60 protein-coding genes and 1 tRNA gene (1 of these 61 only partly in view) are annotated in these 54,732 nt (G+C 70.3%); 23 read left to right on the forward strand and 38 right to left on the reverse strand.

Annotated features, from left to right (window positions below):
- The 3 genes from ASE44_RS18660 to ASE44_RS01365 all read right to left on the reverse strand — a co-directional run.
- The coding region (locus ASE44_RS18660) for a hypothetical protein (RefSeq protein WP_162235722.1) at positions 1-276 on the reverse strand (276 nt) is incomplete at its 3' end.
- Positions 277-480: 204 nt separating this feature from the next.
- Positions 481-562, reverse strand: a tRNA-Tyr gene (locus tag ASE44_RS01360).
- 105 nt (positions 563-667) lie between these two features.
- Positions 668-1,432 (reverse strand): lytic murein transglycosylase, encoded by a 765-nt coding sequence (locus ASE44_RS01365; RefSeq protein ID WP_056776697.1) that lies wholly within the window; start codon positions 1,430-1,432, stop codon positions 668-670.
- A 53-nt stretch (positions 1,433-1,485) separates the two neighbouring features.
- On the opposite strand from ASE44_RS01365, the gene ASE44_RS01370 reads away from it, so the two are divergent.
- Positions 1,486-1,974, forward strand: coding sequence for a YajQ family cyclic di-GMP-binding protein (locus tag ASE44_RS01370; protein WP_056014685.1), 489 nt, complete (start codon positions 1,486-1,488; stop codon positions 1,972-1,974).
- Positions 1,975-2,317: 343 nt separating this feature from the next.
- Here the strand turns inward: ASE44_RS01370 and ASE44_RS01375 are convergent, their stop codons facing one another.
- The 8 genes from ASE44_RS01375 to ASE44_RS01410 all read right to left on the reverse strand — a co-directional run bounded on the left by ASE44_RS01375 (position 2,318) and on the right by ASE44_RS01410 (position 11,032).
- A complete protein-coding gene (locus tag ASE44_RS01375; protein ID WP_056776700.1) occupies positions 2,318-3,355 on the reverse strand; it encodes an alpha/beta hydrolase in 1,038 nt (345 codons plus the stop codon).
- A gap of 72 nt (positions 3,356-3,427) precedes the next feature.
- Positions 3,428-4,564 (reverse strand): hypothetical protein, encoded by a 1,137-nt coding sequence (locus tag ASE44_RS01380; protein WP_056776703.1) that lies wholly within the window; start codon positions 4,562-4,564, stop codon positions 3,428-3,430.
- 96 nt (positions 4,565-4,660) lie between these two features.
- Positions 4,661-6,046 carry an FAD-dependent oxidoreductase gene (locus ASE44_RS01385; protein WP_056013974.1) on the reverse strand — a complete coding sequence of 462 codons (1,386 nt, stop codon included), beginning with the start codon at positions 6,044-6,046 and terminating at the stop codon, positions 4,661-4,663.
- Positions 6,047-6,165: 119 nt separating this feature from the next.
- A complete protein-coding gene (locus ASE44_RS01390; protein ID WP_056776705.1) occupies positions 6,166-7,227 on the reverse strand; it encodes a polyprenyl synthetase family protein in 1,062 nt (353 codons plus the stop codon).
- 102 nt (positions 7,228-7,329) lie between these two features.
- Positions 7,330-7,767, reverse strand: a complete 438-nt coding sequence (locus tag ASE44_RS01395; RefSeq protein WP_056013968.1) for a hypothetical protein — start codon at positions 7,765-7,767, stop codon at positions 7,330-7,332.
- Positions 7,768-7,875: 108 nt separating this feature from the next.
- Positions 7,876-9,435 carry an APC family permease gene (locus tag ASE44_RS01400; protein ID WP_056776708.1) on the reverse strand — a complete coding sequence of 520 codons (1,560 nt, stop codon included), beginning with the start codon at positions 9,433-9,435 and terminating at the stop codon, positions 7,876-7,878.
- Between the two features lie 148 nt (positions 9,436-9,583).
- A complete protein-coding gene (gene ubiE, locus ASE44_RS01405; RefSeq protein WP_235522525.1) occupies positions 9,584-10,243 on the reverse strand; it encodes a bifunctional demethylmenaquinone methyltransferase/2-methoxy-6-polyprenyl-1,4-benzoquinol methylase UbiE in 660 nt (219 codons plus the stop codon).
- A 108-nt stretch (positions 10,244-10,351) separates the two neighbouring features.
- Positions 10,352-11,032 (reverse strand): SDR family NAD(P)-dependent oxidoreductase, encoded by a 681-nt coding sequence (locus tag ASE44_RS01410; RefSeq protein ID WP_056776709.1) that lies wholly within the window; start codon positions 11,030-11,032, stop codon positions 10,352-10,354.
- 101 nt (positions 11,033-11,133) lie between these two features.
- Between ASE44_RS01410 and ASE44_RS01415 the strand changes: the two genes are divergently transcribed.
- Together ASE44_RS01415 and ASE44_RS01420 are read left to right on the forward strand one after the other, a co-directional pair.
- Positions 11,134-11,976 (forward strand): helix-turn-helix domain-containing protein, encoded by an 843-nt coding sequence (locus tag ASE44_RS01415; RefSeq protein ID WP_056776712.1) that lies wholly within the window; start codon positions 11,134-11,136, stop codon positions 11,974-11,976.
- 89 nt (positions 11,977-12,065) lie between these two features.
- Positions 12,066-13,304, forward strand: a complete 1,239-nt coding sequence (locus ASE44_RS01420; RefSeq protein ID WP_056776715.1) for an isochorismate synthase MenF — start codon at positions 12,066-12,068, stop codon at positions 13,302-13,304.
- 68 nt (positions 13,305-13,372) lie between these two features.
- Here ASE44_RS01420 and ASE44_RS01425 read toward each other — a convergent pair whose 3' ends face one another.
- From ASE44_RS01425 to ASE44_RS01435, 3 genes are read right to left on the reverse strand one after another with little or no spacing between them, the layout of a single operon-like run.
- Positions 13,373-14,236, reverse strand: a complete 864-nt coding sequence (locus tag ASE44_RS01425) for a polyphosphate kinase 2 family protein (RefSeq protein ID WP_056776718.1) — start codon at positions 14,234-14,236, stop codon at positions 13,373-13,375.
- A gap of 51 nt (positions 14,237-14,287) precedes the next feature.
- Entirely contained in the window at positions 14,288-16,024 is a 1,737-nt protein-coding gene (menD, locus tag ASE44_RS01430; protein WP_056776722.1) for a 2-succinyl-5-enolpyruvyl-6-hydroxy-3-cyclohexene-1-carboxylic-acid synthase, read from the reverse strand.
- Positions 16,021-16,440 carry a PLD nuclease N-terminal domain-containing protein gene (locus tag ASE44_RS01435; RefSeq protein ID WP_082455611.1) on the reverse strand — a complete coding sequence of 140 codons (420 nt, stop codon included), beginning with the start codon at positions 16,438-16,440 and terminating at the stop codon, positions 16,021-16,023. The genes menD and ASE44_RS01435 overlap by 4 nt, the downstream gene beginning before the upstream one ends.
- Positions 16,441-16,511: 71 nt before the next feature.
- Here ASE44_RS01435 and ASE44_RS01440 point away from each other — a divergent pair, with 71 nt between their 5' ends.
- The gene (locus tag ASE44_RS01440; RefSeq protein WP_056776724.1) at positions 16,512-16,859 is read left to right on the forward strand and encodes a DUF4229 domain-containing protein; all 348 of its coding nucleotides are present in this window, start codon (positions 16,512-16,514) and stop codon (positions 16,857-16,859) included.
- A gap of 2 nt (positions 16,860-16,861) precedes the next feature.
- Here ASE44_RS01440 and ASE44_RS01445 read toward each other — a convergent pair whose 3' ends face one another.
- From ASE44_RS01445 to ASE44_RS01465, 5 genes are all read right to left on the reverse strand, one after another.
- Positions 16,862-17,896, reverse strand: coding sequence for a 1,4-dihydroxy-2-naphthoate polyprenyltransferase (locus tag ASE44_RS01445; protein ID WP_056013943.1), 1,035 nt, complete (start codon positions 17,894-17,896; stop codon positions 16,862-16,864).
- Positions 17,897-17,935: 39 nt separating this feature from the next.
- Entirely contained in the window at positions 17,936-20,077 is a 2,142-nt protein-coding gene (locus ASE44_RS01450) for an acyltransferase family protein (RefSeq protein WP_056776727.1), read from the reverse strand.
- 129 nt (positions 20,078-20,206) lie between these two features.
- Complete coding sequence (locus ASE44_RS01455; RefSeq protein WP_082455613.1) at positions 20,207-21,382, reverse strand: AMP-binding protein; 1,176 nt, start codon at positions 21,380-21,382, stop codon at positions 20,207-20,209.
- Between the two features lie 39 nt (positions 21,383-21,421).
- Positions 21,422-22,348, reverse strand: coding sequence for a 1,4-dihydroxy-2-naphthoyl-CoA synthase (locus ASE44_RS01460; protein WP_056776729.1), 927 nt, complete (start codon positions 22,346-22,348; stop codon positions 21,422-21,424).
- Between the two features lie 16 nt (positions 22,349-22,364).
- Positions 22,365-23,852: a hypothetical protein gene (locus tag ASE44_RS01465; RefSeq protein ID WP_056776731.1), complete on the reverse strand. Its 1,488-nt coding sequence runs from the start codon at positions 23,850-23,852 to the stop codon at positions 22,365-22,367.
- A gap of 71 nt (positions 23,853-23,923) precedes the next feature.
- Between ASE44_RS01465 and ASE44_RS01470 the strand changes: the two genes are divergently transcribed.
- Entirely contained in the window at positions 23,924-24,901 is a 978-nt protein-coding gene (locus ASE44_RS01470; RefSeq protein WP_056776734.1) for an o-succinylbenzoate synthase, read from the forward strand.
- A gap of 81 nt (positions 24,902-24,982) precedes the next feature.
- On the opposite strand, the gene ccsB is transcribed toward ASE44_RS01470, so the two are convergent.
- From ccsB to ASE44_RS01495, 5 genes are read right to left on the reverse strand one after another with little or no spacing between them, the layout of a single operon-like run.
- Positions 24,983-26,035, reverse strand: a complete 1,053-nt coding sequence (gene ccsB, locus ASE44_RS01475) for a c-type cytochrome biogenesis protein CcsB (protein ID WP_056013928.1) — start codon at positions 26,033-26,035, stop codon at positions 24,983-24,985.
- Complete coding sequence (locus ASE44_RS01480) at positions 26,032-27,696, reverse strand: cytochrome c biogenesis protein ResB (RefSeq protein ID WP_056776737.1); 1,665 nt, start codon at positions 27,694-27,696, stop codon at positions 26,032-26,034. Before ASE44_RS01480 ends, ccsB begins: the two co-directional genes overlap by 4 nt.
- On the reverse strand, positions 27,680-28,426 hold the full coding sequence (locus ASE44_RS01485; RefSeq protein WP_056013922.1) for a cytochrome c biogenesis CcdA family protein: 747 nt from the start codon (positions 28,424-28,426) through the stop codon (positions 27,680-27,682). The genes ASE44_RS01480 and ASE44_RS01485 overlap by 17 nt, the downstream gene beginning before the upstream one ends.
- Entirely contained in the window at positions 28,423-29,031 is a 609-nt protein-coding gene (locus tag ASE44_RS01490; RefSeq protein WP_056013919.1) for a TlpA disulfide reductase family protein, read from the reverse strand. Before ASE44_RS01490 ends, ASE44_RS01485 begins: the two co-directional genes overlap by 4 nt.
- A complete protein-coding gene (locus tag ASE44_RS01495; RefSeq protein WP_056776740.1) occupies positions 29,031-29,666 on the reverse strand; it encodes a histidine phosphatase family protein in 636 nt (211 codons plus the stop codon). Before ASE44_RS01495 ends, ASE44_RS01490 begins: the two co-directional genes overlap by 1 nt.
- Positions 29,667-29,751: 85 nt before the next feature.
- Between ASE44_RS01495 and aspS the strand changes: the two genes are divergently transcribed.
- The 3 genes from aspS (at position 29,752) to ASE44_RS01510 (ending at position 32,423) form a co-directional block, all read left to right on the forward strand.
- A complete protein-coding gene (gene aspS, locus ASE44_RS01500; protein ID WP_056013912.1) occupies positions 29,752-31,092 on the forward strand; it encodes an aspartate--tRNA(Asn) ligase in 1,341 nt (446 codons plus the stop codon).
- An 11-nt stretch (positions 31,093-31,103) separates the two neighbouring features.
- Positions 31,104-31,556: a flavodoxin domain-containing protein gene (locus tag ASE44_RS01505; protein WP_056013909.1), complete on the forward strand. Its 453-nt coding sequence runs from the start codon at positions 31,104-31,106 to the stop codon at positions 31,554-31,556.
- Between the two features lie 90 nt (positions 31,557-31,646).
- Positions 31,647-32,423, forward strand: coding sequence for a putative protein N(5)-glutamine methyltransferase (locus ASE44_RS01510; RefSeq protein WP_056776744.1), 777 nt, complete (start codon positions 31,647-31,649; stop codon positions 32,421-32,423).
- Between the two features lie 4 nt (positions 32,424-32,427).
- On the opposite strand, the gene ASE44_RS01515 is transcribed toward ASE44_RS01510, so the two are convergent.
- The gene (locus ASE44_RS01515; protein ID WP_056013904.1) at positions 32,428-32,742 is read right to left on the reverse strand and encodes a Dabb family protein; all 315 of its coding nucleotides are present in this window, start codon (positions 32,740-32,742) and stop codon (positions 32,428-32,430) included.
- 43 nt (positions 32,743-32,785) lie between these two features.
- Positions 32,786-33,046 (reverse strand): glutaredoxin family protein, encoded by a 261-nt coding sequence (locus tag ASE44_RS01520; protein ID WP_056013899.1) that lies wholly within the window; start codon positions 33,044-33,046, stop codon positions 32,786-32,788.
- Positions 33,047-33,237: 191 nt separating this feature from the next.
- On the opposite strand from ASE44_RS01520, the gene ASE44_RS01525 reads away from it, so the two are divergent.
- Positions 33,238-33,537 (forward strand): helix-turn-helix domain-containing protein, encoded by a 300-nt coding sequence (locus ASE44_RS01525; RefSeq protein ID WP_056013896.1) that lies wholly within the window; start codon positions 33,238-33,240, stop codon positions 33,535-33,537.
- A 22-nt stretch (positions 33,538-33,559) separates the two neighbouring features.
- Here the strand turns inward: ASE44_RS01525 and ASE44_RS01530 are convergent, their stop codons facing one another.
- The 4 genes from ASE44_RS01530 to ASE44_RS01540 all read right to left on the reverse strand — a co-directional run bounded on the left by ASE44_RS01530 (position 33,560) and on the right by ASE44_RS01540 (position 35,056).
- Positions 33,560-33,868 (reverse strand): hypothetical protein, encoded by a 309-nt coding sequence (locus ASE44_RS01530; RefSeq protein WP_157579748.1) that lies wholly within the window; start codon positions 33,866-33,868, stop codon positions 33,560-33,562.
- Positions 33,869-34,090: 222 nt separating this feature from the next.
- Positions 34,091-34,189 (reverse strand): 30S ribosomal protein bS22, encoded by a 99-nt coding sequence (locus ASE44_RS18140; protein WP_003792170.1) that lies wholly within the window; start codon positions 34,187-34,189, stop codon positions 34,091-34,093.
- Between the two features lie 139 nt (positions 34,190-34,328).
- On the reverse strand, positions 34,329-34,523 hold the full coding sequence (locus tag ASE44_RS01535) for a helix-turn-helix domain-containing protein (RefSeq protein ID WP_056776748.1): 195 nt from the start codon (positions 34,521-34,523) through the stop codon (positions 34,329-34,331).
- A gap of 128 nt (positions 34,524-34,651) precedes the next feature.
- A complete protein-coding gene (locus ASE44_RS01540) occupies positions 34,652-35,056 on the reverse strand; it encodes a helix-turn-helix transcriptional regulator (RefSeq protein WP_056014679.1) in 405 nt (134 codons plus the stop codon).
- Between the two features lie 72 nt (positions 35,057-35,128).
- Between ASE44_RS01540 and ASE44_RS01545 the strand changes: the two genes are divergently transcribed.
- Together ASE44_RS01545 and ASE44_RS01550 are read left to right on the forward strand one after the other, a co-directional pair.
- Positions 35,129-36,571: a TrkH family potassium uptake protein gene (locus ASE44_RS01545; RefSeq protein ID WP_056776751.1), complete on the forward strand. Its 1,443-nt coding sequence runs from the start codon at positions 35,129-35,131 to the stop codon at positions 36,569-36,571.
- On the forward strand, positions 36,564-37,235 hold the full coding sequence (locus ASE44_RS01550; RefSeq protein WP_056013885.1) for a TrkA family potassium uptake protein: 672 nt from the start codon (positions 36,564-36,566) through the stop codon (positions 37,233-37,235). Before ASE44_RS01545 ends, ASE44_RS01550 begins: the two co-directional genes overlap by 8 nt.
- Positions 37,236-37,239: 4 nt before the next feature.
- Here ASE44_RS01550 and ASE44_RS01555 read toward each other — a convergent pair whose 3' ends face one another.
- Entirely contained in the window at positions 37,240-37,698 is a 459-nt protein-coding gene (locus ASE44_RS01555; RefSeq protein WP_056776753.1) for a GNAT family N-acetyltransferase, read from the reverse strand.
- 61 nt (positions 37,699-37,759) lie between these two features.
- Between ASE44_RS01555 and ASE44_RS01560 the strand changes: the two genes are divergently transcribed.
- The gene (locus ASE44_RS01560) at positions 37,760-38,359 is read left to right on the forward strand and encodes a TetR/AcrR family transcriptional regulator (protein WP_056776756.1); all 600 of its coding nucleotides are present in this window, start codon (positions 37,760-37,762) and stop codon (positions 38,357-38,359) included.
- Entirely contained in the window at positions 38,356-38,859 is a 504-nt protein-coding gene (locus ASE44_RS01565) for a GNAT family N-acetyltransferase (RefSeq protein WP_056776759.1), read from the forward strand. Before ASE44_RS01560 ends, ASE44_RS01565 begins: the two co-directional genes overlap by 4 nt.
- Before the next feature lie 16 nt (positions 38,860-38,875).
- On the opposite strand, the gene proC is transcribed toward ASE44_RS01565, so the two are convergent.
- From proC to tadA, 3 genes are all read right to left on the reverse strand, one after another.
- Positions 38,876-39,718 carry a pyrroline-5-carboxylate reductase gene (gene proC, locus ASE44_RS01570; RefSeq protein WP_082455617.1) on the reverse strand — a complete coding sequence of 281 codons (843 nt, stop codon included), beginning with the start codon at positions 39,716-39,718 and terminating at the stop codon, positions 38,876-38,878.
- A gap of 49 nt (positions 39,719-39,767) precedes the next feature.
- Positions 39,768-40,955: a MarP family serine protease gene (locus ASE44_RS01575; protein ID WP_056776762.1), complete on the reverse strand. Its 1,188-nt coding sequence runs from the start codon at positions 40,953-40,955 to the stop codon at positions 39,768-39,770.
- A 64-nt stretch (positions 40,956-41,019) separates the two neighbouring features.
- Positions 41,020-41,514: a tRNA adenosine(34) deaminase TadA gene (tadA, locus tag ASE44_RS01580; protein WP_056776765.1), complete on the reverse strand. Its 495-nt coding sequence runs from the start codon at positions 41,512-41,514 to the stop codon at positions 41,020-41,022.
- A 51-nt stretch (positions 41,515-41,565) separates the two neighbouring features.
- Here tadA and upp point away from each other — a divergent pair, with 51 nt between their 5' ends.
- Both upp and ASE44_RS01590 read left to right on the forward strand, forming a co-directional pair.
- Positions 41,566-42,198, forward strand: a complete 633-nt coding sequence (gene upp, locus ASE44_RS01585; protein ID WP_056013869.1) for a uracil phosphoribosyltransferase — start codon at positions 41,566-41,568, stop codon at positions 42,196-42,198.
- A gap of 496 nt (positions 42,199-42,694) precedes the next feature.
- Positions 42,695-43,402, forward strand: coding sequence for a winged helix-turn-helix domain-containing protein (locus ASE44_RS01590; RefSeq protein ID WP_056776767.1), 708 nt, complete (start codon positions 42,695-42,697; stop codon positions 43,400-43,402).
- A gap of 76 nt (positions 43,403-43,478) precedes the next feature.
- Here the strand turns inward: ASE44_RS01590 and ASE44_RS01595 are convergent, their stop codons facing one another.
- Entirely contained in the window at positions 43,479-44,486 is a 1,008-nt protein-coding gene (locus ASE44_RS01595; RefSeq protein ID WP_082455619.1) for a DMT family transporter, read from the reverse strand.
- A complete protein-coding gene (locus ASE44_RS01600) occupies positions 44,486-45,760 on the reverse strand; it encodes an AI-2E family transporter (RefSeq protein ID WP_082455621.1) in 1,275 nt (424 codons plus the stop codon). Before ASE44_RS01600 ends, ASE44_RS01595 begins: the two co-directional genes overlap by 1 nt.
- A 226-nt stretch (positions 45,761-45,986) precedes the next feature.
- Here ASE44_RS01600 and ASE44_RS01605 point away from each other — a divergent pair, with 226 nt between their 5' ends.
- The 7 genes from ASE44_RS01605 to ASE44_RS01635 all read left to right on the forward strand — a co-directional run bounded on the left by ASE44_RS01605 (position 45,987) and on the right by ASE44_RS01635 (position 51,865).
- The gene (locus tag ASE44_RS01605) at positions 45,987-46,535 is read left to right on the forward strand and encodes an RNA polymerase sigma factor (protein WP_056013865.1); all 549 of its coding nucleotides are present in this window, start codon (positions 45,987-45,989) and stop codon (positions 46,533-46,535) included.
- On the forward strand, positions 46,532-47,146 hold the full coding sequence (locus ASE44_RS01610) for an Asp23/Gls24 family envelope stress response protein (protein WP_157579749.1): 615 nt from the start codon (positions 46,532-46,534) through the stop codon (positions 47,144-47,146). The genes ASE44_RS01605 and ASE44_RS01610 overlap by 4 nt, the downstream gene beginning before the upstream one ends.
- Positions 47,139-47,507, forward strand: a complete 369-nt coding sequence (locus tag ASE44_RS01615; protein ID WP_056776773.1) for an Asp23/Gls24 family envelope stress response protein — start codon at positions 47,139-47,141, stop codon at positions 47,505-47,507. The genes ASE44_RS01610 and ASE44_RS01615 overlap by 8 nt, the downstream gene beginning before the upstream one ends.
- Positions 47,508-47,814: 307 nt before the next feature.
- The gene (locus ASE44_RS01620) at positions 47,815-48,246 is read left to right on the forward strand and encodes a MarR family winged helix-turn-helix transcriptional regulator (protein ID WP_056776776.1); all 432 of its coding nucleotides are present in this window, start codon (positions 47,815-47,817) and stop codon (positions 48,244-48,246) included.
- Positions 48,247-48,332: 86 nt separating this feature from the next.
- Complete coding sequence (locus ASE44_RS01625; RefSeq protein ID WP_056776778.1) at positions 48,333-49,835, forward strand: DNA-3-methyladenine glycosylase 2; 1,503 nt, start codon at positions 48,333-48,335, stop codon at positions 49,833-49,835.
- Positions 49,832-50,392: a methylated-DNA--[protein]-cysteine S-methyltransferase gene (locus ASE44_RS01630; protein ID WP_082455625.1), complete on the forward strand. Its 561-nt coding sequence runs from the start codon at positions 49,832-49,834 to the stop codon at positions 50,390-50,392. Before ASE44_RS01625 ends, ASE44_RS01630 begins: the two co-directional genes overlap by 4 nt.
- Before the next feature lie 102 nt (positions 50,393-50,494).
- Complete coding sequence (locus ASE44_RS01635; protein ID WP_056776781.1) at positions 50,495-51,865, forward strand: deoxyribodipyrimidine photo-lyase; 1,371 nt, start codon at positions 50,495-50,497, stop codon at positions 51,863-51,865.
- A gap of 30 nt (positions 51,866-51,895) precedes the next feature.
- Here the strand turns inward: ASE44_RS01635 and ASE44_RS01640 are convergent, their stop codons facing one another.
- Together ASE44_RS01640 and ASE44_RS01645 are read right to left on the reverse strand one after the other, a co-directional pair.
- Positions 51,896-52,570: a response regulator transcription factor gene (locus tag ASE44_RS01640; protein ID WP_200920990.1), complete on the reverse strand. Its 675-nt coding sequence runs from the start codon at positions 52,568-52,570 to the stop codon at positions 51,896-51,898.
- Positions 52,563-53,882, reverse strand: coding sequence for a sensor histidine kinase (locus ASE44_RS01645; RefSeq protein ID WP_082455627.1), 1,320 nt, complete (start codon positions 53,880-53,882; stop codon positions 52,563-52,565). The genes ASE44_RS01640 and ASE44_RS01645 overlap by 8 nt, the downstream gene beginning before the upstream one ends.
- A gap of 176 nt (positions 53,883-54,058) precedes the next feature.
- Here ASE44_RS01645 and ASE44_RS01650 point away from each other — a divergent pair, with 176 nt between their 5' ends.
- Positions 54,059-54,732 carry the 5' portion of an ABC transporter permease gene (locus ASE44_RS01650; RefSeq protein WP_056776788.1) on the forward strand. It continues 415 nt past the right edge of the window, so 674 of the gene's 1,089 nt are visible here — the first part of the coding sequence; its start codon is at positions 54,059-54,061; its stop codon lies off the right edge, out of view.

Below are 54,732 nucleotides of genomic sequence, written 5' to 3' on the forward strand. Positions count from 1 at the left end.
GTGCAGGACGGTCTGTTCCGAGGAACGCGTCGCCATCGCGAGCATCGCGCCCGTCGAACGCCGCGAGAGTGCACGCCGCTCTGCGGGCGGGTAGATCGCGGGGACGACGGAGTCAGCGAGAGCATCCGCATACGCAGCGGAGCGCGCGAGCAGGCGCGCTTCTCGCGCGTCGAGTGCCGCCCGCAGTCGACCGATCTCCGCATACTCGTCCGAGAACTCCGCGAGCTGCGCGGCGTACTCGTCGCTCGCGCGGATCGCGGTGGGGGTCTCGGTCATGACACCAGTCCACCATGGACCACTGACATTCCAGATGCCGAGTTCGAGTGCGTATGGACGCGTCCTGTGAGCGCTTCGACACTCGCGGCATCCGGGTTGCGCTCGGCGACGGCGGCGGCAACCCACGACCCTCCGGGGGCACCCACAGGCACCAGTCCCAGAAACGAACATTGCCCCACCCGTAGGGGTGAGGCAATCGTTCAGTGGCGAGTGAGGGATTCGAACCCCCGAAGGCTGAGCCGTCTGATTTACAGTCAGATCCCTTTGGCCGCTAGGGTAACTCGCCAAGCGCGCCCGACCGACTTTCGAACAGCCAACCGAAAGCGCTTGACCAATATAGCCGCCAGATGGCCGGACGCGAAATCAGGATGAGGACCCGTCGTCAGGCCGCTCACTTCTCCGCTGACGACACCGCTTCGGCGTACTCGTTCGCGGCGGCGGCGGCCCGTCGAAGGTACTCGGGGGACGAGTTGTAGGCCCGGATCCCGCTCAGCCATCCCGCCTCCGTCCGCATGTCGTAGTCGCTCGCCCGGCAGAGGTAGTTCGCAGCCGCCATCGCCGTGTCGTCGAGGTTCTGCGGGTCGAGGACCCCGTCACCGCTCGCGTCGGTCCCCCAGTTCTCCCACGACTCCGGGATGAACTGGAACGGCCCGACCGCCCGATCGTGGACCGGGTCGCCGTCGATGACGCCCTGGTCAGTGTCCGTGATCTCCTCCGTCTCGCCACCCTGCAGGGGGACGCCGAAGATCGGTGGCGTCACGACGCCGTCCTCGCCGAGCTTCGAACCGTCGTGGCGGCCGTGGTCGCTCTCGGCGAACCCCACCGCGGCGATCGTCGTCCACCCGATGCCGCACTCCGGCGTCAGCTCCGCTTTGCGGATGGCGGCGCCCGCGTAGGACCGGAGGGCGCGTTCCGGGATGCCGCTCGACGACGACACCTCTGCCACCCACGCCTCGTCGGCGAGATCCACGTTCGCCACGCCACCGTCGGGGGCGTCGCTCTTCGGCGGCACCTCGACGGGTTTGGCGAATGGGACGGGTTCCGGCTCCGGTGCGCACCCGCTCAGCAGGATGGCCCCCAGGAGGATCGAGGCACCTGCGAGGGACCGCCGTCGTCTGGCGGCCGTCGGCCGGTCCTGCGTCTCTGGGCTGTGCATCTCCCCCAGCCAACCACACCCGCCTGACCGACACCGGCGGTACCATGGTCCACATGGCAGATTCCTCGTTTGACGTCGTGAGCAAGGTCGACAAGATGGAGGCGGACAACGCCCTCAATCAGGCACACAAGGAGGTCGAGCAGCGCTACGACTTCAAGAACGTCGGTGCGTCGATCGCCTGGAGCGGCGAGAAGATCCTCATGAAGGCGAACACCGAGGAGCGCGTGAAGGCGATCCTCGACGTGTTCGAGTCGAAGCTCATCAAGCGCGGCATCTCCCTGAAGAGCCTCGAGGTCGGCGACCCCTTCGCCAGCGGCAAGGAGTACCGGATCGAGGCGACCCTCAAGGAGGGCATCAGCCAGGAGATCGCCAAGAAGGCCAACAAGCTCATCCGCGACGAGGGCCCGAAGTCGGTCAAGTCGCAGATCCAGGGCGACGAACTGCGCGTCTCGTCGAAGAGCCGCGACGACCTCCAGGCCACGATGGCGCTGCTCAAGGGCGCCGACCTCGACATCGACCTCCAGTTCGTCAACTACCGCTGAGTTACCGCTGAGTCGATCGGGCGCGGCACTTCGGCGTGACCGCGTCATGACCGACGACTGATCCACTCTCTCCAGTGGAGCGCACGGCGCGCTCCGTCCGGCCTCCGGTCGGACGATAGCCGCCCCGTACACCGCGGGGCCCGGTCGTTGGAGCACACGTGGATCATTCGAGACCCTCGGACGGATCGCATCTCGAAGTCTTCCGGACATCGAGCGACGATCAGCAGGTCGGCGTCCCTTGCTGGTGTTCGATCGGCCAGGACCACAGTTATGCCGAGTGGCTCGCCTTCGGTCGCCCCGATCCGCGGCGCCCGGCCGGCCCGCGACGCCGCCACCCTCCGACTCAGCGCTGACGCGTGACGGGCGCCGCGAGATACCCACGGCCCCACGCGACGATCTGGTCGAACGCGCGCTCCCTGACCGGCTCCTCCGAGAGGAAGACGTCGTGGAGCGCTCCGTCGAGGCGGACGATCGTGACGGTCTCACCGAGGTCGAGCGCGCGTTCGGCGACCGCATCGACGTCCAACGCCGTGTCGCTCCGCAGCATCGCGTCGTTCCACCGTGGGAGCAGGACGCTCCGCGCCGACAGCAGGGTGAGCGCCGGGACGCGCAGGTGCAGACCCGCGTCGACGAGACGATGCCCGGTGAGGATGGCGTTCAGCCAACCGGGGTGCAACGGGAACCCGTGGAGCGGCCGCCACGCGAGGTCGTAGTCCCACGCGCCGTCCATCGTGCTCGACACGGACCGGGTGTAGAACCCGAGGTCGACGACGGGGAGCTGGGCCCGAGGATCGATCCGGGAACCGGCCTGGATGAGCGGAGCGATGGCGAGCCGACCGAGCTGTCTCGCCTGGAACTCCAGCCAGGGACTGTTGAGGACGAGCCCGGCGACCCGGTCCTGGTTCCGCGCCGTCCACAGGCTGAGGGTGAGGCCACCCGTCGAATGCCCGAGGAGGACGAGTCGGCGACGGGTCCGCCGACCCGCGGCGTGGTCCGCCGCACCGTGCCCCATGACGGTGAGGGCGGCCTCGATGTCCTCATCGTAGGTACGGAGATCGTCCACGTACCCGGGCGTCTGATGCGGCCGGAGGCTTCGTCCGTACTTCCGCAGGTCGAGCGCGTAGAACCGTGCGCCGAGTCTCGCCCAGAAGCGGGCGAGGTGCCGTTGGAAGAAGTAGTCCGACCAGCCGTGGACGTACAGGACGTCGATCCCGTCCGCGACGTCGGGGAGCAGGAACTCGCCCAGCTGTTCGAGCGGCGGCATCCGGTAGCGGACGAGCGTCGCAACGACGTCGCCCTCGTCGTCCGGTTCGAGCGTCAGCGTGCGCTGCTGGAACCCCTCGCCGAGGAAGTCGTCCGTCCAGCCTCGAGATCCCGCCATGTCGCCACGTTACCGTGCGCGAGCGATCGACCCCGGATGGTCCGGCTTCCGCACGGACCATCCGGTCGTCGACTACTGCTGGTAGGGGTTGTGCTGCTGCGGACCCTGCGGCTGCTGCCCGTACGGCTGCTGCGGCGCCTGCTGGTGCTGACCCTGCTGGTGCTGACCGTGCTCCGGCTGGCCGTGCTGCTGCTGGTGGTGCTGGCCCTGCTGGTGCTGGTCGTGCTGACCTCGTGGAGCATCGGCGAGCCCCTCGGGTGCGACGAAACGCGTCGCGAGCAGCGCACCGATCGTCAGGAAGCCGGCGAGCGTCACACCGTAGAGGAGCGGCGACAGGAAGCCCTGGTTGACGATGAACGTCGCGGTCCCGTACTGCTCGACCACGCCGCGCACGATCGTGACGATCAGCACGATGAGCATCATGACACCGGTGCCGACCGCGGCGGCGATACCGACCGACTGCACGAGGTCTCGCGCCGTGCGGACCCGCGTCAGGGGGCGGACGAGGATCAGGATGAGCGCTGCGCCGGCACCCCACAGGGCGATGTTGACCAGGTTGGCGCCGAAGCTCAGGAGGACGTCACCGACGGGGAAGTACTCCGAGATGCTGAAGAAGGAGCCGATGAGGCCCACGAGGGCGACGGCTGCGGCGATACCGCCCGCGATGCCCACCGAGATGAGCGCGAGACGGGTCTCGCGCGCCCGGGGGTTCGGCGCCTTCGGCTGAGCCTGCGCGTACTGCTGCTGCGGCTGACCGTACTGGCCGGTCTGCGACTGACCGTAGGGCGCCTGGGGCGCGCCGTACTGGCCGGTGTGCTGCGGCTGGCCGTACTGACCGGTCTGCGACTGACCGTACTGGCCGGCGTCCTGACCGTACTGGCCGGTCTCCTGTCCGTACTGGCCGGTGTGCTGCGTCGCGGCGGACGGGTCGTTCGGCTGGCCGTACTGGCCCTGCTGCGGCTGACCCCACTGGCCACCCTGGTCACCGGACTGCGGCTGGCTCCACTGCCCCGCCTGCTGCGGCGCCGGCGTCTGCTGGCCGGTCTGGTTCCACTGCTGCTGCACGGGGTCCGGGTGCATCTCGCCGTACCGCGGCTGCTGCTGCGACTGCTGCTGCTGGCCGTCGGCGACGAATGCCGGCGGATCGGACGGCGGGACGGACGTCGGCTGGTCCGACGGGACGTTCTGGGGCGCGTTGGGGTCGGTCATTCGTCCAGCATAGTGACCGACACACTTCGGACGATGGTCCGGGCGACCGGGTTGACGCAGCCCGATCGATCGGGCTGCGTCACGCTCGACGAGCGATCAGACGGTCGGCACGCCGCCCTCGGGATCCTGCGCACGGGAGATGGCGACCATCTCTTCGCGCGGAACCACCTTGACGCGCGCGCGGCCCTGCGGCTCACCGAGTGCGATCTCGTGCTGATCGAGCAGGTGCCAGCCCTCGAGGTCCGTGTACGCCACCCCGCGCGACTCGAGCAGGGCGACGACGGCCTCCTCCTCGGGCTCGGCCGGCGACCACCAGTCGGCCTGGTCGTTGATGACGTGGGCGACGGTCTCCATGGCGTCCGACTTCGTGTGGCCGATGAGACCGACCGGCCCGCGCTTGATCCACCCGGTGGCGTAGACCCCGGGAACGCGCTCGTTGCTCTCGGGGTGGAGCACCTTGCCCTCGTGGTTGGGGATGACGCCGTGTCGCGCGTCGAAGGGCACACCGGGCAGCGGGCTGCCGAAGTACCCCACCGCGCGGTAGAGCGCCTGGATCGGGAGCTCGCGGACCTCGCCCGTGCCCTCGACCCCGCCCTGTCCGTCCGGACGCGTGCGCTCGTACCGGAACGCCGCGACCTTGCCGGCGCCGTCGTCGACGAGCTCGAGCGGCTTCGCGTAGAAGTGCAGGTGCAGGCGACGGGACGCCTGCCCGACCTCGCGGGTGCGCCACTGCTGCAGGACGCGGTCGATGACCATGACCTGCTTGTTGCTCGCCACCGCGGCCTTAGACGCGTCGTCGTAGTCGAAGTCCTCGTCGTGGAGGATCATGTCGACGTCGTTGAGCTCGCCGAGTTCTCGCAACTCCAGCGGCGTGAACTTCACCTGCGCGGGTCCGCGACGGCCGAAGACGTGCACGTCGGTCACGGGCGACTGCTGCAGACCCTCGTGGACGTTCGCCGGGATCTCCGTCGGCAGGAGGTCCTCCGGGTGCTTCGCGAGCATGCGGGCGACGTCGAGCGCGACGTTGCCGTTGCCGATGACGGCGATCGACTGCGCCTCGAGCGGCCAGGTGCGCGGGACGTCCGGGTGACCGTCGAACCAGCTCACGAACTCCGCTGCACCGTAGGAGCCGTCGAGGTCGATCCCCGGGATGTCGAGCGGGGCGTCCTCGACGGCTCCGGTGGAGAAGATGACCGCGTTGTAGTGGTGCTTGAGGTCGTCGAGCGTGATGTCGACCCCGAACCGCACGTTGCCGAAGATGCGGATGTCGCCGCGGTCGAGGACGTCGCGGAGGGCGTTGACGATGCCCTTGATCCGCGGGTGGTCCGGCGCGACGCCGTAGCGGACGAGTCCGTACGGAGCCGGGAGCTGCTCGAAGAGGTCGATGGAGACGTCGAACTTCCGTTCCGCCTTGAGGAGGATGTCCGCCGCGTAGATGCCTGCGGGTCCTGCGCCGACGATGGCCAGCCTGAGCTTGGTCACGGTGGTTCCTTTCGTGTCCCCGTGCGGGGTTCCGGGTCCGGCCGGAGGAGCACTCCGGCCGTGATGCGTACGCGTCGCGGACACCGTGCCACCCCGGTCGTGCCGGAGCGGCGGCGGTGTCAGCTCCTGCGGTCGACGATCGCCTTCGCGAAGTGCACGAGTGCCTTCTTCACCGAGCCGTCGGGCAGCGGTGCGAGTGCGGCGATCGCCTCGTTGGCCCACTGCTGCGCCTCGGCGAACGTGCGGGCGGTGACGGCGTGGTCGCGCAGGGTGGCGACGAGGGCGGCGAAGCGGACCGGGTCGTGGTCCGTCTCGGTGACCTCGGCGTCGAGTCGTGCGACGAGCGCGGCCGCCTCGGGGTCGGTGGCGGCTTCTCGACGGAGGTAGAGCATCGGGAGGGTGACGACACCGGCCCGGAGGTCGGTACCGGGCACCTTGCCCGTCTCCTCCGGCTGCGGCGAGAGGTCGATGACGTCGTCGATGAGCTGGAACGCGATACCCACCTTCTCGCCGAACTCCACGACCGCGTTCTCGAACTCGGCCGGTGCGTTGGAGAACACGACACCGCTGCGGGCGGCGGCGGCGATGAGCGAGCCGGTCTTGTCGGCGAGCACCTGGATGTAGTGCTCGACCTCGTCCTGCCCCTCGCGGGGTCCGGTGGTCTCGTGCAGCTGCCCAAGGACCAGGCGCTCGAAGGTGGCGGCCTGGATCCGGATCGCGCGCTCGCCGAGGTCGGCCATGATCTGGCTGGCCCGGGCGAACAGGAGGTCGCCGGTGAGGATGGCCGTGTTGTTCCCGAACACCTGGTGCGCACTGGGCACGCCGCGGCGCTTGTCGGCGTCGTCCATGACGTCGTCGTGGTACAGCGAGCCGAGGTGCGTGATCTCGATCGCCTCGGCCGCCTGCAGGACGTCCTCGGTGATGCCGTCGCCGAGCTGCGCGATGAGCATGGTCAACAGGGGGCGCACCCGCTTGCCGCCGGCCTCGAGCAGATAGCGGGCCGTCACGTCGACGAGGTCGTCGGTGAAGCCCAGCTGCTCCTCCAGCCCGATCTCGAGGCGGGCGACGCCGTCGTCGATCGTCCGGGCGAGCTTGCGGTCCGCTCCGGTCGCGAACATGCGTTCGGCAAGCCCGGCCTGGCTGGCCAGGCTGCTGACACGTCGGGTCGCGCTGGGATTCACAGCTCTAGCCTAGCCGGGGCAGCCCGCCACCGGTGCCGGAGCGCTCGAATGCACGGCCGCGGACAGCCGATTGACAGCTGTGGTCGGACCACAGCCCCGAGATCACCGGAGCCGGACGCCCTCGGCGTCGTAGAACGCCAGGTGCGGGAACTCGTGCGCGAGGTCCAGGAGCATCGTGTACCCGTCGGTGTTGAGGGGCGGCCACGTCCAGGCGTCGACCCCTGGCGCCGCCGGCAGCGCGGCACGGAAGAGCCCTGCCTCGACGCCCGTGCCGAGGTGCTTGGGCGGCACGACGACCAGGGCGATCCTCGCGGAGGGGCCGGACGCCACGAACTGGAGCCGGGCCCCGGTCGCGTCGTCGCGCACGATGTACTCGCGTGTGCCCGGGGTGTCCGGCGGGATCTCGGTCGTGTCGTACCGCTCGTACGGCTTGGCGAACGCCGACTTCGCCCGCTTCGCGTTCAGCAGGATGACGACCAGCACGAGACCGACGATCGCGATGCCCCAGATCCACGGGCCGCCTGGCAGGGAGTCCAACATGCCACCAGTATGCCCGGCGTGGCTGAACGAGACCGGGTGATGCGCCCTTCGACAGGCTCAGGGACCGGAGGGAGGCTCAGGGACCGGAGGGAGACTCGGGGACCGGGGTCAGGTGAGCCCGCCGTCGACGGAACGGCCGTACTCGATCGGCTCATCCGGCACGAGCACCTCCGTGTCGCGGTTGAGGCTCTCGCCACGGAAGAACGGACGGGAGGCCTTCCGCGTGTACCAGAGCAGCATGAGCACGAAGCCGAAGGCGAGCGACCCGACGCCGATCACGAACGTGCCGCCGACACCGAACAGCACCGTGTAGCCGTAGTCGACGTCGAACATGTCGATGCAGCTCTGCACGAAGGCGTAGGTGAGCATCAGCGCGCCGAGGAGCGGGAAGAGGCCCTTGAAGAAGAAGTCCTGCGCCGAGCGGAACAGCACCTTCCGGAAGTACCAGACGCAGGCGTAGCCGGTGATGCCGTAGTAGAAGGCGATCGCGAGCCCGAGCGAGAGGATCGAGTCCGCGAGGATGTTCTCGCTGACGAACGTCATGCCGACGTAGTAGACGATCGCCACGATCCCCATCACGAGCGTCGAGAACGACGGCGTCTTGAACGTGGGGTGCACGGTCGAGAACCGCTTCGGCAGCGCGCTGTACGCCGCCATCGAGAGGGTCCCGCGCGCGGTGGGGAGGATCGTCGTCTGCGTCGAGGACACCGCGGAGATCAGCACGGCGACGACGAGCACCCACGCCCACGGCCCGAGGACCAGGTCCTTGAGGGCGAGGAAGATGTCGTTCGCGTTGTCCTCGTTGCCGAGGCCCGTGCCGGTGTCGCCCAGGCCGGCGTACGCCATGGCGGCCACCGTGACGGTGACGTAGGTGACCAGGAGGACCACGGTGGAGATGAGGGCGGCGCGACCGGGGATCTTCTGCGGGTCCTTCGTCTCCTCGTTGAGGGCGAGGCAGGTGTCCCAGCCCCAGTAGATGAACAGGGCGAGCAGGACCGCCTCGATGAAGCCGTGGTAGTCGGTGAAGGCGAACGGGTTGAACCAGTCGAGGGAGATCGGCGTCGCATCGGGCGCGGTCCCGTTCGCGACCCCGATGAAGGCGAACACGGCGAACAGGACGAGCGCGAGGTACTGCACGGCCAGCAGGATGTTCTGGATCCGTTCGCCGAGCTCGATCCCGCGGTACGACACCCAGGTCATGAGCGCGATGAAGACGACACCGGTCGCCGTCACGAGCGGCACGTTCGAGGCGAGCGAGCCGTCACCGATGAGCAGCCACAGGTACTGTCCGGCGATCTGCGCGAGGTTGGCGAGCACGACGATGCCGGCGAGCGCGACGCCCCACCCGCCGATCCATCCGGTGACGGGGTTGAAGGCCTTCGTCGCCCAGGTGAAGGTGGTGCCGCAGTCCGGCACGTCGCGGTTCAGCTCGCGGTAGGCGAAGGCGATGAACAGCATCGGGATGAAGGCCACGATGAAGGCGATCGGCGCTTGGGCCCCGACGGCGAGGACGACGAACCCGAGCGTCGCGACGAGCGAGTAGACCGGAGCGGTCGAGGCCAGACCGATGATCACCGAGCCGAACAGCCCGAGCGTGCCGGTGGCGAGTCCCTTACCGCCGGTGGGCGGTCCCGACTGCGAAGCGCGGTCCGTGTCCTGTGCTGTCATGACGGAACGGTAGGGCCGGGCGCACCCGTGTGTCAATGCTCCCGTTCGGGCGGGCACGACGGAATCCGTCGCCCAGACGCCTTCAGGACGCCGGGATCGGTACCGCTTCGTCGGCCCGGGCGCGGGAACCCGCGGGCCGATCAGACGATCAGGCGGGCTTCAGCCCACGGTGCAGGGCGACGATCCCGCCGGTGAGGTTGCGGTAGGCGACGTGCTCGTAGCCCGCCTCGCGCAGCCAGGCTGCGAGCTCCGGCTGGGTCGGCCAGGCGCGGATCGAGTCGTTGAGGTAGGTGTACGCCTCGGCGTTGGACGAGGCGACACCGGCGACGATCGGCATGACCTTCTCGAGGTAGAGGTTGTACGCGGCCCGCATCGGGGCGAACGTCGGCGTCGAGAACTCGCAGATGACGATCCGGCCGCCGGGCTTCGTGACGCGGAGCATCTCGGCGAGCGCGTCCTTCGGTCGGACGACGTTGCGCAGGCCGAAGGAGATCGTCGTGGCGTCGAACTCCTCGTCCGCGAACGGCAGGGCGGTGGCGTCGGCTTCCACGAACTGGATGTCGGAGCGGTCCGCGTACTTCTCGCGCCCGACGGCGATCATGCCGGGTGAGAAGTCGGCGGCGACGACCTGAGCGCCGTTGCGGGCGAGGGCCGCTGAGGAGGTGCCGGTCCCCGCGGCGAGGTCGAGGATGCGCTCCCCGGCCGCCGGCCCGACGGCGCGCGTGGTGGCAATCCGCCAGAGGGCGTCGTTCCCGACGGAGAGGACCGCGTTCATGCGGTCGTACTTCGTCGAGACGTCGTCGAACATGGCCGAGACCTGCTCGGGCTGCTTGGAGAGGTCGGCGCGGTTCACCCGTCCATCCTACGTCCGCCGCCCTGGGAGCCGGCCGTTCCGGTGCGGCTCCCAGGGACGCGCTCAGTACGCGATGCGTCCGTGCTGGCTGTGGAATTCGCCGGTGGGTCCGTCCGGACCGAGGAGCGCGAGCGACACCGTGGCGTCCGTCCCCTCGGTGACCGTCTGGTGACCGCCGTGGCCGTTGAAGTCGGTCGCCGTGTAGCCGGGGTCGCTGACGTTCACCCGGAACGTCGGCAGGTTCTTCGCGTACTGCACGGTGAGTGCGATGACGGCCGCCTTCGATGCGGCGTACGGGATGGTGGGGACCCCGTACTCGTCGGCGCCCTCGGTCGTGAGGAAACGCGGCCACCCGACGCCGGACGCGACGTTGACGATGACGGGTCGTGACGATCGGCGCAGGAGGGGCAGTGCGGCCTGGGTGACCCGGACGATGCCGACGACGTTGGTGTCGAGCACCTCCTCCATCGACGCCGGTGTGAGGTCGTCGACGCCGAAGGAGGTGCCGAGGACACCGGCGTTGTTCACGAGGACGTCGAGCTCCGGAAGGGAGGCGAACGCCGTGTCGACGCTCGCCTGATCGGTGACGTCGAGCTGGACGGTACGGGCTCCGAGAGCGGCGACCGCGTCACCCCGGCTCACGTCGCGCATGCCGGCGTAGACGGTGTGGCCGGCTTCGAGGAGTCGGCGGGCGGTCTCGAGACCGAGGCTCTTGTTGGCCCCGGTGATCAGTGTGGTGGTCATGTGTCCATGCTGGTCCCGTCGTCGTCGGCTCACCAGGTCCCCGTCGACAGGAGGACCGGCAGTACCACGATGCGGGCCGCCAGCGGGGGCACAATGGCGGCATGGATGAATTCGCGGGCGTACTCCGGGCCTGGCGCGAGCGCGTCTCCCCCGCCGAGGTGGGGCTCCCGGCCGGTCCGGGGCGACGCACCGCGGGCCTCCGGCGTGAGGAGCTCGCCGCACTGGCGGGGATCAGCGTGGACTACATCGTGCGGCTCGAACAGGGACGCGCCAGGAACCCGTCGCCGCAGCTGCTGCGAGCGCTGGCCGTCGCGCTCCGGTTGACGGATCAGGAACGCGACCACCTCTACCGGGTCGCCGGGGCGGCACCACCGGTGGCGGGCGTCGTCCCACGGCACATCGGCCCCGGTGTCCAGCGCATCGTCGACCGCCTGGCCGACGTCCCGCTGGCGGTGTTCTCCGCAGCCCACGACATCCTCCTCTGGAACCCGCTCTGGGCCGCGGTGAACGGCGACCCCTCCGCGCTCAGCGTGCCGGACCGCAACCTCGTGTGGCGGTACTTCACGTCCGGCCACGAGGGCACGGACTTCGACGAGCAGCACGAGGAGGAATTCGCGAGCGACCTGGCAGCGGACCTCCGCGCCGCGGTGGGTCGGTACCCCCACGACGATGAACTCGGCCGCCTCGTCGCGCGACTGCGGTCGGTCTCGCCCGAGTTCGAACGACGCTGGTCGGAAGCCAGGGTCGCGGAGCATCGGGCGAGCCGCAAGACGGTCACCCGCACCGCGGTCGGCCCCATCACGGTCGACTGCGACGTCCTGTCCACCCCGGGCGCGGACCTGCGCATCGTCGTCTACACGGCGGCCCCGGGCAGTCAGGACGCCGAGAAACTCGCCCTCCTCGGGGTGACCGGGCTGCAAGCGCTCGCGCCGGCGGTCGGCTGACCAGGAGCCCCGATCCCAGCGAGCGGTTGGGTTCACACGGGCGTCGGCGACGGGGAGGGACGGCCCGCCTACAGGCGTAGGGTTGAACGGTGACCATTCCCCTGACCTCGTCACTGGTCGCCCAGACCGTCGCCATCGACGACCCGCGCCAGCTCCTCCCCTTCGCCGACCAGACGTCCCCGCTGCTCTGGGTACGGAAGGGACACGGCCTGGTCGGACTCGGCGAGGCGCTGCGACTCGAGTTCTCGGGCCCCGACCGCTTCGCGAGCGCCGCAGCCGCATGGCGCGAGGTGTGCGCCTCGGCGGACGTCACCGACGAGGTGCGACGACCCGGCACCGGCCTCGTCGCGTTCGGCACCTTCGCATTCGACGACGAGTCCTCCGCGACGAGCGTCCTGATCGTGCCACGCACCATCATCGGCCGCTACGCGGACGCCAGCTTCATCACGCGCGTCCGGCTGAGCGGGGACGTCGACGACGTCGAACCCCACACCACCGGGTACGGCCCGGAGTACCGCATCCAGCTGGTCCCCGGCGAGCAGTCCCGCGACGGCTACGTCAGCGCGGCGGAGCAGGCGATCACCCGCATCCAGGCCGGCGAGCTGAGCAAGGTCGTGCTGGCACGCGACCTCACCGGGCACCTCCCCGCGGAGGCCGACCGCCGCCGGGTCCTCCACGACCTCGCGCTCGGGTACCCCGACTGCTGGACCTACGCGGTCGACGGGTTCATCGGTTCCAGCCCGGAGACGCTCGTCCGGGTGGACCGTGGGGCCGTCTCGGCCCGGGTCCTCGCCGGAACGATCTCGCGTGGACTCGACGCCGACGCCGACCGCGATCAGGCACTGGCGCTCGCGACGAGCCGGAAGGACCAGGACGAACACCGCTTCGCCGTGCGCTCGGTGCTGTCCGCCCTCCGGGAGCACAGCCCGGAGCTGCGGAGCGGCGAGGCGCCGTTCACCCTGAAGCTGCCGAACCTCTGGCATCTCGCGACGGACATCGAGGGCCGGCTGTCCGACGGTTCCTCGTCGCTCGACCTCATGGACGGCCTCCACCCGACGGCCGCCGTCGCCGGCACGCCGACCCGCGACGCGGTCGCGCTCATCCGCGAGCTGGAACCGTTCGACCGAGGCCGGTACGCCGGACCGGTCGGCTGGGTCGACGCCTCGGGTGACGGCGAGTGGGCGGTCGCCCTGCGCTGCGCGCAGATCGCGCCGGACGGCGACATCACGGCCTACGCGGGCTGCGGCATCGTCGCCGACTCCGACCCGACGTCGGAGCTCCTTGAGACGAAGATGAAGTTCCGCCCGATCGTCGAGGCCTTCGCCTGAGTCGAGGCCTTCGCCTAAGTCGAGACCCCGCCTGAGCCGACGCCGCGCCGAACCCGGAGCAGCGTACGTCAGCTCGCCGCGAGTCGCGCCTGTTCGACGGCGATGTCGTAGTCGGCCTCCGGCCACTGCGGGTCGATGTCCTCCAGGGCGTCGAGGAGCAGCCGCTGCACGGCGATGCGTGCGTACCACTTGCGGTCCGCCGGCACGACGAACCACGGGGCGACGTCGGTGCTCGTCCGCTCGAAGACCGTCTGGTACGCCTCCTGGTAGGCCGGCCAGAGCTCACGCTCGTCCACATCGCCCGGGTTGTACTTCCAGTGCTTGTCCGGGCGCTCGAGACGCTCGGCGAGACGGGCCCGCTGCTCGTCGGAGCTGATCTGCAGCATGACCTTCACGATGCGCGTCCCGCCCGCGACGAGCCCGGCCTCGAAGTCGTTGATCGCACCGTAGCGGCGTTCAATCTCCGCAGGTTCCGCCAGCTGCCGCACCCGGCCGATGAGGACGTCCTCGTAGTGCGAGCGGTCGAAGACACCGATCTGTCCGGGCATCGGGACCTGGGACTCGATCCGCCAGAGGAAGTCGTGGGCGCGCTCCTCCTCCGTCGGCTTCTTGAAGGCGTGATGGTGCACCCCCTGCGGATCGACGGAGCCGACGACGTGCTTGACGATGCCGCCCTTGCCCGCCGTGTCCATCGCCTGCAGGACGAGCAGCACCGAATCCGGTGCGCCCTGCGTGCTCGCCGCGAAGAGTCGCTCCTGCAGCTCGGACAGCTCGGGCACCCCTGCGGCCAGCTCGTGCACCCCCTGCCGCTTGTCACCGTCGAACCCTGGTGTCGACGCGGGGTCGACGTCGGCGAGCCGGAAGCCCTCCCCCACGCGGAGCGTGTCTCGAGGGGGTGCCGTCCAGGTCGATGCGTGCTTCGATGCGCTCATCCGCCCATTGTGGCCGGATCCCGGCCCGGAAGTCGACCCTCGACCGAGCGGTCAGGCTCGTAGCAGCGGCACCTCGATGAGGACGGGTCCGGTCACCGGCGCGGTGAACGCCTGGTCGAGCTCCGCCCGGGTCGTCGCCTGGCGATACTCCCAGCCGTAGGCGGTCGCGAGCGACTCCAGGCGGACCTGCTGCGGGGTGTACTGCACCCGGTCGAACAGCTCACTCGGCGCACTGCGCGCGACTTCGAGCCCGTCGAAGATGGTGCCGCCGCCGTCGTTCCCGACGATCACCTGCAGGCGCGGCGCGATGCCGTCCTCGAGCAACAACGCGCCGACGTCGTGGAGGAACGCGAGGTCGCCGAGGAGCACACGCGTGACACCGGGTCCGCCGTCGGCCTGGCTCGCCAGCGCGATCCCGGTGGCGGTGGCGATGGTGCCGTCGATCCCGGCGAGGCCGCGATTGGCGTGGACACTGATCTTGCGTCCCGGGACCAGCCCGTCTGCGACCCTGATGAGTCGCGACGCACCGACGACGAGGCGGTCGTGCGGCCAGGTCGCGCGCCAGACGGCGTCGACGAGGACCTCGCGGGTGACCGGGAGACGGACGGCCTCGAGCTCGGCCCGCACCGAGGCGAGGCGCTCGGACGGCGTGGTCGAGTGCAGGCCCGCGAGGTCGGGTGCCGCCGGAGACGGGTCGACGACCCGCTCTCGGGATCCGACGACCCAGGCTCCGAGCCAGGCACGGTCGGTCGGCCCCGGCTCCACGGAGACGGAGGAGACGATGTGGTCGGCGCGTCGCCCGGGGTTGTAGACCTCGGCTCCGGCGGGGGCGACGATGATTGTCTCCACCCAGTCCTGCTGGAGCAGAAGTGGGACCTCACGGCTGAGGGTCGGGTGGCCGAACACGACGACCCGTTCGACCGCCTCGCGGTACTCGTCCTCCCGGAGCAGCTCGCGGTAGGCGGCGATGACCTGGCGTCCGAACCTGGCCCCGCTCGAGACCTCGGCGATGAGCGGCCAACCACCGTCGGCGGCCAGCTGCTCGGCCGCCGGGCCGGCGTCGTGGCCGGCGACCACCAGGGTCCTCGGTCCACGCTCGAGCACGAGCCGGGGACGTCCCGGGTAGAGCGGTTGGTCGTCCGCCGTGACGCTCTGCGCGACCGTCGCCTCGGCCTCGTCGTCCAGCTCCGGGTCGAAGGCACCGGACAGCGGCTCGCGGTACGCGAGATCGAGGTGGACCGGACCGGGGTCGAGGATGCCGGTCGCCGCGTCGTAGGCCTCGCGCGCGAGCCCGCGCGCCGCCCGCTGCTCACCCTCGGCACCCGTCGGGGCCTCGGCGACCACGGCGAGGCGGGTCGCTGAACCGTAGAGGTCGTCCTGCCGGGTCGTCTGGTTCGCGCGGACCCCGTGGGCCTCGGTCGGCCGGTCGGCGGTGAGGACGATCAGCGGCACACGCGACTGGTGCGCCTCGAGGACGGCGGGGTGCAGGTTCGCGGTCGCGGTCCCGGAGGTGGTGATCACGACGGCCGGCCGACCGGTCTCGACGCCCAGTCCCAGTGCGAGGAACCCGGCGACCCGTTCGTCGATCCGCACGTGCAGGGCGACCCGTCCCGCGGCCGCGAGTTCCGCCGCCGCGAGCGCGAGGGCCTGGGAGCGCGATCCTGGACACACGACGATGTCGGAGACGCCGGCCGCCACGAACGCCCCGAGGAGCGCCGACGCGGATGCGCTCGCCGGGCTCGCCGAAGGGGCCGAGCCTGCGGGCTCGGGTGCTGCGGGCGGGGTCACGAGGCGCTCGGTGCGCCGGGCGGTTTGCGACCGGGGCCGTCGTCAGGGGTGTCGGATTCGGGTGCCGGGTCGTCGTGGGAGCCGCTCCCGCTGCCACCGGGCTCGTCGTCGAAGCGCTTCAGCTCGTCCTCGAGATCGCGGATGCGCTTCGCCTGGTTCCGTTCGGCATCGAGCTGCTTGAGGAAGTCGGGGTCGTCATCGGGGGCGGAGCCGCGTGGCGCCGCCTTCGGGGCGCGGACCCGGCCGATGATCCACCAGAGCAGACCGCCGATGACCGGCAGCAGGAGGATGGCGATGATCCACGACGGCTTGGAGATGCCCCGGACGCGGTCTCGGGGCATCGTTGCGCAGTCCACCACCGAATACACGATGAAGACGACTGCCGCGACGGCGAGGCCGATCCAGAGACGAACCATGTCTCCATCGTAAACGCCAGGTGACGTGATTGCCTGGGGTTGCCTTCAGGGACGACGCCTAGACTTGACTGGTGAATCGCGTTCCCGCCGCCGTCCGGTACACCGTCCTCCGCCTGCTGGCGTTCGCGGTGCCGCTCCTGCTCCTCGTCTTCCTCACGGGCCTGCAGCCCTGGATCGCCGCGATCATCGCCGCGATCATCGGACTCTGCGTCTCCTACATCTTCCTGCGCACCCCGCGGGAGACCGTCGCGCAGGAGCTCTTCGCCCGCCGACACGGCGACAAGCCGGTGCCGCACGACGACGAGGACGCCGAGGACGCGGCGCTCGACGCGGACACCGTGCGCACCCCTCGCGCCGACGAGGCCACGAGCGCGGACGGACCCGCGGCGTCGACGCCTGAGGAGCAGCAGGGACGCTAGCGTCAGGCGGCGATGCCGGGCGTGTAGAAGAACGCCAGGCCGAGCACGACGCCGAACACGAGCTGCACGAGTCCCGTCAGCTTGAGCGCGAGGATCTGCTCCTTCGCGGTCGTCGAGAACAACACGATGACGCAGGCCGGGAGCGCGGCGAGCAGGCCGAACATCGCGAGCCACGCGACCGGGTAGAACAGCGCGAGGAAGCCGGCGATGACGAACGGCACGAGCAACAGGACGCAGTAGAGCACCTTCGAGGCGATGCGCCCGATGAAGGTCGACAGCGTGCGCTTGCCGACCGCCCTGTCCTGCTCGAGGTCGCGGAGGTTGTTGACGACGAGCGCCGCGCAGGCGATGAGGCCGGCTCCGATCGCGCCGAACCATGCCTCCTGGTTGAGCCGACCGACCTGCACGAACGTCGTGCCGAGCGTGGCGACGAGGCCGAAGAAGACGAACACGAACACCTCGCCCAGCGCGAAGTACCCGTAGGGGCGCTTGCCTCCGGTGTAGAACCAGGCGGCGACGATCGCGACGGCTCCGACGAGCAGCAGCCACCAGAACTGGGTGAGGATCGTGAGGACGATGCCGGCCACCGCGGCGATGCCGAAGAACACGAGCGCGACGGCGAGGACGGCCTTGGGCTTCGCCGCGCCGGAACCGGTCAGGCGGCTCGGGCCGACCCGCTGGTCGTCCGTCCCGCGGACCCCGTCGGAGTAGTCGTTGGCGTAGTTGACGCCGATCTGCAGTGCGAGGGCGACGACGAGGCAGAGCAGTGCGCGGACCGGGTGGTAGACACCGGGGCCGGCGATGATCGACGCGGCACCGGTACCGATGAGGACGGGTGCGACCGCCATCGGGAGCGTGCGGATCCGCGCGGCTCCGACCCAGTCGCGGAACGTCGCCGGCTTCGCGAGCGGGACCTTGCGCCCGCCACCACGCGCCGGATTGCCGGATCGTCCACCGTTCGCCCCGCGTCCCGCGGTCGGGCGCTGTGCGGACGTCTTCTGCTGTTTCGGCGCTGCCGGCCGTGCTCCATGTGCCACGACGGCGAGTCTACCCGCGGAGCCCTCCGGCAGATCTCGTCACAGCGCGCCGGCCGCCTGGAACGTCTGGAGGACGGCCGGAGCGATGTGCTCGGCGAAGGCCGGAGTCAGGTGCACCCGGTCGTACTTCGTCGGCGTCGTCCCCGCGAAGGCCGGGCACACACCGTCGACGCAGCTGAAGGGCAACGACGAGATGAACCGCTCCCCCGCTGCCGCCGCGGCCGATTCCGAGGCGGTCGCGAAGTCGGTCCACGCGGCGTCGACACCCACCGCGCAGTCCTGCGGACTCGAGACCCGTGAGTAGCAGGATCCGAGCTCGGCACCGAGCGGCGGTGGGGCGAGGAGCACGACCCGACCGGGGACCTGGTACGCGGCCGTCTCGGCGAGCGTCGACGCGACCATCGCCGCCGCGTCCAAGGCGCGTCCGTCGGTCGAGCGGCCGTCGGTGAACGCGTTCGAGACGATCACGAGGTCGGGCTGGTCCGCGGCGATGCGCTCGGCGATGTCGTGCTTCCGGGTCGGGCAGTCGTCCATGACGCCTGCGCCGCTGTTCTGGACGAGGTCCTGCGTGAACCGGCACCCGTACAACCCCATCGTGGTGATCCGCAACGCTCCACCGCTCTGGTCCGCGATGGCTCGGAACGCCGGAGCGTAGGCGAGCGCCGTCGAGTCACCGACGAGGTACACGTGCTTCGGGGCACCGGCGTCGCCCCAGGTGCAGGACCCCGCGTCGGGCGTCGCACCGATGTCGAAGCACGCCCGCGCCGGATTCGTGCTCGAGGTCGCGCTGATCGCGTCGTCGAGGCTCGGTGACAGGTCGTCCGGCCAGCTCGTCGCCTCGGTCGCGAGCTGCAGCTCCCCCGCGATGCTCTGCAACGGATCCCCAACCGGTGCAGCCACGGCCGCCGGCCCTCCGGCGGCCACCGGCATGCGCAGTGCGGGCCCGAGCACGATGACGGCCAGTCCGGCGACGATCACCAGGCCGACGGCCGAGTACAGGAACTGCTGACCGAACCGGTCCCGCCACGCGGTCCAGGCGGCCGCGCGCCCCTCAGTGTCGCCGCGGAACGTGCCGACGAGCGGCATCCGATGCAGGGGCTGCTCCACGAGCAGGAAGGACAGGACGGAGATGCAGCAGATGAGCGCGAGCATCCCGGGGACCGTGCTCAGGGCGGTGCCGGGCACGAGCATCGGGACGAACACGAGGATCGGCAGGTGCCAGAGGTAGACGGAGTACGAGATGGCCCCGAGACCGGTGCTCACGGGGTTGCCGAGGGGGAACATCCATCGGGAGTAGCTCGGCCCGGCACCGGTCCCGGCGGCGATCAGCAGCAGCGCCGACGCGACGGGCGCGAGCGCCCAGGGGCCGGGGAACCCGATCGACCCGGTGATCAGCAGGGCGGACGCGACGACGCCCGCGAGCCCGGCCCACCCGGCGATCACGCGGACCGCCATCGGCATGCGCGCGAGCAGCGGGGCGCAGACCGCCAGGAGCGCGCCCGCCGCGAGCTCCCAGACGCGGGCGCCGGTCGCGAAGTAGGCGGCCTGCGGTGCCGCCGCGGACTGCCAGACGGCGAAGGCGAACGACGCCGCGACGACCACCACGAGGACGATTCCGACGACGATGCGTGAGCGGAGGACCGGCCGGGCCCCCTTGGCCGCGATCGCCAGGAGGATGAGGAGGAGCAGCGGCCAGACGAGGTAGAACTGCTCCTCGATGGACAGCGACCAGAAGTGCTGCAGTGGGGACGCCGCGTCCGTGGCGTGGAAGTAGTCGGTCCCCGACGCCTCGAACCGCCAGTTGGACACCAGCAGGGCGGCCGACACCGCGTCCCACCAGGTCGACATCGCCCGCGGCGTGTTGAACAGCCACGACGCCAGGGCGGCCGTCGCGGCGAGGACCACGAGCGCTGCCGGCAGGATCCGTTTGATCCGCCGACCGAAGAAGGCCGGCAGCGAGATGCGCCCGGACCGCTCGTGCTCACGGAGCAGCAGACCGGTGATCAGGAAGCCGGAGATCACGAAGAAGACGTCGACACCGATGAAGCCACCGGCCGGCCACCCGGTCGCGTGCGCGAGCACCACAGCGGTCACCGCGAGGGCCCGCATACCCTGGATGTCGGCGCGGAACGCCGCCGTCGGCCTGGTGGGCGTGGTGCCCGTGTCGCTCGTCGTCGTCACCTGTCGTCGTCCCCCGGCTGCGGCCGCTCGTCGACGCGCATGGGAGAGCTTGCCGTATGCGAGAACGACTCGCAAACCACCGCCACGGCACGGCGAAGGGAAGCGTCGGCGGGGGCGTCCCGTCTGGCGTCAGCCGAGCCGTGCGCGGAGCGCGACCACGTCGGGTTTGCCGCTCGCCAGGAGCGGCAGCTCGTCCACACGCACCAGCCGCGCGGGGCGTGCCGGGCGTCCGAGCGCCTCGGCCACCGTGCTCCTGGCCGTCTCGAGGAGCACGTCGTCCGCCCGTCCCTCGACAGCGGGGTCGCGCTCGGCGACGATCACCGAGGCCTGACCGAACCGCTCGTCGGCGACGGCGACGACGACCGCTTCGGCGAGGCCGGGCACCGACCGCACGGCCGCCTGCACACGGTCGAGGGAGATGTTGACGCCGCCGCTGATGATGACGTTGTCCGCGCGACCGGTCACCCGCACGACGCCGTCCGTCAGTTCGGCCGTGTCCCCGGTGCGGTACCACCGGCGCCCGCCCTCGTGTGGGAACGCGGCGGTCGTGCGGTCGGGTTCGCCGAGGTATTCCTCCGCGAGCACCGGCCCGGCGAGGAGGAGTTCGCCGTTCGACAGGCGCGCCTCGACGCCGGGGAACGGCACCCCGTCGTAGAGGCAGCCACCGGCGGTCTCGCTGGAGCCGTAGCTCCGCACGACGCGGAGGCCGAGCGACGCCGACCGTTCGAGGAGCGCTCGCGGGGTGGCCTGGCCCCCGACGAGGAGCCCCGCCAAGCCGCGGAGCGTGTCGCGCATCGAGTCGCTCTGCTCCGCCGCCTCGACGAGGAGTCGCAGCTGCGCGGGGACGAGCGCTGCGAAGCCCGCGTCGGCGGAGATCGCCTCGACGTGTCGCGAGAACACGTGGGGGTCGAACGATCCGGCCGGCAGCTCGATCGGCGTGGTCCCGGCGACGATGGACCGGAGCAGCACGTTCACGCCGGCGATGTAGTGCACCGGCAGCGCGAGGATCCACTGGGAGGACCGTCCATCGGCGTCGGTCCCGCCGAGCGCCGTCGCGGAGCCGTTCGCGCTCGCCAGCAGGGCGTCCGCCGTGAGCGCCACCCGCTTCGGGACACCGGTCGAGCCCGAGGTCTCGATGACGAGCGCGACCCGGTCGTCGACCGAGACCGGCGCGGCGGTGGGCGGCGGCGCGACGACCCCGGTCTGCACCGGCAGGACTGCCGGTCCGGATCCGTCGAGCGCCGCCTCGAGCGCCGAGGAGATCGCCGACGCGGTCGCCTCGACGGGATGCAGCGGACGGGTCATCCCCTCAGCGTACGCCGGGTGCCGCGCCGCACGACCGCCTCAGAACTGCCAGGGGAAGGGCGCCCAGTCGGGGCTGCGCTTCTCCAGGAACGCGTCCCGACCCTCCACCGCCTCATCGGTGCCGTAGGCGAGCCGGGTGGCCTCCCCGGCGAAGACCTGCTGGCCCACGAGGCCGTCGTCGACGGCGTTGAACGCGAACTTCAGCATGCGGATCGCCGTCGGCGACTTGCCGAGGATGGTCCGCGCCCAGGCGACACCCGTCTGCTCGAGCTCGGCGTGCGGGACCACGGCGTTGATCGCACCGGCCTGCAGCGCGCGCTCCGCGTCGTACTCCTGCGCGAGGAAGAACACCTCGCGGGCGAACTTCTGTCCGACCTGGCGGGCGAAGTAGGCGCTGCCGTACCCGGCGTCGAAGGAGCCGACGTCGGCGTCGGTCTGCTTGAAGCGTGCGTGCTCACGACTCGCGATCGACAGGTCGCACACGACGCCGAGCGAGTGTCCGCCTCCCGCCGACCAGCCGGGCACGAGGTTGATGACGACCTTCGGCATGAACCGGATGAGTCGCTGCACCTCGAGGATGTGGAGTCGGCCGTTGCGTGCGGCGTCGATCCCGCTCGCCGTCTCGTCGTCGGCGGCGTCGTCGCTCGCGTAGCGGTAGCCGTCGCGACCGCGGATGCGCTGGTCGCCGCCCGAGCAGAACGCCCAGCCGCCGTCCTTCGCGCTCGGCCCGTTGCCGGTGAGCAGCACGACCCCGATCGTCGGGCTCTGCCGCGCGTGGTCGAGCGCGCGGTACAACTCGTCGACGGTGTGCGGGCGGAAGGCGTTGCGCACCTCGGGACGGTCGAAGGCGATGCGGACGAAGCCGCCCTCGCGCGCGACGTGGTACGTCAGATCGGTGAGGTCCTCGAACCCCGGCACGACGTCCCAGATCTCCGGGTCGAACAGTTCGGACACACGATCGCTCATGCGTCCAGCCTAGGCACTACTTCGGCTTGTCGAGGTCCGCGTAGGGTTCGAGGGCCGCGAGGTAGTCCGCACGGTCGGCCTCCTTGAGGAGCGCGTAGGAGTCGAGGTGCAACTCGATGCCCTCCAGCGCCATGCCCGCGGTGACGTCGAACTGGCGGTCCTTCGCGACGGTCCCCGCGCGGTCGCGGGTGAGGTCGACGATGCTCGCGCCGAAGCTCCCCGCGCTCGTGATGGCGCCGTAGGTGTGGAGGTCCCAGAGCGCCTGGGTGTCGAGCGTCTCGCCGCCGTACTGCTCCGTGAGTTCGCCGGGTTCGCGCCACGACGACGGCGCGTTCTGCAGGTCCAGGTTCGCGATGCCCGAGCGCAACAGGACCCCGCGGATGATCTCGACGACCCGCGACTTCTCGTCGAAGGTGCGGACGGTCGTGGTCGTCTGCCACACCGGTGCCGTGTACTCGTAGAGCATCGAGTCGCCGCCGTAGCCGTTGTGGTCGAGCTCGCTCTCGGCCGGCTGTCGCTCCACCCACTCGAAGCCGAACTCGGCGGTGAGGGCGGTCCGGATGTCGGAGAGGACCGTCTCGGAGCGGTCGACGAAGGCCTCGTAGCTCGGTCCGTCAAGGGTCTCCTTGGCGTCCACGTAGGCGGAGCCGGGATAGGTGTCCCAGATGGGGTCGTGGTCCTCCTCGCGCGCGCCGCCGGCAGCGGACTGGCCGCCCGACCGGTCGAACACGAGGCCGCCGACGGTCATCGCCGTGACCGGGTTGACGACGAGGAGCAGCACGAGCGCCACGACGCCCGCGCGGCGTGCCCTCCGTCGGATCACGACGATGCTCGCGACCACCAGCACGAGCTGGACGAGCCCGACGACGACGAGCGCCGTGACGACCGCCCAGGCGCCCTCGCCCGGTCGGTACACGACGGCGAGCAGGGCGGCGAGGAGGGTCACGGCGACGACCGCCAGGAGCAACATCGCTGGGGAGAAGGCCGAGCCGCCCGGCCGCGCCGGCTGGGATGTGCGAGCGCCCGGCGCGGCCGCGTCACGGCGGGCCGGAGCCTCCGATTCGGGATCGACGGCGTCCGAGACCACGACGGGCGTCTTCGGGCGCGCGGCCTTCGACCGGGCAGCGTCCGATCGCGCGGCCCTTCGAGCGCGGCGAGCCGACGGGCTCGCTCGTTTCTGCCGTCCGCGCGAACCCGGGCGGCGGAACCGGGCGGTCGCCGCCTCGAGATCCTCCGCCGTCGGTTCGGACGCGGATCCCGGCTCGACGGCGGGCGGGCTCGTCAGCGGTGCGGCCGGCGATCCCCCGGGGACCGGCGGGGCGTTCGGGTCGCGTGGCCCGGACGCCTCGGCGTCGGCCTCGACCGGGCCGTCGGGCAGCTCGACGGGCTCGGACTCGGCGACGGACTCGAAGATCGGCTCCGGCACGCTGAACGTCCCCGGCTCATCCGCGGGCACACCACGGCCACCACCGGGCGTCGGCTTGCGTCGGGAGAACAGCGGCACGCGTCCGATTGTGTCACGACCGTCCACCGGCTCCCCGAGGGGCCGCGCATCGGAGGGTGCAGGATAGGGGCATGCTCGCCACCATCGACGACGTCCTCGCCACAGCCCGCGTGGTCTCGATCCCGCTGCGCGTCCGCTTCCGCGGCATCGACACCCGCGAAGCCGTCCTGTTCCGCGGGCCGGAGGGATGGACGGAGTTCTCCCCCTTCGTCGAGTACGACGACGACGAGGCCACCGCCTGGCTTCGAGCCGCCATCGACTTCGGCTGGTCGGCGTCCCCTGCGCTCAACCGGGACCGCATCCGCGTCAACGCCACCGTCCCCGCCGTCGGCGCGGACGACGTCGCAGCGATCCTGTCCCGCTTCCCCGGCTGCCGGACCGCGAAGGTGAAGGTGGCCGAACGCGGCCAGGTGCTCGCCGACGACGTCGACCGCGTCGCCGCCGTCCGGAAGGCCATCGGACCGGAGGGCCGGCTGCGAGTGGACGCCAACACGAACTGGAACGTCGACGAGGCCGAGCACGCGATCCGTGCCCTCGAACCGTTCGACCTCGAGTACGTCGAACAGCCGTGCGCGACCGTCGCCGAGCTCGCCGAGATCCGTGAGCGCGTCTCCTCCCTGGACGTCCCCATCGCGGCCGACGAGAGCGTCCGGAAGGCGGAGGACCCCTTGGCCGTCGCTCGTGCCGGAGCCGCCGACCTGCTGGTCGTCAAGGCGCAGCCACTCGGCGGCGTCCACGCGGCACTGCGCATCGCCGGGGAGGCAGGACTGCCGATCGTGGTGTCCAGCGCGCTCGACACCTCGGTCGGGATCTCGATGGGAGCCCACCTTGCAGCAGCATTGCCCGAACTCGACTACGACTGCGGGCTCGGGACGACCGCGCTGCTCGGCGGCGATGTGACCACCAGCGCGCTGGACCCGGTGGACGGCGGCATCGCGGTGCGACGCGTGGAGGTCGACGTCGACCTCCTCGACCACTTCACCGCGTCTCCGGAACGCACCGCCTGGTGGCTCGACCGGCTGCGACGGACGCACGCCCTGATCGGCTGACGCCCGCCCTTCGACAGGCTCAGGGATCGGTGGAGGGGTTCAGGGACCGGGGTCAGGGGCCGCTTCGGGGACCGGTCCCGCTTACAGGCCGCTGTAGGCGTGCAGGCCCTTGAAGAAGACGTTGACCACGACGAAGTTGAACATCACGGCGCTGAAGCCGATGATCGCGAGCGTCGCCGCCCGGGATCCGCGCCAACCGCGGGTCGCCCTCGCGTGGATGTACCCGGCGAAGATCACCCAGATGATGAAGGTCCACACCTCTTTGGTGTCCCAGCCCCAGTACCGGCCCCAGGCCCGCTCGGCCCAGATGGCGCCGGCCATGAGGGTGAACGTCCAGAAGATGAACCCGATGATGTTCACGCGGTAGGCGAGGTTCTCGAGGCGTTCCGCGTTCGGCAGGGTGAGCAGGAAGCGGAGTCGCCCCGAGCTCTGCGCGGGCTGCACCAGCCCGAGTCGGCGCTCACGGCGTCCCTGCAGGAGCTGCACGACACTCAGCGCGAAGCCGATCGCGAAGAACGCCGTGCCGAGGCTCGCGACGAACACGTGGATGACCAACCAGGCGGACTGCAGCGCCGGTGGCAGCGGGACGACCTCGACGTAGAAATTGGCCGTCGCGAGGCCGAGCAGGACCGTGACGAGACCGATGACGAAGCTGCCGAGGAAGCGGAGGTCGACTCGCGTGATGACGACGAGGAACACGGCGACGATGAGCAGCGTGCCCGTCATCGCGAACTCGTACATATTCGCCCACGGGACACGACCGGCGGCGATCCCTCGCGTGACGTCCGCCACGAGGTGGAGCAGGAAGGCGATGACGGTGAGCGAGACACCGACCCGGAGGCTCGGCGACTTGCGCGACGCCTGCTGCTCGGGCTCGTCCGCCGGGCGGCGGGACTTGCGGACCACGCCGTCGCTCGTGCTGATCGGCGCGACCGAACCGCCGTTCGCGTTGGCGAGGGCACCGACGCGTTCCTGGGCAGCGGGCTGCGCGACGCGCTCGCGTTCGGCGGCGTCGATCGCCGCGGTGACCTCGGCGCTCCGGCGCGCGAGGTCGAACGTGAAGGCGATGAACGCCAGCGCGTAGACGGCGACAGCCGACCAGAGGCAGAGGTTCGAGATTTCGACGAGGGTCACGGGGCGATTCTACCTTCGGGTTCGGACGGGACAGGCGTTGGGCTGTGGGCTTCCGCGATCGCTTCGACCGCGGCCTCGAGGCCGGGGTCCTCGCCACGGGCGAGGCCGGCGTATTCGAGCGAGACCGAGCCGTCGGCACCGGCCACGGCCTTCACCCACACGCGGCGCCTGGCGACGAACAGCGAGGTGATGAGGCCGGACAACGCGAGGATGGCGAACGCGAGCACCCACAGCTGGGTCGGATCGTGGTGGACGTCGAACGAGGCGAACCGCTTGACCGAGCCAGCGTAGTTCTCCGTCGACGGGTTGGCGGCCACGTTGTCGAACGACACCGTCCCGAGCCCGTTCGGCAGGTCGGTGATCTGACCGGGCGAGAGTTCGATGGATTCGACGCCGGTGTCGCCACCCGTGAGCTGCTTCATGTCGTCGACGTCCAGCGCGTAGACCGACTTCGGGGCGCCGGCGTTGATGCCGAGGTCGCCGGAGTAGACGTTGAGCGTCAACACCGGGTACGCGAGGTCGGGGTACGAGGAGAAGAACGGCGGCTTGGACGCGGCCTGCGTCGGGTAGAAGAAGCCGATCATGCCGAGCTGCTCGGCCAGTCCGTCCGGGATCTTGACGATGCCGAGCGAGGTGAGCTGCGCGTCCTGCGGGAGGAACGGGATCGAGTCGCTGAAGACGACCTTGCCCTCCGGGTCGCGGACCGTGATCGTCGGCGCGTAGCCGTTGCCGAGGAGGTACACGTCGGTGCCCTCGAACCGCAGCGGGTCGTTGACCTTGATCGTCGCGTCCTGCGGCTTCCCACCGGGTGAGGTCGCGGTGACCTTGGCGCGGTAGTCGATCGCCTGACCGTAGGCGTCGAGGTTCTCGGTCTCGTACGTCACGCCGAACTCGTCGAGCGTCAGCTTGTACGGCGCGAGTTCCGACTCGTTGAAGAAGCGGCCCGGGTTGAAGGAGTCGTAGTCGAGCAGGGTGTTGACGAAGGTCTGTCCCTCGACGAGGACCCGCTGCCCGGAGAACCCGAAGCCGCCGCCGAAGCCGACCGTCACGAGGATGCCGACGAGCGCCGAGTGGAAGACGAGGTTGCCGGTCTCACGGAGGAAGCCGCGCTCGGCCGATACGGACGCGGAGCCCTCGGCGTCGTAGCGTTCGACCCGGTAGCCCTGCCGCTTCAGCTGCTTCGTCGCGTCGTCGATGAGCTCGGTGGGGGTCGCCCCGCTGTCGTCACTGCGGCGCTCGAACGCGGAGAGCCGGGACAGGCGCGCCGGCGTGCGGGGCGGGCGGGACCGGAGTGCCTGCCAGTGGTGCTTCGTCCGCGGGATCACACAACCGATGAGCGAGATGAACAGCAGGAGGTAGATCGCGGAGAACCACGCCGAACTGTAGACGTCGAAGGCCTGGACCTTGTCGAGGATCGGCGCGAGGTCCGGGTTGTCGGTGAAGTACTGCGTGACACCGTTCGGGTCGCTCGACCGCTGCGGCACGAGCGAGCCGGGGACCGCGGCGATCGCGAGGAGGAGGAGCAGGAAGAGCGCCGTGCGCATGCTCGTGAGCTGGCGCCAGAAGAACCGGAGCCACCCGACGAAGCCGAGCTTCGGCTGGTTCACGCCGTCGGCCGGAGCCGGGGCGACGGAATCGATGTGATCAGAGGGGCGTGACAAGGCCGCTCATCACCCCCTGCAACGAGTACATCCATGCGGACCAGAGACCAGAGACCATCAACACGCCGATCACGATGAGGAGCACGCCGCCGACGATGTTGATCGTGCGGATGTGCCGTTTGAGGAACGCCAGCGACCCCGTGACCCAACCGAGTCCGAGCGCGACGAGGAGGAAGGGGATGCCGAGGCCGAGGCAGTAGAACAGGCCGAGGAGGGCGCCTCGCCAGGCGGAGCCGCCGGAGAGCGAGAGGGCGCTGATCGCGGTGAGCGTGGGACCGAGGCAGGGGGTCCACCCGATGGCGAAGACGAAGCCGAGGAGGGGCGCACCCGCGATGCCCGTCGCCGGCGCCCAACTCGTGCGGACCGTCCGCTGGAGCCGGGAGAACTGTCCGATGAAGATGAGCCCCATGAGGATGACCACCGCGCCGAGGACGCGGGTGATCACGCCCTCCCATTCGACGACCCAGGCGCCGACGGTGCCGACGAACGCGGCGATCGCCACGAACACGACGGTGAACCCGAGGATGAAGAGGCTGACGCCGAGCAGGACGCGTCGGCGCCCGGCCGCGGACCGCCCCTCCTCGACCGTCGTCATGCCGCCGACGTACCCGAGGTAGCCGGGGACGAGCGGGAGCACGCACGGCGAGAGGAACGACAGCAGACCGGCCGCGATGGCGATCGGGATCGCCACGAGGAGCTGGCCGCCGTAGACGAGCTCGCCCGGGCTCACTCTGCGGAGCTCTCGGCGATCGTGTCGCGGATGAGGGTGTCGAGGATGGTGCGGTCCTGCAGCTGCCCGAGGATGCGCGCGGCGACCCGTCCCTCGGCGTCGAGGACGATCGTGGTCGGCACGGCGTTCGGCGGCACGTTGCCGGTGAACGCGAGCTTCGCCTCGCCGCTGTCGACGTCGAGGATGGAGGGGTAGGTGATGCCGAAGGTGCCGTTGAAGGCCTTCGCCGTGTCGGCCGTGTCGCGCACGTTGACCCCGATGAACGTCGCACCCTTGCCGGTGTAGTCGGCGTTCAACGATTCGAGGTCCTTCGCCTCGGCACGGCACGGCGCGCAAGCGGCGTACCAGAAGTTCACGACGATGACCTGGCCGGCGTGGTCCGTGGAGGAGATCTGCTCGCCGTCCTCGCCGACGCCCGAGAAGGTGATCGGCTCGCCGCGGTCCTCGACGGCGACCTCGGTCACGCTGCCGTCACCCGCGACGTATCCCTTGCTGCTGCCCTCGCGGTACTGGTCCGCGAGCGGGTCGCTGCCGCAGGCCGTCAGCAGGAGTGCCCCGACGGCCAACACGGCGGCGACGGCGAACGTCCTCGATCTGCGGGCCATCAGACGGCACCGACATCGGTGGCGCCGGACGCGAGACGTGCTGCCGGGTCGACGTAGCCGACCTCCAGGAAGCCGTGCTCGGTGCGTTCGAAGGAGGTGATGCTCGACAGTGCGCACCGGCGTCGGCGGGGGTCGTGACGGTACGGCGCGCCCACCACGGAGCTGTGCATCATCCAGATCGGCAACTGGTGGCTGACGAGGACGACATCGCCCGACGGTGTCGCCCGCCAGGCGTCCTCGATCGCGGCCGTCATGCGGTTCACGATCGACGCGTAGGGCTCGCCCCAGCTCGGCCGGGACGGGTTGCGGAGCTTGGCCCAGTTGAGCGGGTTCTTGAGCGCACGGCTCATCCGCTTGCCCTCGAACTCGTTGAACGGCTCGATGACCCGGGGCTCGGCGACGATCGCGAGGTCGAAGGCGGCGGCGACCGGGGCGGCGGACTCCTGCGTGCGCTGCAGCGGCGACGCATACAGGGCGCCGATCGGGCGGTCGCGGCTCACGAGGTCGTCGGCGGCGGCCTGAGCCATGCGCTCGCCGAGCTCTGACAGCCGGAACGCGGGGAGTCGACCGTAGAGCACACGAGAAGGGTTGTGCACCTCGCCGTGACGCACGAGATGGATCTGGTCGGCTACCACCCTCCAAGTGTACGTTTCCCCAAGCTGCGGATTCACCGTGACCTCCGTCCGGATCCGAACGACGAGCGACGGCTAAGCTGTCGGGGTGAGTGAACGCGTCGTTGTGAAGAACCTGGCCGCCCTGTCCGACGGTCCCGTCACCGTCTCCGGATGGGTCGAGACCGTCCGCGACCAGAAGAAGGTGCAGTTCGTCGTCCTCCGGGACGAGAGCGGCGCCGTGCAGCTGGTGAACCCGGCCGTCCGGGAGCTCGACCCCGAGGTCGAGGGTTCCGCCGAGCGCCTCGCCACCACGGAGGCCATCTCAGCCCTCGCGCACGGCTCCTTCATCACCGTCACCGGCGAGCTCAAGCACGACGAGCGGGTCAAGCTCGGTGGCATCGAGGTCAAGGTGGCCACCCTGGACGTCGTCACCGCTGCGAACCCCGAGACGCCGATCGCGGCGGACTCCTCACTCGACAAGCGCCTCGACTGGCGCTTCCTCGACCTGCGCCAGCCGAAGCAGGCCCTCATCTTCCGCATCCAGACCACGTTCGAGCACGCGCTGCGTCAGTACTGGATCGACAACGACTTCATCGAGATCCACACCCCGAAGCTCATGGCGAGCGCGAGCGAGTCGCGTGCCGAGCTCTTCGAGGTCGACTACTTCGAGGGCAAGGCGTACCTCGCGCAGTCACCGCAGTTCTTCAAGCAGATGGCGCAGTCCGCCGGCTTCGGCAAGGTGTTCGAGGTCGGACCCGCGTTCCGCGCCGACCCCTCGTTCACGAGCCGTCACGCGACCGAGTTCACGAGCGTCGACGCCGAGATCAGCTGGATCGACTCGCACGAGGACGTCATGACGCTGCACGAGGAGCTCCTCGTCGCCGGCTTCACGGCCGTCAAGGCCAAGCACGGCGAGCAGATCGCGGAACTCTTCGGCATCGAGCTCGAGGTCCCCTCCCGTCCGTTCCCGCGCATCCCGCTGGCCGAGGCCAAGCGCATCGTCGCCGAGCGCGGCTACGAGGTGCCCCGTGCCGACGACGACATGGACCCCGAGGGCGAGCGCCAGATCGCGGCCTACGTCAAGGAGACCTACGGCCACGAGTTCGTCTTCCTCACCGACTACGCCTCGAGCATCCGGCCGTTCTACCACATGCGCAACAGCGAGGACGGCTCGCTCACCAACAGCTACGACCTCATCTACAACGGTGTCGAGATCTCCACGGGTGCACAGCGTGAGCACCGCGTCGAGGTGCTCATCGAGCAGGCGAAGGAGAAGGGCCTCGAGCCCGAGGAGCTCGAGTTCTACCTCGACTTCTTCCGCTACGGCGTCCCGGCGCACGGCGGCTTCGGCATGGGCCTGGCCCGCGTGCTGATGCTCATGCTGCACGAGACCTCGATCCGCGAGGTGACCTACCTGTTCCGCGGCCCGACCCGCCTCGCCCCGTAGAGAGGACATCCATGAAGATCGTCATCCTCTACGGAACCGAATCCGGTAACGCCGAACGGCTCGCCAACGACCTCGGCAAGGCCATCGGCTCGCAGCACGAGTGGCGCGTCGTCGACCTCGGCGACGTGTCCCCCGACGAGCTCTCGGCCGACGAGATCCACATCTTCATCACCTCGACGTACGGCGACGGCCTCCTCGGTGAGACCGGCCAGATCTTCTACGAGGCGCTCGAAGAGTCGGGTACCGACCTCGACGGGATCCGCTACGCCATCTTCGGTCTCGGCGACAGCAGCTACGAGGACACCTACAACCAGGGCAGCTCCCTGCTCGACGCCCTGTTGACGGAGAACGGGGCCACCCGCTTCGGCGAGTTCGGGCTCCACGACGACGGTGGCTTCGAACGCAAGAAGGACGTCGCGCTCGCCTGGCTGCCCGGCGTGCTCGCGGCAGCCGAACAGCTCTGAGCACAGCCGCGACGAGTCCGACGGTCCCGTCCGTGGCTCGGACACCGCCGGCCGGGTAACCTCGATCGTCTGATCGAGGGGTGCGATGTGATGGGTGCAGCGACCGACGCCGTCGTCCGGCGCCTGCGCGACGCGGGGTGCGTGTTCGCCGAGGAAGAGGCGGCCCTCCTCCTCGCGGAGGCGACGGATCCGCAAGAGCTCGAAGCGATGGTCCGGGCCCGTGTCGACGGCCGGCCGCTCGAACAGCTCCTCGGCTGGGTGGCGTTCCGAGGCCATCGGCTCGTCGTCGACGAGGGGGTCTTCGTGCCGCGCCAGCGGACGGGTCTCCTGGTGGAGCTCGCATCCGCGCACCTGCACGAGGGCGCGACGGTGGTCGAACTCTGCTGCGGTGTCGCCCCGGTCGGTGCTGCGCTGCTCGCGGAGTGGCCGGGCCGTCTCGAGCTCTGGGCGTCGGACATCGACCCGGTCGCGGTGCGGAGCGCCCGTCGCAACCTGGCGCCACTCGGCGGGACCGTGGTGGCGGGCGACCTCTTCGGTGGCCTGCCGGACCGTCTCCGCGGGTCCATCGACGTCCTGGTCGCGAACGCCCCGTACGTCCCGAGCGCCTCGATCTCCCTGATGCCGAGGGAGGCTCGCGACCACGAGGCGGTGATCGCGCTCGACGGCGGCGCGGACGGCCTCGACGTCCAGCGGCGACTCATCGCGGCGTCGTCGGAGTGGCTCCCCGCTGGCGCCCACCTCGTCGTCGAGACCAGCACGCGTCAAGCGGAGCGGACGGCGGGACTCATGGAGTCGGCGGGCTACTCGGCCGTGATCCGGCGCGACGACGACCTCGACGGCACGGCCGTCGAGGGGGTCCGTCACTGACGACTCAGGAGCGCGCGAGCTCGAAGTCCACGGCGGAGCGCTCGACGACGAGCTGACGCACGATCTGCACCACGCGGACGTGCTCCGGGTGCACCTGGTACCGCTCAAGCGCCTCGAGGGACGGGTAGTCGCCGACCAGGACGACGTCCCAGTTGCTCTCCGGGTACGCGATGTTGCGCCCGACCTGCAGGCTCTCGATGTCGTCCGGCATGACCGCGGCGAGGCCTTCCAGCTCCGCCTGCATCGTGGCGAAGGCGGCGTCGCGCTCGGTCTCGTCGGTGGCGGCCAGCTTCCAGCTGACGATGTGGCGGATGGTCACGGGGACTCCAATGGGTCGGGACGGTGGCGGCTGGGCCGACGACTCAGCCGGCGAGCAGGGCCGCCCGCAAGCGGTCGGGATCGATGCGCCAATAGTTGTGGACCTTGCCGTCGATGAGGACGACGGGGATCTCCTCCCAGTGGCGGTCGTGCAGGATCGGGTCGTCGAGGATCGACAGTTCCTCCCGCTCGATCGCCGGAGCGTCGGCGGGAAGACCGGCGACGACCTCGTCGATCACGGCACGCGCATCGTCGCAGAGGTGACAACCGGGTTTGCCGATGAGCGTGAGATGGAGAGCGGACACCCTTCCACTGTACGGGGTGGCCTACGGCCCGGGCGCGGTCTTCCGACGACACCTGTCGCTTTTCCGACGGGTGTCTGCGACGATGCTCGGGTGCGACCGGACGAAACGAAGAGTGACAGCAGCACTGGTGCCGGAAGCATCGGGTCCAGACGCTCTGGCCTCGGCCGGTCGAGGTCCGTTGTCATTGGGTGATGCCTGCACACTCTGAAGCCGCGACCATCCTCGGCGAGCGACTCCGCGCCGCTCGCAACGAGCGCCAGCTGACCCTCGAGGACCTCGGCGTGCTCGCCGGCATGCACTGGACGAACATCGGCAAGATCGAGCGCGGGCAGGTGCACCCGAGCGTCGAGACCCTGGTCCGCCTGAGCACCGCACTCGACCTGGATCCGGCGCAGTTCGTGACGGGTCTCGACGCGGACATGTACCCGGGGCGGACGCACAAACTGACCGCGCGCGACCTGCTCGCGGCACGACGGGACCAGGAGCGCTGAGGCCTCACCCTCGCGCAGGCCGTCAGAAGGTGATGGGCCACAGGTACTGGTGACCGCCGGGGCGGAACCAGGACACCTGCACGCTGCTCGCACGCGCGAGCGTGCTGCCGAGGACCTCGAACTCGAGCGCACTGCCCGGCGTCAACCGACACGGCTGCAGCGGCGAGAGCAGCCCCGGCCCGATCATCCGGAGGACGACCCAGTGGACGGCTTCGTCGCTGACGTTCCGCAACCGGTAGCGCGGGGCGTCGTCCCGCTCGACGATGAACGGCACTCGATAGGCGGGTTCGCGACGGTTGCGGCGGGCGATGGGCGGGAGTTCACGGGTCATGGGACGACGGTACGAACGACCGCCGACGATCTCGGGCCGAGGGGCCGCGTGCCGCGGCGTGCTGTGGACCGGTCGCTGCCTGGCTCGCTTGTGGAGGAGCGTCGTCGCCCTCAGCGCGAGCATTGCCCGATCGCCGCGCCAACGCCAGAAAGCGCCATGCCCTCAGGGGCCGGCGCTTCCGGTGGACGCGATGTCGACGAGCGCTCCTGACGGAGCGGCCCGCTACTTCTTGTTGCGGCGCTGGTGACGGGTCTTGCGAAGCAGCTTGCGGTGCTTCTTCTTCGCCATACGCTTGCGGCGCTTCTTGATAACAGAACCCACGGATTTACCTCACAGAATTGGGGGGCTTGGCCGCAGGGATCGCGACCGAAGAGAACAAGTCTTGTCACCAGTCTAGCCGATTGCGGCGCGCGTCGTTCACACGTCGTTCGCCTGCAGGCTGGTAGGGGCAGGAGACCGCTCAGCCGACGTCGGCGACAGGACGCTGCCTGACCGCCTCGACAGCCGTCTCCGGAACCCGGAACGACTTCCCGAACCGGATGGCGGGGAGCTCCCCCGAATGCACGAGTCGGTACACGGTCATCTTGGACACGCGCATCATCTCGGCGACTTCGGCCACGGTGAGGAAGCGGACGTCTGCAGCATCCTGCGTCATCGAACCCCTCCGGTACGCCTGGCGACACTCTGGAACGGCGGTCCGAGGTCCGGATCGCCGCATGGCAACTCTAGAGGGACGACGACCGCCTGTACATCCCCTGGGTGAACGGTATGGAACCGGCAGGCCTACGGGCGCAGCTTCTTCGTGACCGACTGGACCGCGTGCGTGACGTCCGCCGCGACCTTCCCGACCGAGCCCGCGACCGCCTTCGCCTGCTCCGGCAGTGAGAGGGCGGCGAAGTCGACGTCGTCGTCCGCGTAATCGACGCTGAGGAACGGGATGAGCCAGTCCTCCACGTCCTCGAGGGGGGCGTAGTCCAAGCTGTAGTAGCGGTGCTGGCCTTCCTCGCGGACCTCGACGAGTTCCGCTTCGCGGAGGACCTTCAGGTGCTTCGACACGGTGGGCTGGCTGAGGCCGAGCTGCGCGACGATCTCGGAGACACTCGTCCCCGCTCCGCCGTGCCGTTCGAGCAGCAGTGCGAGGATGTCCCGCCTGGTGGTGTCAGCGATCACGTCGAAAATGTCGGCCATGCTCCAACGATAGTGATCGAGCGCGCGGAGTACCATTGCCTCCGGCGCAGTCCTGAGGTGTTGAGGGGTCAGATGAGCGGCAATGCCATGGGTCGTCGTCCCGAGATCATCGTCCGGCACGGACTCGCACGGGTCAGGGAGGCCGTCAGCGACTTCGCGGCGAAGTCCACCTCCCGGTTCGCCATCCTCGTGTTCAGCTTCCTGATCTTCGTGTTCACGATGCTGTTCTCGCTCCCCATCGCGAGCGCAGACCGCGAGGTGACCCCGATCGCCGACGCCCTGTTCACCGCGGTCTCGGTCATCTGCGTCACCGGACTCTCCACCGTCGACATGGCGACGCACTGGTCCCTGTTCGGGCACGTCCTGGTGTTCATCGGCGTCCAGATCGGAGCCCTCGGCGTCCTGACGCTCGCCTCGATCCTCGGCTTCGTCATCGCCCGACGACTCGGCCTGCGCCAGAAGCTCATGGCCGCGAGCGACACCAACCCGCTGCGGTCGCACCACGGGCCGGTCGCCGAGGGCCAGGCCGTCCGCCTCGGCGAGATCGGCAACCTCCTCGTCACCGTCGCCGTGAGCGCCCTCGTGATCGAGGCGGCGCTCGCGGTCCTCCTGTTCCCGCGGATGCTGCTCGACGGCATCAACCCGTGGGACGCCGCCTGGAACAGCGTCTACTACGCCGCCATGGCGTTCACGAACACCGGCTTCACGCCGAACGCCGAGGGCCTCGCGGCCTTCGAGAACGACTACTGGTTCCTGAGCATCCTCATGCTCGGGGTCTTCCTCGGCAGCATCGGCTTCCCGGTCATCTACGCGTTGAGCCGCAACTTCCGGCGCCCGAGCCGGTGGTCGCTGCACGTCAAGCTCACCCTCGTGACCACGATCATCCTGTTCTTCGCGGGCGCGCTCGCCTTCATCCTGCTCGAGTTCAACAACCCCGAGACGTGGAACAAGTGGAACCTGTGGGACACGATCTTCCAAGGGTTCTTCCTGTCCGCGATGACGCGGTCGGGTGGGTTCTCGACCGTCGACATCGGTGATCTCAACGGCTCCACCCTGCTCGTCGCCGACATGCTCATGTTCATCGGCGGTGGCTCCGCGTCCACCGCGGGCGGGATCAAGGTGACCACCCTCGCCGTCCTGTTCCTGGCGGCGTTCGCCGAGGCGAGGGGCCGCGAAGGTGTCGAGGTCTTCCGACGTCGGATCCCGCAGGACGTGCTCCGCGTCGCGGTCAGCGTCGTCCTCTGGGGTGCGACCATCGTCGCCCTGTCCACCATCGTCATCCTGCAGATGACCAAGGCACCGCTCGACCACGTGCTCTTCGACGTCATCTCGGCGTTCGCGACCGTGGGCCTCAGCACCGGCCTCGTGTCGGACCTCCCCGACGCCGGGGTGTACGTGCTCGCGGTCACCATGTTCCTCGGCCGCGTTGGTACAGTGACACTCGCTGCAGCCGTGGCCGCGAGCCAGAGCGGCCAGCTGTTCAAGCGACCCGAAGAGAGGCCCATCGTTGGTTGACCGCATCAAGCACGACGCCCCGGTCCTCGTCATCGGACTCGGACGGTTCGGCGCCGCCTGCGCCGGCGAGCTCGACCGACTCGACCGCGAGGTGCTCGCGATCGACGACAACTCGGACCTCGTGCAGAAGTGGTCCGACCGGGTCACCCACACCGTGCAGGCCGACGCGAAGAACATCGAGGCCCTCCGCCAGATCGGTGCCCAGGACTTCTCGGTCGCCGTCGTGGCCGTCGGCTCCTCGATCGAGGCGAGCGTGCTCATCACCGCGAACCTCGTCGACCTCAAGATCCCGCAGATCTGGGCCAAGGCCGTCTCCCAGTCGCACGGCAAGATCCTCGCCCGCGTGGGCGCGAGCCATGTCATCTACCCCGAGCGGGAGGCCGGCGAGCGCGTGGCGCACCTCGTGTCCGGACGGATGCTCGACTTCATCCAGTTCGACGACGACTTCGCCCTCGTGAAGATGTACCCGCCGAAGCCCATCCGCGGCCTCAACCTGACGGAGTCGGGCGTCCGCACGAAGTACCGCATCACGGTCGTCGGCGTGAAGTCACCCGGGAAGCCGTTCACCTACGCGACCGCGGACACCGTCGTCTCGAACCACGATCTGATCATCGTCTCGGGCACCTCCGCCGACATCGAACGCTTCGCGTCCCTCGAGGGCTGACGACTCAGACGAGCCGGCGGGCGTAGCAGCGCGACAGGGGTTCGTCGACGTAGGGCCCGAACGCGGGGATGGGCGAGTATCCCTCGCGCTCGTAGAACCGCATCGCGTCGGGTTGCGCGGTCCCCGTCTCGAGCAGCAGCTCCACGACACCGAGCGATCCTGCCTCGGCTTCGAGCGCTCGGAGCACCGCGACCGCGACGCCGGTGCCGCGCGCCTGAGGAGCCACGAACATGCGCTTGATCTCCGCACGCTGCTCCCCGAGGAGCCGCAGGCCTCCGCAGCCGACCGGCGTGCCCACCTCGTCCCTCGCCACGAGGAAGACCGCGATGTCGTCCCCCGACGGCGGTGTTCCCGGCTCATGGTCGTCGCTGCCGTAGCGGGCGTCGAGCTCGGCGCGCTGTGCCCGGCGCAGTTCGGTTCCGGCCTCGTCGGCCCAGTCGACCCGGTCGATCGTGATCGTCATCCCATGTCCCATCATTCCGTAACGTTCATTACGGTAACATCTGTCACGAGGTGAGACGCACATGGCCAGAACGAAGGATCCCGAGGCGCAGGCGCGCATCTCCCACGCGGTCTGGGAGGTGCTGGGCGAGCACGGTCCCCAGGGGTTGACCCTGCGCGCCGTCGCAGACCGCGCCGGGTGCACGACCGGTCTCGTCCTCCACCGCTTCCCGGACAAGCGGGCGCTGCTGCTGCACGCACGGGACCTCCTCCACGAACGCACGGCGGCGCGTACGGCCCAGCTCGAAGCGTCCGCCGACACCCCGCGACTCGCCCTGCGCGCCGTCCTCCGCCAAGCCCTCTCCCTCACCGAGGAGACCCGCCAGGAGGCCAGAGTCTGGCTGGGGTACCTCGCGGCGGCGCTCGACGACGACGTCCTCGCCGGACGGCATCGCGCGGGTCACGCGGTGTTCGTCGCCCGCACCCGGCGCCTCGTCGCCGAGATCCGGCCCGAGCTGAGCGCGGACGAGGTCGCGGCGACGGCCACGATCGTCGTCGGATTCGTCGAGGGCGTGAGCACCCTGAGCACGGCCGACGACGACCACTACGACGCCACAGCCCAGCTCGCCGCGCTGGACCGACTGCTGTCCACCCTCGGGCTCGACGAGACGAGCGACGCATGATCGTCGTCCACCGGTGGGCGGAGGCGACCGCCCACCACCGCGAACGGTTCTCCGAGCTCCTCGAGGGGTACCACCGGCGGACCGAGCACGAGAAACTCCTCGGCCGGGAGCCGCGTGAGGACGAGGCCGTTCCGACGACCACCCTCCCCGCCCGCTACCGGGCAGAGGTCGCCGACCCGGGCACCGCCTTCGCCGCCGACGAGATCCTCTTGGCTGTCGAGGACGGTCGGGTGCTCGGCTGCGTCGTGCTGACGGCCGGCCCGTCGCCGGAGCTCAAGCGCCTGTGGGTCGACCCTCGCGCCCGCCGGCGGGGCGTGGCCGCGACCCTGCTCGAGGCTGCGACGACCGCCGCCAGGCGACGGGGCGACGACACGGTGCGTCTCTCCGTCTGGCACTGGCGGTCCGCAGCGATCGCGCTCTACCGACGGTCCGGCTTCGTCGCGGTCGCCTCCTGGGACGACAGACCCGGCCTCGACTGCTTCGTGCGGTCGCTGGCCTGATCGGGTCCTCGGCGGGTCAGGACGCCGAGAGCTCCTCGGCACGTGCGATCGCGGCGGCCGCGGCACGGTCGAAGGTCTCACTGAAGCCCGCCTCGGCGAGGACCGCGAGCGCACGCTCCGTCGTCCCGTTCGGGCTCGTGACGTTGATGCGCAGCTGCTCGGCGCTCTCCCCCGTCGTCGCGAGCAACTCCGTGGCGCCCCGGAAGGTGCCGTTGACCATCAGCGACGCCTGCTCAGGCGTGAAGCCGAGGCCGATCGCCGTGCGGGTCAGCTCCTCGACGAGGTAGTAGACGTAGGCGGGACCGGAGCCGGAGATGGCGCTCAGCGCGTCGATCTTCGACTCGGGGATGACGACGACCTGGCCGACCGTCTCGAAGAGCGCGGTCACCACGGCGAGGTCCTCGTCGGAGGAACGGGTGCCCGGGGCGAGCCCCGTGACCCCCAGGCCGACGTAGGACGGGGTGTTCGGCATGGACCGCAGCACGGACACCGACGCCGGAAGGGCGGCTTCGAACGCGGCTCCGCGGATGCCTGCGGCGAGGCTCACGACGATCGTCCCCGGCTGCAGCGCGTCGGCGATCTCGGCGAGGAGGTCGGCGACCATATAGGGCTTCACGCCGATCAGGACGATCTTCGCCGCAGCCGCCGCCCGGCGGTTGCCGTCGGCATCCTGCTCGAGCGCGATCGAGGTGACCCCCGGCAGCTCGGCCAGGGCCTCCGCCTTGGCAATCGTCCGGTTCGTGACGGTGATGCCACCGTCGACCTCGACACCCGGTTGGACGAGGCCACGCAGCACGGCCCCTCCCATCGAACCGGCTCCGAGGATGGCGATGCTGGGCAGGCTGATCGTTTCACTCACCCTGCGAGTCTAGGGACCCGCGTGCTCGTCGGCACCTGCCCGGATCGGGTCAGTCGGCGAGACAGGCGCCCGACGGCACCGCCGACTGGAGGGAGGTCGCGAGCGCGACGACCGGCAGGACCTCGTCCATCGCCAAGGCGTAGCCGATCGGCGCGGAGTCCGCGTCTCGAGCGAAGATGACGCCCTCCACCTCGCCGGACTCGGTGAGGAGCGGACCGCCGGAGTTCCCCGGCTGCACCGTCCCCGACAGCGTCACCACCTGTCGGCTCGTCGGGTTCGCTCCGGTGATGTCGGCGACGAGGCTCGGCCCGACGACGATGACCTGCGCGCCGCCCGCGGTGTACGGGCCGCCGAACGGGTAGCCGGCGACGACCGCCTTCGCCCCTGGCGCGGGGTTCGGGGCGAGCGGCAGCACCCTGGCGCCGAGCCCGTCGACGCGGATGACGGCGAGGTCGTCGACCGGGTCGAAGTAGACGATCCGCCCCGGCTTGGGCATGGACCCCGGCACCTCGACCACGGGCTCGCTGACGCCGGCGAGGACGTGCGCGTTCGTCATGACCAGGTCGTCGGCGAAGACGAAGCCGCTGCCGGTGAGGCTCCGCGCACAGGACTCGGCGGTGCCGCTGATGCGCACGACGGACTCGGACGCCGTCTGCAGCGCCGGCGTCGAGGTGTCGAGCTGCGGGGCCGCCGGGACGTCCGCCGTTCCACCGAAGGCCTCGATGACTCGCTGCGCGCCGCCGTCGACCACCGTGGAACGCAGCTGGGCGAGCGTGCTCTTCACCTGGACGGGCGTGACGCGATCGATCGTGCCGATCACCGCCGAGGACCCCACGGCCTGCGCGAGGAGCGGGATGCCGAGTGACCCCACACCGAGCGCGGCGGTGACGAGGACGAGCGCGGTGACGACCAGGTTGAGGGCGGCTCCCAGGAGTCGCTCCAGCCCGCGCAGCGGGGTCTTCCGGACGACCGAACCGATGGCCCCACCGATGACGGCACCGATCGTGTACCCGATGCTCAAGAGGACGACGGCTGCGGCGACCGCGGCCCAGCCCCGCCAGGCCGTGTCCGGAACCCAGGAGGCGACGAGCGGGATCGCGAAGAAGGCGCCCACACCACCCGCCATGAGGCCGACCAGTCCGCCGAGGCTCCCGAGGAGCCCGGCGCGCCACCCGCGGATCACGAACACGATCAGGATGACGACGAGGACGATGTCGAGGATCACGCCGGGTTGCATCCTGCGATCCTGCCATCACCGACCGACAGTGGCCTCCGGAAGTGCTGGGAGCCCTTCGACAGGCTCAAGGACCGGGAGCGACTCTGGGAGCTGTGACGCCGCTCGGCCCGCGGAAGAAGTCGGTGAGGAGCGTCGAGCACCGCTCGGCCTCGACACCGGCGTAGACCTCCACGCGGTGCTGCAACCGCCGGTCGCGCAGGACGTCGTAGACCGAGCCGACCGCGCCGGCCTTCTCGTCCCAGGCACCGAACACGACGCGCGGGATCCTGGCCGCGAGGATCGCTCCGGCGCACATCACGCACGGCTCGAGGGTGACGACGAGCGTGAGCTCCGTCAGGTGCCAGTCGCCGAGCGCGCTCGCGGCGGCACGGATCGCGACGACCTCGGCGTGGGCCGTCGGGTCGGTGTGCAGCTCCCGCTCGTTGCGGCCTGCGGCGACGACGGTCCCGTCCGGAGCGACGAGGACGGCGCCGACCGGGACGTCGTCGGTCTCCAGCGCCGCCTCCGCCTCGGCGAGGGCGAGGTCCATCCAGGCGACGAACTCGGCCGGTGCGTGCATCCGTCATCTCCCCGAAATCCTCGTCACCACGCGAGCGACTAGATTGATCGTATGCGAGTGCACGTAGCCGACCACCCTCTCATCACCCACAAGCTCACGGTGCTCCGCGACAAGACGACACCGTCGCCCGTGTTCCGGGCCCTCACCGAGGAACTCGTCACCCTGCTCGCCTACGAGGCGACCCGTGGCGTCACCGTCGAGGAGATCACGATCCAGACCCCGGTCACCGAGACCGTCGGCGTCAAGATCAGCGAGCCGCGTCCACTCGTCGTCCCGATCCTGCGCGCCGGACTCGGCATGCTCGAGGGCATGGTGAAGCTGCTCCCCACGGCCGAGGTCGGGTTCCTCGGCATGGTGCGCAACGAGGAGACGCTCGAGCCCACCACGTACGCCGAGCGACTCCCGGACGACCTCTCCGACCGCCAGTGCTTCGTCCTCGACCCGATGCTCGCGACCGGCGGCTCGCTCGCCGCCGCGATCGACTTCCTCTTCCAGCGCGGAGCGGTGCACGTCACCGCGATCTGCCTGCTCGCCGCCCCCGAAGGCCTCGAGCGCCTCGAGGCCGAGACCGCGGGCAAGGACGTCACCATCGTCCTCGGCGCACTCGACGAGCGTCTCGACGAGAACGGCTACATCGTGCCGGGCCTCGGCGACGCCGGCGACCGCCTCTACGGCGTCGTCTGAGCCGCGACCTCCCGCTGACCCGAGGCGGATCGGCGCCCTGACGGGCGGCGGTCCGCCTCGAACCGTTCCACGGGCGCCCGCAACACCCCCACGCAACAAACCGTCATCTGGCGCAGATACTTGACAGGATCCGGGCCGTTCCTGTTGTATTGCGGACTATGACGACCAACGCGCCCACCCTGACCTCCTTCGAGGCCCCTGGGGACGCCGGCATGATGATGCCCGGCCGCGCGGTCATGTGCTGCCGAATGTGTCGCTGATCCGACACCTCCAGCATCGGTAGCGATCCCGTCGGATCCGCTCCACTGCTCCAGCACGACAGAGTCCGTCGCTCCCCCACCCGGTGAGCCGACTCCCGGACGCACCCCGTCCGCGCCCGGCCGACGCGCCACCTTCCCGGATCGCGGGACCGCCACTGCCCACCGGCAGGCGGGATCAGCCCGAGCGCACCGCGCACGATCCGCCGCAGCATCATCACCCCGAGGACTTCCCGCTCATGTCTCTTGCAGCCGTTCAGACCACCCGCCCCGCCCGCCAGCTCGCCGCCGTCGAGGACGCCCCTCGTACCGCGACGCCGCACGTCCGCGCCGTTCCGGCCGGTCCGGAAGCCCGCGGCTTCGTCCTCTACGTCGGACTCGACGAGGCCAAGGCGCAGGCAGCCGGTACGAGCCTCGGCGAGATCGTCGAGGCCATCAAGGCCCTGACCGCCCAGTTCGCCCCTGACGCCGAGACGCACGCCGCCGTCGCCCTCGCACCCCGCGGTGCCGGCGGACGCGACCTCGACGTCGTCCGCCTCGCCCTCCAGGACCCGTCGGCCCTCGCGGCCCACCGTGACGAGGTCGACGAGGAGGAGCAGGACGTCGCCCACGCCGGCGTCGTCGTCGACATCTCCCGCAAGCGCCTCGTCCTCGACAACGAGCCCGCGGCCCTCACCTACAAGGAGTTCGAGCTCCTGCAGTACCTCGTGCTCCGCGAGGGTCGCACCATCGAGCGTGCCGAGCTCATCTCGTCCCTGTGGCGGGCCGGCGACGACGAGGAAGTGCCCAACGAGCGGACCATCGACGTCCACGTGCGTCGTCTCCGCGCCAAGCTCGGTCGCTACGAGGACATCGTGCGCACCGTGCGCGGGGTCGGCTACCGCTTCGACCGCCACGCGGACGTGTCGATCCGCTACGCCAGCACGCCGTCGCCCGACCTCTTCTGAGCCGCAGCGGGGCAGCGCACACGAACGGGCCCGGCGGGTGGACATCCACCCGCCGGGCCCGTTCTCATGCCACCGGTCACTGCACGCGTGGGCGCTTCGGGGTCTCTCCGGGAGCCGGCACCGGACGCATCGCGAGCTTCCAGACACCGAACACCGCGATCGCTCCGGCGACGACGAACAGGACGAGCGCGTACCAGGGGGCACTCGAGGCCTCGCCCAGCACCACGATGCCGATACCGACGGCGACGAGCGGGTCGACGACGGTCAGGCCGGCGACCACCAGGTCGGGTTGACCACTCTGGTGCGCCTTCTGGACGAAGAAGCCGCCCAGTCCGGCCGCGACGAGCAGCGCGACGATGCCGACGACCGTCAGGCCCTCGAAGTTCTGCGTGATGACCCGGTTGATGACGACCTTCGCGAGCGTCACGACGAAGCCGTACAGCACCCCGGCCGCGACGACGTAGAACACCGTGTGCAGCTTCCGGCGCCACAGCGCGTAGGCGCCGGCGAGCGCGAGCGTCACGACCGCGAGCATGATCAGGATGATGATCAGCTGCGGCTGGCGGATCGGTTCCTCGATCGCGTACAGGGCTGCGACGATCACGAAGAGCCCGATACCCGCGACGCAGAGCACCATCGCGCGGGTCTGCTCCTTCGTGATGCGGACCTTCGTCACCCTGGCGTTCAGGAGGGCCGTGATCACGAGGGCGATCGCGCCGAGCGGCTGGACCACGATGAGTGGCGCGAACGCGAGGGCGACGAGCTGGAAGACGATCGCCAGCGCCAGCAGGAGCGTGCCGATGAGCCACGACGGCCGACCGAGCAACTGCGGCAACTGCTTCAGACCGAAGGCCGACGATGCGGCCTCGACCTTGCCGACGCCACGGGACTGCAGCTGCGTCCCCACCGCGAGGAAGAACGCGCCGACGAGCGCGATCGGGATGCCGATGGCCTGGTACGGCGTGACGGAGATCGTCGGCAGGTCGAGGTCTCCGGCCGTCCGGAGCGACTCGGCCACGAGACCGGCGGAGCCGGAGAGCACCAGGGCGCCGGCGGCCAGGGCCGGGAACGTCGCGATCCCCATCACTTGGCCGCCGCACTCGTGCCGACGGCCGCCGTCTCAGCGTCTCCGAGCTTCTGCTCCGGGACGACCTTGGCGTCCTGGCTCGGGAAGACGACCTTCTGGACGATGATGATGATCGACGCGGCGACCGGGATCGCGACGAGCGCACCGAGGATGCCGCCGAGCGCACCGCCACCGAACGCCGCGATGACCACGAGGGCGCCGGGCACGGCGACGGCCTTGTTCATGATGCGCGGGCTGAGGACGTACGCCTCGATCTGCATGTAGATCAGGTAGTACCCGATCGCGAAGAGGGCGGTCACCGGCGAGGCGAAGAGGCACAGGGCACTGTTCACGATCGACGCGCTCAGCGTCCCGACGAGCGGGATCATCGATCCGATGAAGGCGAGGAGCGCGAGCAGCGGCGGGAACGGGGCGCCGATGATGCTGAGGAAGATGAAGCTCAGCACACCGTTGACGAGCGCGAGGCCGACCTGACCGACGACGTATCGTCCGACGGCCTGCGTGATCTCCTCGAGCACCTGCGCGAAGCCCTCGCGGCGGTAGGCGGGGAGGAAGCGGTACGTGACGGCCTTCATCGAGCGGAGCGACGCGAGGAAGTACAGCGTCAGGATGAGGACGATGATCGCTCCCGTGATGCCCGAGGCGACGCCGGCGCCGACCGCGACGATGCCGCCGCCGATGTTCAGCAGGTTGTTCGGGTCCTTGAAGAACGCGAAGACGTCGTTCAGCGCGGAGTCGATGTCGAGGGTGTTGCCCACGGTGTTCTGGACCCAGCCGACGAAGTCGCTGTTCAGGAACTGCTGCGAGATCCGCGGGTAGTCGTTCACGAAGTTCGTGATCTGCGTCACGAGCAGCGGGACGATGGCGAAGATGATCCCGACGAAGGCACCGATCACCGCGAGGAAGACGACCGCGATCGCGAGGCCGCGGGGCAGCTTCTGTTCCAGCCACGACACGAGCGGGTCGAGGCCCAGCGCGATGAACAGGGCGACGCCCACGTAGATCAGCGTGGTGCTCAGTTGGGTGACGATGCTGCCCAGCACGAGCGCGACGAGCACGCCGATACCGCCGACGAGGCCGATGCGGAACGCGTTGATCCGGACGCTCGGTGCCGAGGGCTGCAGCGCCGCGACCACCGCAGCGGAGGGCGGCGAGGACGCCGCCGCCTTCGCTGCCCGTTCCTGCTTCGCCTGCTCGTGCTTGGCGCGCCTGGCTTCGCGCTCCTCCGGGGTGGAGGAGAACCCCGGCAACCGGAGCTTGGGGGTCTTCATCGTGCGGTCTCCTCGGTGGTGATACGGGTTGGAGCTGGTCGGAATCGGTACATCCTGCGTCTCCTTCGTACGGCGGTCGCTCGGACCGCCGCTCTGTGCCTACAGTAGTGAGACGGAGCGTGGCCCGCTGATGTCACGCTCCCTTCTGGGGAAAGCGGTCGCACGATGTCGCGGGTCGGATCAGAGAGGTGGCTGCACGGTGGGAGCTGAGCCTGCGCGGACACCCGTGAGCCTGCTCGATCAGGCGACGGACCGCACCCTCGTCGAGCGCTGCGTCGACGGCGACACCCGCGCCTTCCAGGTGCTCATCACCCGATACGGCCGGATGATGAAGGCCTACGCCGTCCGACTCACCCGTTCCTCCGCTGACGGCGACGACGTCGTCCAGGAGGCGCTCATCTCAGCCTGGAAGCGCATCGACACGCTCGAGGACGGGGCGATGGTGAAGAGCTGGCTGATGCGCATCGTCAGCCGGCGGGCGATCGACCTCATGCGGCAGCGCAAGGACACCGACTCGACCGACGACGCCGTCATCGAGGCGCCGGAACGCGACGGGCCGGAGCGGAAGGCCGAGGCGTCCTCACAGCTGGGAGCCCTGTCAGCCGCGCTCGACAGACTGCCGCACGGACAGCACCAGGCCTGGGTGCTCCGCGAGATCGGCGGGTACTCCTATGAGGAGATCGCCGAGCAGCTCGGGCAGAGTGTCGCGAGCGTGCGAGGCAGCCTCGCCAGGGCGAGAGCGAAACTGATGACGGAGATGGAGGGGTGGCGATGACCGACGGGACGCAGAGCGACGGGCTCGAGCCGGGCGGGTGCGCACACGGCATCGACGCCCTCACCGACTACCTCGAACGGGACATGCTGCCGGCGGACCCCACGATCGACGACTCCCCCGAGTGCCAGCGGATCCTCCGGTCGTTGCGGCGGGTCCGCTCACTCGCGGCGCCGCTGCTCGAGGCCGACGAGGAAGCGGTCACGACGCTCGACCAGGACTGGATCCGCGGGATCATGGAGAACATCGGCCGCGAGGCCAAGGCCGGCCGCGACATCCCGTTCGCGACGTCCGACGACGATGCGGCACTCGTCATCACGGAGGGCACGGTCCGCGGCCTGGTCCGCGGTGCCGGCGACCGCACCCCCGGCGTGCTCGTCGGCCGGTGTGTGCTCGACGGCGACGTGACGGTGGTCGGCGAGCCGATCACCCTGCACGTCACGGTCAGCATCGGCTGGGGCCGTTCGGTCGCCGAGGCTGTGGCACAGTTCCGCGAGGAGGTGCGCGCGAGTCTCGTGCAGCACACCGACCTGGTGGTGGCGGGACTCGACGTCGTCGTCGACGACCTGCACTTCGAGGCCGAGCAGCACGGAGAGGTGGGGGACGATGAGTGACCTGACGGACACGGGCGACGAGCTCGACACGCTCGCGATGGTCCTCGACGCGGCCGTCGAGGCGGTGCCGGGGGTCGTCCGGCTCACGGCGGCCGAACCGACGCTGGTGCGTGCCGCGCGCGAGGGCGTCGGAGCGCTCCTCGGCGCACCGGATCAGAGCGCGCGCGTGAGCGTCAAGCGGGTCCGCGGCGCCGTGGCCGTGCATGCGAACGTCGCCGTCGCCGCGGAACACGCGTCGCCCGCCGTCGCGCAGGCGGTGCACCGCGCGATCGCTGAGCTGCTCCCCTCGGCCGACGACGCTGCCGCTCCGACGATCACGGTGCGCGTCGTCGACGTCGTGCCGAGTGGCTCGCAGGAGTGAGCCCGGACGCTCCGCTCAGGTAGCGTCACTCGGGGAATTCCCAGTAAAAATAACAGTTCGATAACTACCGCTCGTTACCGATCCGTTATATGGTTTTGGAACGTCAGATGTTTGCTGTGGCAGCTGACGGAATGTGATTGCAGGACACTCTTGGTGCAAGGGAAAGAGAGCCGGTCGTAGCCTCTGCGACCGGCTCTCGCCATGTCCGGGGCCCGCCCGATGCGCAAGCATCCGTCCCGAAGTGCTGCTCATGCGCCGTCCAGGATAGATTCAGGTGGTGGATCGTCGGACAGCACCAGGAGACAGCATGGATGAGAGGCGACTCGCGATCGCCGCATGGGAATCGCTCTTCCGCGCCCAGGTCGAGGTCATGCGGCACATCTCGCACGACTTCCCGAGCCACGGCATCTCCCTGAACGAGTACGACGTCCTCCACACGATGTCGCGCGAGCCCGACCACCGCATCCGCCTGCGCGATCTCAACTCCAGCGTGCTGTTGTCGCAACCGAGCATCAGCCGTCTCGTCGACCGGCTGGTCGCCCGCGGCCTCGTCGGCAAATGCCCGGACCCGGACGACGGACGCGGCACGCTCGTGCGCATGACGGAGGCCGGGTACGACGTGTACCGCACCGTCGCCATCGCCCACGGCGCGACGATCGCCGAGCGCGTGACCACCTCGCTCAGCCCCGAGGAGATGACCACGCTCGCGACGCTGAGCGACAAGCTCCGCGGCGCCTGACACGGTCGGAGGGCGAGCCCGCGCCGCCCCACTGCCGTGTCCGATTCCCGCTCGTCCGGGTCGGTGGTGCGTGTCAGACTCGGGTCATGGACGACACACGGCGCACGGACTTCGCGGAACGCTACCGTGCGATCCAGGCTCGCGACCAGCGCTTCGACGGGCAGTTCATCACGGCCGTCAGCTCCACCGGGATCTACTGCCGTCCGTCCTGCCCGGCGCGGACCCCGAAGCCCGAGAACGTCACCTTCTACGCGACGAGCGCCGCCGCGCACGAGGCAGGCTTCCGCGCCTGCAAACGATGCCTGCCCGAGGCGGTGCCGGGGACGCCGGCCTGGAACCTCGGCAACGACGTCGCCGCTCGCAGCATGCGGCTCATCGCCGACGGGGTCGTGGAACGCGAGGGCGTTCCGGGACTCGCCTCGCGCCTCGGCTACTCGACCCGTCATCTGACGCGCATCCTCACCGCCGAGCTGGGCGCCGGACCCCTCGCGCTCGCCAGGGCCCACCGCGCCCAGGGCGCGCGCCAGCTCCTCACCGGAACCGACCTCCCCTTCGGTGACATCGCATTCGCCGCCGGGTTCTCGAGCATCCGGCAGTTCAACGACACGATGCGCGAGGTGTTCGAGCTGACCCCGGGGGAACTCCGGGCGAAGCACCGCAGGCTCGGTGAACCGGATCCCGGCTCCATCACCCTCTCGCTCCCGTTCCGACGCCCCTTCGACGCCGCTGGGGTCTTCGCCTGGCTCGCGCCACGAGCCGTCCCGGGCGTCGAGCTGGCCGGACCCGACCACTACTCGCGGCTCCTCGCACTCCCCGGCGGCACGGCCTGGTTCGAGGTCCGGCAGCTCGGCGACGACCTCCGACTCACCGCCGAGGTGACGGACCTCGCCGACCTGCCAGTGCTCGTCGCCCGGGTCCGCCGGCTCTTCGACCTCGACGCCGACCCGACGTCCGCCGACGCGGTGCTCTCGGCCGACCCTCGGCTCGCTGCCTCGGTCGCGGCCACACCGGGCATCCGACTCCCGGGGGCGGTCGACCCGGAGGAGATGCTGGTCCGGGCGATGGTCGGCCAGCAGATCACCGTGGCCGCGGCGCGCACCCAGCTCCGCCGTCTCGCGGACGAGGTGAGCACGACGGTCCCCGAACGGCACGGACTGCATCGCCTCTTCCCGACGGCGACGCAGATCGCAGACGGCGGGGAGGCGGCACTCGTCGGGCCCCGAGCGCGGATCGACAGTCTGCTCGGTGTGGCTCGGGCACTCGTCTCCGGGGAGCTGGCCATCGGGTTCGGCGACGACCGCGACGAGCTCCGGGCCCGCCTGCTCGCCATGAAGGGGATCGGCCCCTGGACGGCCGACTACGTCAGCATGCGGGTGCTCGGGAACCCCGACGCGTTCCTGCCCGGCGACGTCGCCGTCCGCACCGGGGCCGGCCGGCTCGGGTTGCCCTCCGACGCCCGGACCCTCACCGCGGAGGCGGAGGCGTTCGCCCCGTGGCGCTCGTACGTCTGCCTCCACCTGTGGAAGGCGGCGTCCACACCGGCACCGACCGCCAGACCATCAGCCCTCGAGAAAGGCCCAGCAGCATGACCACCATCATCTCCAGCACGAGCGTCCGCCGCGGCGACGGCCGGGCGTCCGGCGCGCAGCTCGCCGCGATCAGCCAGACCGTCGACACCCCGGACGGCCCCTTCACCGTCCTCGCGCGGGAGGACGGGGCGGTGCTCTCCTCCGGGTGGTCCGACGACATCGGCGTGATGCTCGAACGGATCCGGCCCGCCGACCGACCCGGCGAGACGGCGGCGGGGACCGTCGAGGCGATGGACGCCGTCCGCGCGTACTACGACGGTGACCTGACGGCGATCGACCTGGTCCCGGTCGCCCAGTTCGGCGGCCCGTTCCGCACCCACGCCTGGACGGTTCTGCGGACGATCGCCGCAGGACGCCCGGTGACCTACACGGAGTTCGCCGCGGCGAGTGGTCGACCGTCGGCGGTCCGTGCCGCGGCGAGCGCCTGCGCGACGAACGCACCCGCCCTGTTCGTCCCCTGCCACCGCGTGTTGCGGACGGACGGCTCGCTCGGCGGCTTCGCGTGGGGACTCGACGTCAAGCGCTCGTTGCTCGACCGCGAGGCCGCGCTGAGCTGAGCGCACCTCGACAGGCTCGGAGACCGGAACCGCTCGGAGACCGGAGCTGACGGCTGCGGTCAACCCCGCAGCTCGGACCAGCGCGCCGCGTAGGCTGACGGGATGGCCACTGCCCCGACGATCGTATGGTTCCGTGACGACCTCCGCCTGGCCGACAACCCCGCACTGCACGCGGCCGTCGAGCTCGGCGCACCGATCCTCTGCCTGTTCGTCCTCGACGACAGCGAAGAGCTCCGACCGCTCGGCGGGGCCTCCCGTTGGTGGTTGCATCACAGCCTCGAGGCGCTCGGGGACGACATCCGCGGGCTCGGCGGCACCCTCCTCCTCCGTTCGGGGAGTGCGGCCACGATCGTTCCTGAACTCGCCGCCTCCCTCGGAGCCGGCGCGGTGCTGTGGAACCGTCGATACGGAGCCGCGGAACGGGAGATCGACGCCGGGATCAAGACGGAACTGAAAGACGCCGGTCTCGACGCCCGGAGCTTCGCCGCGAACCTGCTCGCCGAACCCTGGGAGATCGTCACCGGGCAGGGCCAGCCGTACTCGGTGTTCACCCCGTTCTGGAAGGCGTCGTTACAACGTCACTCGGCGAACCCGCCGAGGCATCCGCTCCCCGCGCCCACCGAGCTGACCGGCGTCTCGGACGCGCCTGACGGTGACGAGCTCGGATCGTGGGACCTCCTCCCGACGAAGCCGGACTGGGCGGGTGGGCTCCGCGAACAGTGGACGCCGGGCGAGGCCGGAGCGGACGCACGACTCGCCGACTTCCTCGACGGTGGGGTCTCCGGGTACGCGGAGGATCGCGACTTCCCAGCCCAGCCGTCGACCTCCGGGCTGTCGCCGCACCTGCGGTTCGGGGAGATCAGCTCACCGCAGATCTGGCACGCGGCTCGCGACCGCCGCCGACACCTCGGCGACGACGGCGCGACGTTCCTCAAGGAACTCGGCTGGCGCGACTTCGCCTACCACTGCCTCTTCGCGTTCCCCGACCTCGCCACCCGCAACTGGCGGCAGGCCTTCGACCGCTTCCCCTGGCCGGACGTCGACCAGGACGCCTTCACCGCCTGGACCACCGGCCACACCGGCATCCCCCTCGTCGACGCCGGCATGCGCGAGCTGTGGACGACCGGCAGCATGCACAACCGGATCAGGATGGTCGTGGCGTCGTTCCTGACCAAGAACCTCCTCATCCACTGGCGGCTCGGCGAGGAGTGGTTCTGGGACACCCTCGTCGACGCGGACCCGGCGTCCAACCCGTTCAACTGGCAGTGGGTCGCCGGCAGCGGCTTCGACGCGTCGCCGTACTTCCGCATCTTCAACCCGGAACGCCAGCGGGAACGGTTCGATCCCGACGACGCCTACATCAAGCGGTGGGTGCCGGAGTTCGGGACGCCCGACTACCCCGAGCCGATCGTCGACCTCGGTGAGACGAGGCAGGCGGCCCTCGCCGCGTACGAGCACGTCAAGGGCGCCTAGCCCGGCCCGTCCTGTGGCACTTCGACAGGCTCAGTGACCGGGTGCGGCTCCGCGGGTGCGGAACAGGCCCGCGCGCTGCGCCGCCGCGATGGCGGCCGAACGGTTCGACACGTCGAGCTTCGTGTAGATGTGGGCGAGGTGCGACTTCACCGTCGTCTCCCCGACGTGGAGTCGTCCGGCGATCTCCAGGTTGGTGAGCCCCTCGGCGGCGCGTGCGAGCACCTCGATCTCGCGTGCACTCAAGGCCTGCTGCGGCGCGCTCACCCGTGCGACCAGGCGGGTCGCGACGGCCGGGCCGAGCACCGAGTTCCCGCCGGCCGCCGAGCGGATGCCGTCCACGAGGTCCTCGGGCGCGGCATCCTTCAAGAGGTACCCGGCGGCCCCGGCCTCGATCGCACCGAGGATGTCTGCGTCGGAGTCGTAGTTCGTCAGCACGAGGACCGAGGGTGGTTCCGGGCGTGCCCTGATCTCCCGCGTCGCATCGATGCCGGTGGGGCCGTCGCCGAAGCTCAGGTCCATGAGCACCAGGTCGGCTCGAGGTGCCGCCGCGACCGCCTCGGCCGCGGTCGCCGCCGTCCCGACGACCTCGATGTCGGCGATCGGAGCCAGGACGGCGAGCAGTCCGGCTCGGACGATCGGGTGGTCGTCGGCCACCACCACCCGGACGACCACTCGGGCCCCGGCTTCGCTCGCGCCCTCAGGCATCGGTCCCACCGTCGCGCATCGTCGCTTCCTCCCTGCTCGTGTCCGGTGCCGGTGTCGAGTCCGGAGTCGGTGTCGCGGTCGGTGCGGCGAACCGGACGGTGACGGTCGTCCCGGCACCGGGTGCGCTCCGGACGTCGACGGCGCCGCCCAACTCGGTGATGCGACGACGCATGGACACCATGCCGAACGAGCCGCCCGCAGCCCGCTCGACGACCGTCGCCGGATCGAACCCGGCACCGTCGTCGTCGATGTCGAGGATGACCTCTCCGTCGAGGTAGCTGAGCGTGACGTCCGCTCGGGTCGCCCCGGCGTGACGGACGACGTTCGCGAGGCTGCTCTGCGCGGCCCGGAGGAGCGCGGTGGTCACCGGCGTGCCGAGGACGAAGGCGTCACCGGTGACCGTCGTGGCGACCGGTGTGCCGCTCTCCGCGGTCGTCGTCTCCGCGAGCCGGCCCAGTGCGTCCGCGATCGTGGCACCCACCAACGCCGGCGGGCTCAGCTCGTCGATGAGGCTGCGTGTCTCGGCGAGCGCGGTCGCGGCGGCGTCCCTCGCCAGGCCGATGTGGGAGCGCAGTTGTCCGGTTCCAGACCCCTCGCCCGCGGAGCGTTCGGCCGCATGCAGGAGCAGTTGGATGCTCGACAGGGCCTGGGCGACCGTGTCGTGGAGTCCGGCGGCGAGGCGCTCCCGCTCCGCCAGCTTGCCGGCCTCCTGCCCTCTCCTGGCGAGCTCCTCCCGGGCGGCGACGAGGTCGGCGATCAGCCGCTCACGCTCGGCCGCCTCCCGAGCCAGCGCCTCGTAGCCGAGGCCGATCGCCACGGCCACCGCCGCACCGACGAGCGGACCGACGACGCCTCCGACGCTGAACCCGGCGTGCAGACCGATCGCGACGATCGCCGAGAGCGTGGCGATGACGACGGCTGGGACCGCGACGGCCCGTGGAAGCAGGTGGAGGTAGAGGAAGAACAACGGGAAGACGAGGTAGGCCGCATCGGGACTGAGCAGGACGAGGACCACCCACTCGACGCTGAGGAAGACCAACCAGGCGAGGACGAAGGAGCGACCTCGACGAGCCCCGGTGGCCGCGACACCGTGGTCGGTGGGCGCGGTGGCCGTCCGGCGGAGCCGACCACCGACGACGGCACCGGCGGTGTAGGTGGCCAGCATGACGACGGCGAACACGAGCGCCGCGGACATCGTCGGGCCACCGACCGAGACGGATCGCACGATCACGAGCGCGATGAGTGCGGTGACGAGGCCGTGGAGGCCGAGCTGCAGGCCGGTGAACACGGGGCTGAGTGCCGAGTGCTTCATCCGCCCAGCGTACGACGCGAGCCGTCGGGGCGAATCATCAGAAAGGTGGAACGTCGCCTCCATCCGACCGTGCCAGGAGACCCTCCCGTCCGACGATGCCGTGCCGCCTCGGCTCGACGACGCTGAGAGGGTGCCGCACCACGGAGACGCCGTCGGGCGGCCGACAAGGAGTCCCCATGTTCGTCGCCTGGCGCGACATGCGCTTCGCCACCGGTCGCTTCGTGCTGATCGGGGCGGTCGTCACCCTCATCACCCTGCTCGTCGGATTCCTCAGTGGCCTGACGGCGGGCCTGGCGAACCAGAACATCTCCGCGATCACCGGGCTCGGCGCGTCGAGCATCGTCCTCGCCGGCCCGGCCGACGACGGACCGGCGACGTTCGCGGATTCGGCGATCGACGAGGCCACGGCCGACCGGTGGGCAGCCGTCCCCGGCGTTGACCACGTCCTGGAGCTCGGCATCAGCCAGACGCGCCTGACGACCGACGACGCACGCACCGCGGTGGCGGTGTTCGGGACCGCCGGCGCCGCCGCAGGCGCCGAGCGCACACCCGACGCACCCGCCGACGGCACGGCCCGGCTCAGCCGGACCGCCGCGGAAGCCCTCCACGTGGTCCGCGGTGACACCGTCTCGGCCGGCGGTGAGGCGCTCACGGTCGGCGCGGTCGTCGACGACCAGTGGTACAGCCACACGCCCGTCGTCTGGACGAGCCTCGCGAGCTGGCGGTCGATCCAAGGCGCTTCCGGCGCCCCGGCAGACGGCGCGACGGCCCTCGCCATCTCCGGTACCCCGACCGCGGACGCCGTCACGGCAGCTGAGCAGGCCACCGGCACGGTGTCGAAGGACGTCCT

The sequence above is a fragment of the Plantibacter sp. Leaf1 genome (assembly GCF_001421315.1).
GTDB lineage: Bacteria > Actinomycetota > Actinomycetes > Actinomycetales > Microbacteriaceae > Plantibacter.

Excerpts from the sequence above, each read along its gene's own strand:
- ASE44_RS01365 (WP_056776697.1), bottom strand. The coding sequence starts at position 1,432 with ATGCACAGCCCAGAGACGCAGGACCGGCCGACGGCCGCCAGACGACGG.
- ASE44_RS01370 (WP_056014685.1), top strand. The coding sequence starts at position 1,486 with ATGGCAGATTCCTCGTTTGACGTCGTGAGCAAGGTCGACAAGATGGAG.
- ASE44_RS01375 (WP_056776700.1), bottom strand. The coding sequence starts at position 3,355 with ATGGCGGGATCTCGAGGCTGGACGGACGACTTCCTCGGCGAGGGGTTC.
- ASE44_RS01380 (WP_056776703.1), bottom strand. The coding sequence starts at position 4,564 with ATGACCGACCCCAACGCGCCCCAGAACGTCCCGTCGGACCAGCCGACG.
- ASE44_RS01395 (WP_056013968.1), bottom strand. The coding sequence starts at position 7,767 with ATGTTGGACTCCCTGCCAGGCGGCCCGTGGATCTGGGGCATCGCGATC.
- ASE44_RS01400 (WP_056776708.1), bottom strand. The coding sequence starts at position 9,435 with ATGACAGCACAGGACACGGACCGCGCTTCGCAGTCGGGACCGCCCACC.
- ubiE (WP_235522525.1), bottom strand. The coding sequence starts at position 10,243 with ATGTTCGACGACGTCTCGACGAAGTACGACCGCATGAACGCGGTCCTC.
- ASE44_RS01410 (WP_056776709.1), bottom strand. The coding sequence starts at position 11,032 with ATGACCACCACACTGATCACCGGGGCCAACAAGAGCCTCGGTCTCGAG.
- ASE44_RS01415 (WP_056776712.1), top strand. The coding sequence starts at position 11,134 with ATGGATGAATTCGCGGGCGTACTCCGGGCCTGGCGCGAGCGCGTCTCC.
- ASE44_RS01425 (WP_056776718.1), bottom strand. The coding sequence starts at position 14,236 with ATGAGCGCATCGAAGCACGCATCGACCTGGACGGCACCCCCTCGAGAC.
- ASE44_RS01435 (WP_082455611.1), bottom strand. The coding sequence starts at position 16,440 with ATGGTTCGTCTCTGGATCGGCCTCGCCGTCGCGGCAGTCGTCTTCATC.
- ASE44_RS01455 (WP_082455613.1), bottom strand. The coding sequence starts at position 21,382 with ATGACCCGTCCGCTGCATCCCGTCGAGGCGACCGCGTCGGCGATCTCC.
- ASE44_RS01460 (WP_056776729.1), bottom strand. The coding sequence starts at position 22,348 with ATGAGCGATCGTGTGTCCGAACTGTTCGACCCGGAGATCTGGGACGTC.
- ASE44_RS01470 (WP_056776734.1), top strand. The coding sequence starts at position 23,924 with ATGCTCGCCACCATCGACGACGTCCTCGCCACAGCCCGCGTGGTCTCG.
- ASE44_RS01490 (WP_056013919.1), bottom strand. The coding sequence starts at position 29,031 with ATGGCCCGCAGATCGAGGACGTTCGCCGTCGCCGCCGTGTTGGCCGTC.
- ASE44_RS01505 (WP_056013909.1), top strand. The coding sequence starts at position 31,104 with ATGAAGATCGTCATCCTCTACGGAACCGAATCCGGTAACGCCGAACGG.
- ASE44_RS01510 (WP_056776744.1), top strand. The coding sequence starts at position 31,647 with ATGGGTGCAGCGACCGACGCCGTCGTCCGGCGCCTGCGCGACGCGGGG.
- ASE44_RS01525 (WP_056013896.1), top strand. The coding sequence starts at position 33,238 with ATGCCTGCACACTCTGAAGCCGCGACCATCCTCGGCGAGCGACTCCGC.
- ASE44_RS01530 (WP_157579748.1), bottom strand. The coding sequence starts at position 33,868 with ATGACCCGTGAACTCCCGCCCATCGCCCGCCGCAACCGTCGCGAACCC.
- ASE44_RS01535 (WP_056776748.1), bottom strand. The coding sequence starts at position 34,523 with ATGACGCAGGATGCTGCAGACGTCCGCTTCCTCACCGTGGCCGAAGTC.
- ASE44_RS01540 (WP_056014679.1), bottom strand. The coding sequence starts at position 35,056 with ATGGCCGACATTTTCGACGTGATCGCTGACACCACCAGGCGGGACATC.
- ASE44_RS01545 (WP_056776751.1), top strand. The coding sequence starts at position 35,129 with ATGAGCGGCAATGCCATGGGTCGTCGTCCCGAGATCATCGTCCGGCAC.
- ASE44_RS01555 (WP_056776753.1), bottom strand. The coding sequence starts at position 37,698 with ATGACGATCACGATCGACCGGGTCGACTGGGCCGACGAGGCCGGAACC.
- ASE44_RS01560 (WP_056776756.1), top strand. The coding sequence starts at position 37,760 with ATGGCCAGAACGAAGGATCCCGAGGCGCAGGCGCGCATCTCCCACGCG.
- ASE44_RS01565 (WP_056776759.1), top strand. The coding sequence starts at position 38,356 with ATGATCGTCGTCCACCGGTGGGCGGAGGCGACCGCCCACCACCGCGAA.
- ASE44_RS01575 (WP_056776762.1), bottom strand. The coding sequence starts at position 40,955 with ATGCAACCCGGCGTGATCCTCGACATCGTCCTCGTCGTCATCCTGATC.
- tadA (WP_056776765.1), bottom strand. The coding sequence starts at position 41,514 with ATGCACGCACCGGCCGAGTTCGTCGCCTGGATGGACCTCGCCCTCGCC.
- upp (WP_056013869.1), top strand. The coding sequence starts at position 41,566 with ATGCGAGTGCACGTAGCCGACCACCCTCTCATCACCCACAAGCTCACG.
- ASE44_RS01590 (WP_056776767.1), top strand. The coding sequence starts at position 42,695 with ATGTCTCTTGCAGCCGTTCAGACCACCCGCCCCGCCCGCCAGCTCGCC.
- ASE44_RS01595 (WP_082455619.1), bottom strand. The coding sequence starts at position 44,486 with ATGGGGATCGCGACGTTCCCGGCCCTGGCCGCCGGCGCCCTGGTGCTC.
- ASE44_RS01600 (WP_082455621.1), bottom strand. The coding sequence starts at position 45,760 with ATGAAGACCCCCAAGCTCCGGTTGCCGGGGTTCTCCTCCACCCCGGAG.
- ASE44_RS01610 (WP_157579749.1), top strand. The coding sequence starts at position 46,532 with ATGACCGACGGGACGCAGAGCGACGGGCTCGAGCCGGGCGGGTGCGCA.
- ASE44_RS01615 (WP_056776773.1), top strand. The coding sequence starts at position 47,139 with ATGAGTGACCTGACGGACACGGGCGACGAGCTCGACACGCTCGCGATG.
- ASE44_RS01620 (WP_056776776.1), top strand. The coding sequence starts at position 47,815 with ATGGATGAGAGGCGACTCGCGATCGCCGCATGGGAATCGCTCTTCCGC.
- ASE44_RS01625 (WP_056776778.1), top strand. The coding sequence starts at position 48,333 with ATGGACGACACACGGCGCACGGACTTCGCGGAACGCTACCGTGCGATC.
- ASE44_RS01630 (WP_082455625.1), top strand. The coding sequence starts at position 49,832 with ATGACCACCATCATCTCCAGCACGAGCGTCCGCCGCGGCGACGGCCGG.
- ASE44_RS01635 (WP_056776781.1), top strand. The coding sequence starts at position 50,495 with ATGGCCACTGCCCCGACGATCGTATGGTTCCGTGACGACCTCCGCCTG.
- ASE44_RS01640 (WP_200920990.1), bottom strand. The coding sequence starts at position 52,570 with ATGCCTGAGGGCGCGAGCGAAGCCGGGGCCCGAGTGGTCGTCCGGGTG.
- ASE44_RS01645 (WP_082455627.1), bottom strand. The coding sequence starts at position 53,882 with ATGAAGCACTCGGCACTCAGCCCCGTGTTCACCGGCCTGCAGCTCGGC.